At 49.9% G+C, this 57,671-nt stretch carries 53 protein-coding genes and 1 pseudogene (2 of these 54 cut by a window edge); 35 read left to right on the top strand and 19 right to left on the bottom strand.

The genetic code is table 11. The features are described from left to right. The 3 genes from ACFOUO_RS04040 to ACFOUO_RS04030 all read right to left on the bottom strand — a co-directional run. Window positions 1-376, bottom strand: partial view of a VanZ family protein gene (locus ACFOUO_RS04040; RefSeq protein WP_380702399.1) — the 5' portion only. It extends 332 nt beyond the left edge of the window; only the first 376 of its 708 coding nucleotides appear in the window; its start codon is at window positions 374-376; the stop codon falls past the left edge of the window. Window position 377: 1 nt separating this feature from the next. Beyond that, entirely contained in the window at window positions 378-704 is a 327-nt protein-coding gene (locus ACFOUO_RS04035; protein ID WP_380702397.1) for a PadR family transcriptional regulator, read from the bottom strand. Between the two features lie 66 nt (window positions 705-770). Continuing rightward, window positions 771-1,628: a metallophosphoesterase gene (locus ACFOUO_RS04030; RefSeq protein WP_380702395.1), complete on the bottom strand. Its 858-nt coding sequence runs from the start codon at window positions 1,626-1,628 to the stop codon at window positions 771-773. Between the two features lie 380 nt (window positions 1,629-2,008). Between ACFOUO_RS04030 and ACFOUO_RS04025 the strand changes: the two genes are divergently transcribed. Together ACFOUO_RS04025 and ACFOUO_RS04020 are read left to right on the top strand one after the other, a co-directional pair. After that, the gene (locus ACFOUO_RS04025) at window positions 2,009-2,485 is read left to right on the top strand and encodes a Rok-like winged helix domain-containing protein (protein ID WP_380702393.1); all 477 of its coding nucleotides are present in this window, start codon (window positions 2,009-2,011) and stop codon (window positions 2,483-2,485) included. A 211-nt stretch (window positions 2,486-2,696) separates the two neighbouring features. Beyond that, the gene (locus tag ACFOUO_RS04020) at window positions 2,697-4,148 is read left to right on the top strand and encodes a SulP family inorganic anion transporter (protein ID WP_380702391.1); all 1,452 of its coding nucleotides are present in this window, start codon (window positions 2,697-2,699) and stop codon (window positions 4,146-4,148) included. 51 nt (window positions 4,149-4,199) lie between these two features. Here the strand turns inward: ACFOUO_RS04020 and ACFOUO_RS04015 are convergent, their stop codons facing one another. Beyond that, the gene (locus ACFOUO_RS04015; RefSeq protein WP_380702389.1) at window positions 4,200-4,370 is read right to left on the bottom strand and encodes a hypothetical protein; all 171 of its coding nucleotides are present in this window, start codon (window positions 4,368-4,370) and stop codon (window positions 4,200-4,202) included. A 561-nt stretch (window positions 4,371-4,931) separates the two neighbouring features. On the opposite strand from ACFOUO_RS04015, the gene ACFOUO_RS04010 reads away from it, so the two are divergent. From ACFOUO_RS04010 to ACFOUO_RS03985, 6 genes are all read left to right on the top strand, one after another. Beyond that, window positions 4,932-5,525, top strand: a complete 594-nt coding sequence (locus ACFOUO_RS04010; protein ID WP_380702387.1) for a cysteine dioxygenase — start codon at window positions 4,932-4,934, stop codon at window positions 5,523-5,525. Then, window positions 5,522-6,715 (top strand): class I SAM-dependent methyltransferase, encoded by a 1,194-nt coding sequence (locus tag ACFOUO_RS04005; protein WP_380702385.1) that lies wholly within the window; start codon window positions 5,522-5,524, stop codon window positions 6,713-6,715. Before ACFOUO_RS04010 ends, ACFOUO_RS04005 begins: the two co-directional genes overlap by 4 nt. Before the next feature lie 14 nt (window positions 6,716-6,729). After that, window positions 6,730-7,656, top strand: a complete 927-nt coding sequence (locus ACFOUO_RS04000) for a DMT family transporter (protein WP_380702383.1) — start codon at window positions 6,730-6,732, stop codon at window positions 7,654-7,656. 295 nt (window positions 7,657-7,951) lie between these two features. Next, the gene (locus ACFOUO_RS03995) at window positions 7,952-8,398 is read left to right on the top strand and encodes a MarR family winged helix-turn-helix transcriptional regulator (protein WP_380702381.1); all 447 of its coding nucleotides are present in this window, start codon (window positions 7,952-7,954) and stop codon (window positions 8,396-8,398) included. 24 nt (window positions 8,399-8,422) lie between these two features. Then, on the top strand, window positions 8,423-8,965 hold the full coding sequence (locus ACFOUO_RS03990) for a DUF6022 family protein (protein ID WP_380702379.1): 543 nt from the start codon (window positions 8,423-8,425) through the stop codon (window positions 8,963-8,965). A 624-nt stretch (window positions 8,966-9,589) separates the two neighbouring features. Further along, the gene (locus tag ACFOUO_RS03985; protein ID WP_380702377.1) at window positions 9,590-10,390 is read left to right on the top strand and encodes a carbonic anhydrase; all 801 of its coding nucleotides are present in this window, start codon (window positions 9,590-9,592) and stop codon (window positions 10,388-10,390) included. Here the strand turns inward: ACFOUO_RS03985 and ACFOUO_RS03980 are convergent. Continuing rightward, window positions 10,354-10,506: pseudogene (locus tag ACFOUO_RS03980) on the bottom strand (GNAT family N-acetyltransferase); the annotation flags it as partial. The gene ACFOUO_RS03985 and the pseudogene ACFOUO_RS03980 overlap by 37 nt on opposite strands. A gap of 415 nt (window positions 10,507-10,921) precedes the next feature. Between ACFOUO_RS03980 and ppsA the strand changes: the two are divergent. From ppsA to ACFOUO_RS03965, 3 genes are all read left to right on the top strand, one after another. Next, entirely contained in the window at window positions 10,922-13,555 is a 2,634-nt protein-coding gene (ppsA, locus tag ACFOUO_RS03975) for a phosphoenolpyruvate synthase (protein ID WP_380702375.1), read from the top strand. A 741-nt stretch (window positions 13,556-14,296) separates the two neighbouring features. Next, a complete protein-coding gene (locus ACFOUO_RS03970; protein ID WP_380702373.1) occupies window positions 14,297-15,400 on the top strand; it encodes a YheC/YheD family endospore coat-associated protein in 1,104 nt (367 codons plus the stop codon). A gap of 17 nt (window positions 15,401-15,417) precedes the next feature. After that, entirely contained in the window at window positions 15,418-16,212 is a 795-nt protein-coding gene (locus ACFOUO_RS03965) for a HipA family kinase (RefSeq protein WP_380702371.1), read from the top strand. A gap of 41 nt (window positions 16,213-16,253) precedes the next feature. Here ACFOUO_RS03965 and ACFOUO_RS03960 read toward each other — a convergent pair whose 3' ends face one another. Then, window positions 16,254-16,880 (bottom strand): AbrB/MazE/SpoVT family DNA-binding domain-containing protein, encoded by a 627-nt coding sequence (locus tag ACFOUO_RS03960; RefSeq protein WP_380702369.1) that lies wholly within the window; start codon window positions 16,878-16,880, stop codon window positions 16,254-16,256. Between the two features lie 346 nt (window positions 16,881-17,226). On the opposite strand from ACFOUO_RS03960, the gene ACFOUO_RS03955 reads away from it, so the two are divergent. Then, a complete protein-coding gene (locus tag ACFOUO_RS03955; RefSeq protein ID WP_380702367.1) occupies window positions 17,227-17,502 on the top strand; it encodes a hypothetical protein in 276 nt (91 codons plus the stop codon). 348 nt (window positions 17,503-17,850) lie between these two features. Here ACFOUO_RS03955 and ACFOUO_RS03950 read toward each other — a convergent pair whose 3' ends face one another. From ACFOUO_RS03950 to ACFOUO_RS03940, 3 genes are all read right to left on the bottom strand, one after another. Continuing rightward, entirely contained in the window at window positions 17,851-18,009 is a 159-nt protein-coding gene (locus ACFOUO_RS03950) for a hypothetical protein (RefSeq protein WP_380702365.1), read from the bottom strand. A 167-nt stretch (window positions 18,010-18,176) separates the two neighbouring features. Then, on the bottom strand, window positions 18,177-19,397 hold the full coding sequence (locus ACFOUO_RS03945) for a multidrug effflux MFS transporter (RefSeq protein ID WP_380702363.1): 1,221 nt from the start codon (window positions 19,395-19,397) through the stop codon (window positions 18,177-18,179). A gap of 30 nt (window positions 19,398-19,427) precedes the next feature. Next, window positions 19,428-20,951 (bottom strand): FAD/NAD(P)-binding protein, encoded by a 1,524-nt coding sequence (locus ACFOUO_RS03940; RefSeq protein ID WP_380702361.1) that lies wholly within the window; start codon window positions 20,949-20,951, stop codon window positions 19,428-19,430. 418 nt (window positions 20,952-21,369) lie between these two features. Between ACFOUO_RS03940 and ACFOUO_RS03935 the strand changes: the two genes are divergently transcribed. From ACFOUO_RS03935 to ACFOUO_RS03895, 9 genes are all read left to right on the top strand, one after another. Next, complete coding sequence (locus tag ACFOUO_RS03935; RefSeq protein WP_380702359.1) at window positions 21,370-21,705, top strand: transposase; 336 nt, start codon at window positions 21,370-21,372, stop codon at window positions 21,703-21,705. Next, a complete protein-coding gene (locus ACFOUO_RS03930) occupies window positions 21,645-22,157 on the top strand; it encodes an IS5 family transposase (RefSeq protein ID WP_380702357.1) in 513 nt (170 codons plus the stop codon). Before ACFOUO_RS03935 ends, ACFOUO_RS03930 begins: the two co-directional genes overlap by 61 nt. A gap of 97 nt (window positions 22,158-22,254) precedes the next feature. Continuing rightward, the gene (locus tag ACFOUO_RS03925; RefSeq protein WP_380702355.1) at window positions 22,255-22,608 is read left to right on the top strand and encodes a hypothetical protein; all 354 of its coding nucleotides are present in this window, start codon (window positions 22,255-22,257) and stop codon (window positions 22,606-22,608) included. A 1,008-nt stretch (window positions 22,609-23,616) separates the two neighbouring features. Beyond that, the gene (locus ACFOUO_RS03920) at window positions 23,617-25,677 is read left to right on the top strand and encodes a thioredoxin domain-containing protein (protein ID WP_380702353.1); all 2,061 of its coding nucleotides are present in this window, start codon (window positions 23,617-23,619) and stop codon (window positions 25,675-25,677) included. A 369-nt stretch (window positions 25,678-26,046) separates the two neighbouring features. After that, window positions 26,047-26,421, top strand: a complete 375-nt coding sequence (locus ACFOUO_RS03915) for a hypothetical protein (protein WP_380702350.1) — start codon at window positions 26,047-26,049, stop codon at window positions 26,419-26,421. 143 nt (window positions 26,422-26,564) lie between these two features. Continuing rightward, window positions 26,565-28,073, top strand: a complete 1,509-nt coding sequence (locus ACFOUO_RS03910) for a carboxypeptidase M32 (RefSeq protein ID WP_380702348.1) — start codon at window positions 26,565-26,567, stop codon at window positions 28,071-28,073. A 122-nt stretch (window positions 28,074-28,195) separates the two neighbouring features. Beyond that, window positions 28,196-29,578: an alanine/glycine:cation symporter family protein gene (locus tag ACFOUO_RS03905; protein ID WP_380702346.1), complete on the top strand. Its 1,383-nt coding sequence runs from the start codon at window positions 28,196-28,198 to the stop codon at window positions 29,576-29,578. Between the two features lie 101 nt (window positions 29,579-29,679). After that, window positions 29,680-30,129: an SACOL1771 family peroxiredoxin gene (locus ACFOUO_RS03900; RefSeq protein WP_380702344.1), complete on the top strand. Its 450-nt coding sequence runs from the start codon at window positions 29,680-29,682 to the stop codon at window positions 30,127-30,129. A gap of 47 nt (window positions 30,130-30,176) precedes the next feature. Next, complete coding sequence (locus tag ACFOUO_RS03895) at window positions 30,177-30,377, top strand: hypothetical protein (protein ID WP_380702342.1); 201 nt, start codon at window positions 30,177-30,179, stop codon at window positions 30,375-30,377. Window positions 30,378-30,887: 510 nt separating this feature from the next. Here ACFOUO_RS03895 and ACFOUO_RS03890 read toward each other — a convergent pair. The 4 genes from ACFOUO_RS03890 to ACFOUO_RS03875 all read right to left on the bottom strand — a co-directional run bounded on the left by ACFOUO_RS03890 (window position 30,888) and on the right by ACFOUO_RS03875 (window position 34,849). Next, window positions 30,888-31,100: a YhzD family protein gene (locus ACFOUO_RS03890; RefSeq protein WP_380702340.1), complete on the bottom strand. Its 213-nt coding sequence runs from the start codon at window positions 31,098-31,100 to the stop codon at window positions 30,888-30,890. Window positions 31,101-31,165: 65 nt separating this feature from the next. After that, entirely contained in the window at window positions 31,166-32,266 is a 1,101-nt protein-coding gene (locus ACFOUO_RS03885) for an acyltransferase (protein WP_380702338.1), read from the bottom strand. A gap of 295 nt (window positions 32,267-32,561) precedes the next feature. Further along, on the bottom strand, window positions 32,562-33,779 hold the full coding sequence (locus ACFOUO_RS03880) for a cytochrome P450 family protein (RefSeq protein ID WP_380702336.1): 1,218 nt from the start codon (window positions 33,777-33,779) through the stop codon (window positions 32,562-32,564). A 167-nt stretch (window positions 33,780-33,946) separates the two neighbouring features. Continuing rightward, window positions 33,947-34,849, bottom strand: a complete 903-nt coding sequence (locus ACFOUO_RS03875) for a class I SAM-dependent methyltransferase (RefSeq protein ID WP_380702334.1) — start codon at window positions 34,847-34,849, stop codon at window positions 33,947-33,949. Between the two features lie 195 nt (window positions 34,850-35,044). Here ACFOUO_RS03875 and ACFOUO_RS03870 point away from each other — a divergent pair, with 195 nt between their 5' ends. The 4 genes from ACFOUO_RS03870 (at window position 35,045) to blaI (ending at window position 39,952) form a co-directional block, all read left to right on the top strand. Next, window positions 35,045-36,166 carry an NAD(P)H-dependent flavin oxidoreductase gene (locus ACFOUO_RS03870; RefSeq protein WP_380702332.1) on the top strand — a complete coding sequence of 374 codons (1,122 nt, stop codon included), beginning with the start codon at window positions 35,045-35,047 and terminating at the stop codon, window positions 36,164-36,166. A gap of 405 nt (window positions 36,167-36,571) precedes the next feature. After that, window positions 36,572-37,474, top strand: coding sequence for a class A beta-lactamase (bla, locus tag ACFOUO_RS03865; RefSeq protein ID WP_380702330.1), 903 nt, complete (start codon window positions 36,572-36,574; stop codon window positions 37,472-37,474). 245 nt (window positions 37,475-37,719) lie between these two features. Then, window positions 37,720-39,504, top strand: coding sequence for a BlaR1 family beta-lactam sensor/signal transducer (locus ACFOUO_RS03860; RefSeq protein WP_380702327.1), 1,785 nt, complete (start codon window positions 37,720-37,722; stop codon window positions 39,502-39,504). Between the two features lie 46 nt (window positions 39,505-39,550). Then, window positions 39,551-39,952, top strand: a complete 402-nt coding sequence (gene blaI, locus ACFOUO_RS03855; protein ID WP_380702324.1) for a penicillinase repressor BlaI — start codon at window positions 39,551-39,553, stop codon at window positions 39,950-39,952. Between the two features lie 260 nt (window positions 39,953-40,212). On the opposite strand, the gene ACFOUO_RS03850 is transcribed toward blaI, so the two are convergent. After that, window positions 40,213-41,238: a M15 family metallopeptidase gene (locus ACFOUO_RS03850; RefSeq protein WP_380702322.1), complete on the bottom strand. Its 1,026-nt coding sequence runs from the start codon at window positions 41,236-41,238 to the stop codon at window positions 40,213-40,215. A 293-nt stretch (window positions 41,239-41,531) separates the two neighbouring features. Then, window positions 41,532-42,053, bottom strand: a complete 522-nt coding sequence (locus ACFOUO_RS03845) for a DinB family protein (RefSeq protein ID WP_380702319.1) — start codon at window positions 42,051-42,053, stop codon at window positions 41,532-41,534. A 193-nt stretch (window positions 42,054-42,246) separates the two neighbouring features. Here ACFOUO_RS03845 and ACFOUO_RS03840 point away from each other — a divergent pair, with 193 nt between their 5' ends. The 5 genes from ACFOUO_RS03840 (at window position 42,247) to rbsB (ending at window position 47,674) form a co-directional block, all read left to right on the top strand. Beyond that, complete coding sequence (locus ACFOUO_RS03840) at window positions 42,247-43,248, top strand: LacI family DNA-binding transcriptional regulator (RefSeq protein WP_380702316.1); 1,002 nt, start codon at window positions 42,247-42,249, stop codon at window positions 43,246-43,248. Then, window positions 43,245-44,165, top strand: coding sequence for a ribokinase (gene rbsK, locus ACFOUO_RS03835; RefSeq protein ID WP_380702314.1), 921 nt, complete (start codon window positions 43,245-43,247; stop codon window positions 44,163-44,165). Before ACFOUO_RS03840 ends, rbsK begins: the two co-directional genes overlap by 4 nt. Before the next feature lie 134 nt (window positions 44,166-44,299). Further along, window positions 44,300-45,802 carry a sugar ABC transporter ATP-binding protein gene (locus ACFOUO_RS03830; protein ID WP_380703247.1) on the top strand — a complete coding sequence of 501 codons (1,503 nt, stop codon included), beginning with the start codon at window positions 44,300-44,302 and terminating at the stop codon, window positions 45,800-45,802. After that, window positions 45,777-46,727 (top strand): ABC transporter permease, encoded by a 951-nt coding sequence (locus ACFOUO_RS03825; protein ID WP_380702312.1) that lies wholly within the window; start codon window positions 45,777-45,779, stop codon window positions 46,725-46,727. The genes ACFOUO_RS03830 and ACFOUO_RS03825 overlap by 26 nt, the downstream gene beginning before the upstream one ends. A gap of 17 nt (window positions 46,728-46,744) precedes the next feature. Further along, on the top strand, window positions 46,745-47,674 hold the full coding sequence (gene rbsB, locus ACFOUO_RS03820) for a ribose ABC transporter substrate-binding protein RbsB (protein WP_380702310.1): 930 nt from the start codon (window positions 46,745-46,747) through the stop codon (window positions 47,672-47,674). A 147-nt stretch (window positions 47,675-47,821) separates the two neighbouring features. On the opposite strand, the gene ACFOUO_RS03815 is transcribed toward rbsB, so the two are convergent. Together ACFOUO_RS03815 and nhaC are read right to left on the bottom strand one after the other, a co-directional pair. After that, on the bottom strand, window positions 47,822-48,082 hold the full coding sequence (locus ACFOUO_RS03815; RefSeq protein WP_380702308.1) for a hypothetical protein: 261 nt from the start codon (window positions 48,080-48,082) through the stop codon (window positions 47,822-47,824). A 213-nt stretch (window positions 48,083-48,295) separates the two neighbouring features. Next, window positions 48,296-49,705 (bottom strand): Na+/H+ antiporter NhaC, encoded by a 1,410-nt coding sequence (gene nhaC, locus ACFOUO_RS03810; protein WP_380702306.1) that lies wholly within the window; start codon window positions 49,703-49,705, stop codon window positions 48,296-48,298. 255 nt (window positions 49,706-49,960) lie between these two features. Between nhaC and msrA the strand changes: the two genes are divergently transcribed. The 3 genes from msrA (at window position 49,961) to ACFOUO_RS03795 (ending at window position 53,614) form a co-directional block, all read left to right on the top strand. Next, window positions 49,961-50,431, top strand: a complete 471-nt coding sequence (msrA, locus tag ACFOUO_RS03805; protein ID WP_380702304.1) for a peptide-methionine (S)-S-oxide reductase MsrA — start codon at window positions 49,961-49,963, stop codon at window positions 50,429-50,431. Window positions 50,432-50,884: 453 nt separating this feature from the next. Next, window positions 50,885-51,835 carry a thioredoxin-disulfide reductase gene (trxB, locus tag ACFOUO_RS03800; RefSeq protein ID WP_380702302.1) on the top strand — a complete coding sequence of 317 codons (951 nt, stop codon included), beginning with the start codon at window positions 50,885-50,887 and terminating at the stop codon, window positions 51,833-51,835. A 138-nt stretch (window positions 51,836-51,973) separates the two neighbouring features. Next, window positions 51,974-53,614 (top strand): PucR family transcriptional regulator, encoded by a 1,641-nt coding sequence (locus tag ACFOUO_RS03795; RefSeq protein ID WP_380702300.1) that lies wholly within the window; start codon window positions 51,974-51,976, stop codon window positions 53,612-53,614. Window positions 53,615-53,645: 31 nt separating this feature from the next. Here the strand turns inward: ACFOUO_RS03795 and ald are convergent, their stop codons facing one another. Further along, window positions 53,646-54,767 carry an alanine dehydrogenase gene (gene ald, locus ACFOUO_RS03790; RefSeq protein WP_380702298.1) on the bottom strand — a complete coding sequence of 374 codons (1,122 nt, stop codon included), beginning with the start codon at window positions 54,765-54,767 and terminating at the stop codon, window positions 53,646-53,648. A gap of 157 nt (window positions 54,768-54,924) precedes the next feature. Beyond that, on the bottom strand, window positions 54,925-55,848 hold the full coding sequence (locus ACFOUO_RS03785) for a 1,4-dihydroxy-2-naphthoate polyprenyltransferase (protein ID WP_380702295.1): 924 nt from the start codon (window positions 55,846-55,848) through the stop codon (window positions 54,925-54,927). Window positions 55,849-56,132: 284 nt separating this feature from the next. Between ACFOUO_RS03785 and ACFOUO_RS03780 the strand changes: the two genes are divergently transcribed. Together ACFOUO_RS03780 and menD are read left to right on the top strand one after the other, a co-directional pair. Next, a complete protein-coding gene (locus tag ACFOUO_RS03780) occupies window positions 56,133-57,536 on the top strand; it encodes an isochorismate synthase (protein WP_380703245.1) in 1,404 nt (467 codons plus the stop codon). Further along, window positions 57,533-57,671 carry the beginning of a 2-succinyl-5-enolpyruvyl-6-hydroxy-3-cyclohexene-1-carboxylic-acid synthase gene (menD, locus tag ACFOUO_RS03775; RefSeq protein WP_380702293.1) on the top strand. 1,670 nt of this gene lie beyond the right edge of the window, so the window shows 139 of its 1,809 coding nt (coding positions 1-139); the start codon lies at window positions 57,533-57,535; its stop codon lies off the right edge, out of view. The genes ACFOUO_RS03780 and menD overlap by 4 nt, the downstream gene beginning before the upstream one ends.

Here is a 57,671-nt window from a genome sequence, read left to right as displayed (position 1 = left end):
TGTGGTAAACATAACTATACTCGGGAAATGCCGCTCTTCGGTGAATGATAAAGTCTCTACCAACGAAACGGTCAACATTGATAAACAGGATATAGACCATTGACACCATGTAGATAAAAAAACCGACCAGGGTCCATTTCTTGCGATAAGGGTCCAAAAGTGGCAGGGATCTTTTCAGTTCCTTGGCAATAGACTGCGAAGGTCCGAAGCTTTCCAACGCCATTTGTTCGGCTTTTTCTTCCTTATATCCCTGGTCGGTAAACTCGTCTTTCAGTGACTGCAGGTGATCCAACAACTCATCGTGGATATCCCGTTTTTCTTGTTTTGAGCAGGGTAAACCACGAACCACTTCATCTAAATAACCTTCCAAGCTCATCTTATTTCTCTCCTGTAATCACGGTTGAGACTAGGCGGTGCATGGCATGCCAACCTTCCACTTTATCCTCCAGCATGCGGAGGCCTTGTTTTGTAATACGGTAATATTTTCTCCTGCCTCCGCTTCCATTGCCGCCCCAATAGGATTCAATCGCTTTTTTGGACTCCAGCCTTTTTAACGCAGGGTATAGCGTCCCTTCTCCGATTTCATACACTTCGTTGCTTAATACTTTGATTTTTTTGGCCAGGGAATACCCATATTGGTCTTCCCTGGAGATGAGCGAAAGTAAAAGCAAGTCGATACTTCCTTTTAACAGTTCTTTATCCATCAGCCATCCATCCTCTTATAGAGATACGAGCGAGAGAACCTATCCACCAGTGGAGAGAGCTTCACCTTACGGGTTTAATGTAATCACAGTTAGTTCCGGTCTGCAATTGAATCGAACCGGCGCCCTTGTCATTCCGATTCCCCGTGTAGTGTACACCTGAAGGCGTCGATTTTGAACCGTATACAGCCCATCGGGATACTTACTGGAATGGGGTGGGGTATAAAGAGGCCCTACCCATGGAAGCTGGATTTGTCCTCCATGACTGTGACCGGACAACTGAAGGTCGATGGGATAACGACTATATTCGTCGGCAAAATCCGGTTCGTGGGCGAGAAGGATGGTACAACTCTCTTCAGGAATCCCTCGCAGTGCGCTTGTAATGTCAGGTTTTCCTACCCAAGGATCATCCACACCCGCTAAAAAGAGAACCTCTCCTTCTTTCCGTAAGGGAACGTGAGTGTTATGAAGGACTTGAAAATCAGCTGTTTTCAAGACCCGGTTAACGGCTTCACGGTTTCCCCAATTATCGTGGTTTCCCAACACGGCAATCTTTCCATAGGGTGCGTTCAGTTGGGAAAAATGCCGGGCCGTTTCCGATACATCGACGGTTTCACGATCAAAAAGATCCCCTGTAAAACAAATGACATCCGCATGAACGGTTTGGATTTGTTCAACCAAGGAGGAAAGATTCTCCAGGCCAAAATGATAGCCGAGGTGGATGTCGCTGAACTGACAAATGCGAAAACCCCGAAAGGCCTCCGGCAAACGAGGCAGGGAGATATCGATGTGTTTGGTTTGTATCCAATACGGCTCTACCTGATAAGCATAAACGGAGGGTAAACCAACCGATCCGATGAATCCCAAAACATATTGGAGGCTCTTTTTTAGGAATGTTCTCCGATTGATCAACGGTTTGCTGGTCACTAGGAATACTCCCTTATGATGGAATAATTGAATACATTATAACGGATTATACATAGTAACACAATGTATAATTGAAACAAAAATAATTTTCATTGCTTTCATGATCCCGTTCCTGTTACGGGGTCATAAAAAAGAGGGGTTTCCTATTCCATTTATTCCCTCCCTCTTTGTTTAGAAGGTTTATTGATTAGAGCTAGTGTATAGTGTAAGGTTGGTTTGAGACGTTGAAACGCTGTTTTTGCTTCTAAATGTAAAAATTTGAGTGTATAAAAATAGTGATAGGGTAGATATAATATGAATGAGGGTAAGAAAAAGGTGAAAGGAAACCTTGTCTAGCTTGTAAGACGAGGCTTATTCATAGGATGAAAAGGGGTATTAAGATGAACGATCAGTTAAATGAACAATTAATGGAAGAGATCCGTGCTTTGGTGCGGGAGGAGAACCAAAAGCTTCTGAGGGTATTACGTTCCGTCAGAGAAGAAAACACCCGGTTCATCTCCACGTTAAGCGGAGGGTTGGATCAAGCTTTGCGACATGTTACCCATGGTGTACCGGGTGAAGCTTTCCCCGAGGAGGAAGGTCTAGAAGAACCTGCTCCTGTGGAGTTGGTTAATACGAAAGGAATTCACAAAAAGACGATCCGGGCAGCAGAATTAACGGTGCAAATTCTTCGGGAACGAGGGACGATGCGTTTATCGGATATCGCCGAGGAAGTAGAAAGGCGAGGCGGTGACTTCGGCTCAAACTCCACTCTGACCATGAAAACGATCATGAAGATTGCTCCGGATATTCAAAAGGTAAAGCGTGGACGTTTTGCTTACAAACCGCACCTTGAAGAGGAATCCGAAGATCAGTAACGATTTAGATGCCGTACTCTTTGAAGAGTACGGCATTTTTTATTTTGGAAACAGGGTTCATCCTCCCTTTTATTTCCTTTGAAAATGAATTCCCTTACACGGATGAAAGGGCAATGCGAAGTAGTAGGGTTGTGATATAATTATACCTTATGTGATACGGGCTCAATCGTCGATGATCGACGATGAATCAGAAAAGAAAAGAGGAAATCGATTGAATCAACATTCTTTGCGAAACCAGTGGTTTACCCAACCGAGACAGGATATCCTGGCTGGCTTAACGGTTGCTTTGGCACTCATTCCGGAAGCCATCGCTTTTTCCATCATTGCTGGCGTCGATCCGATGGTCGGGCTCTATGCCTCCTTTTGCATCGCCGTGGTGATCGCCTTTATAGGTGGGCGCCCTGGAATGATATCCGCGGCGACCGGTGCGATGGCCTTGCTTATGGTTACCTTGGTCAAGGTGCATGGCCTTGAATATCTGCTGGCGGCTACCATTTTGACCGGGGTTTTGCAAATTTTGATGGGCTTACTCCGGCTGGATCGGTTTATGAGCTTTATTCCCCATTCGGTGGTATTGGGCTTTGTCAATGCATTAGCTATCTTAATCTTCATGGCCCAGCTCCCTCATTTTGCTGGAGAGTCTTGGCTGATGTACGGGGTGGTAGGCGGGACGCTCGCCATCATTTACCTTTTTCCTCGTTTAACGCGGGCTTTTCCGTCTGCGTTGGCCGCCATCGTCGTCATGACTACGGTTTCCATGGCTATGGGCTTAGATTTGAAGACGGTGGGGGATATGGGTGAAATTACGCGTTCGCTTCCGGCCTTTCATCTTCCGCAACTGCCCCTTACCTGGGAAACCTTGACCATTATCTTCCCGTACTCTCTCGCCTTAGCGATAGTTGGTATTCTGGAATCATTAATGACTGCCACCATCGTAGACGATATGACAGAAACCACGAGCGATAAAAATCGAGAGATGAAAGGACAGGGAATCGCAAACATTGTGGCGGGTATGTTTGGCGGCATGGCCGGGTGCGCGATGATCGGCCAATCGGTAATCAATGTCAAGTCTGGTGGCCGGACGCGCCTGTCTACGTTGGTGTCCGGTGTGGCGCTCCTTTTCTTGATTCTCGTCCTTGGAGACGTCGTCAAGCAAATCCCGATGGCTGCCCTCGTGGGGGTGATGATCATGGTTTCTATCGGTACGTTTGACTGGCAATCCTTGCGGGAACTACACCGTATTCCCCGGGGTGATGCCTTGATCATGGTGTTGACGGTAGGGATTGTCGTGGTGACCCACAATTTGGCTCAAGGGGTGTTGGCCGGTGTGGTTGCCGCTGCTCTCCGCTATGGGTGGAAAACCGCCCGAATCCGAGTCACTCGGGAAGACGAAGAGGGAGTGACCCGGTATCGGATTAATGGGCCTCTGTTCTTTGGTTCCACGACTCATTTCAGCGAGGCATTCCAACCCTGGAAGGATGCGGAGTTCGTTCACATCGATATGAGCGGTTCCCACATTTGGGATCAGTCTGGTTTGGAAGCTGTTTCCCGCCTGTTGGAGAAGTATCATTCGGCAGAAAAGCAGGTTATGATTTTAGGGTTGAACGAGGAAAGCACCCAACTGTGTAAACGTAATGGGTTACCGCTACCTGTCAAACAATAAAAACACCCATAACAAAGGCGATGCCTCCCAGGCATCGCCTTTTTATAGTATTTAGATAAATGGGGCTACCCAGCTGCGAAACCGATGGACACTGCGGAGGATGAAGTTCTGGGGCGAGCTGTAGCTTGGAGATTGAAGGGCCTGGTTCCGATCCTTTCGGTTTACCCGTTCCTGTTGTGTCCAGAGTTCCAACGCACGTCGACGGTATTGGCTGTCCAACATAGGGGTCCCCCCTCCGTTTTGAAAGCGCTTACTACCATCTATAGTTTATACCAATCAAAACGGGTTGTAAAACGTTCACTGAAGAAATGACCACGGATCAAGAAAGGGGATGATGGACGAGGGTGATGACTAGGGTTCGTCTCAGTTTGGAACAATTGTCCATAAGCCGAGTGACACTCAAATGAATACAGCGAACCGATTTATTCGGCGCCTGACCTCGCTGAGGGGAACCAAGGTGGATCATTAGAAAGAGGCCGTTCCCACGAGGGAGAAAACGAGGGTATCGCTCCTTCGCTATGACTCGATCCTTTTATCGGTAAGGCCAATCACTTTCCACCTAAAAGAAAGGGTACTAAAATGACACGAACCACCCAGAAATCTGGGTGGTTTTTTCATATAAAAAACCCTAGAAATATAGTAGATTTATATGGAATAAGGTGATGAATGGCAGAAGAGCGCTTGAATTGGCCAAGTCACATGGCATATATTTTTGCCAGCGAAAGAAAAAGATTGCATTTTACCGTATAATTGCTATAGTCGAAATTGAGGAGAAAAAGAAGGGTGAATCGAAAGGGGTTGGGATATTTGGATTTTGCATCCAGGGTTGAGCAGTGTTTTACCTCTTTGGTCAATCCCACGTCCCGGGACTTGAAACAGGCATTGGATCAATTGAGAGTGGAGGAGCAAGACCTCATTCCTTTTTTGGAGGATCCCGGACTACGCCCTTATGGTAGAAAAGTGTTGTTTCAATCTCCGCATGTAGAGGTTCTGGTGATGAACTGGGCGCAACATTTCAAGTGCGCACCCCACGATCATGGAGGCTCCTTCGGTTGGGTGCATGTTGTCAAGGGAGAATCCACCCATACAACCTATGCGATGAAAAAGGAGCTACCGGTACCGAAACGTACCGACTTGGAAATGGAGGGTGCTAGTTTTTTTGCCCCGCGGAAAATGGTGCACGATATGGAAAACCGAAGTGAGCGGAGAATGGTTACACTCCATGTCTACGCACCACCGATCAGCGGAATGAAAGTTTACGATCTGGAGCGCTGTGCAGCTTGTGTAGTCAGTGAGGACTGTGGAGCATGGTGGCCTGAAGAACAGCGTCAACAATTGAGAGAGATCAAACTGAAACAGAAGGAGCCGGCACAATGAGCTTTCAACATCTGATAGACCTGTTAAAAAATGAACAAGTTATCCATCGACAAATCGAGGAATTTGTTTCAAATACGCCTTTCTATTTGAGTGAAATTCCAGATAAACCGGAAGCCAAGCAACCATCCCATGTTTTGTTGGAACAATCGGATCGAAAATGCGGGGTTCGGATTGCTCCCCTTGAGAAAATGGCGATTCCGAAGGAATATTCCCGTACGAAAAAAATGATCTGCATCTTGCAAAATAAAATTCAGTATGAAGAATTTTCTTTGAATCAAGGAGTTCTCACCTCCATCAACAAGGAACTGGTCGGTACCGGCGAGACATTGATGATTTCCCCTGGAAAAATCCATCGGTTTTTTTCAGCGGAGGAGGAAAAACCGGCGATCCTCGTGGAAATCTTGTTATCGAAAGAGCACGATTTTTCAGAGGCCGAGTACTCTGAATACCCCATTTCCGATTCGGATGCTACCCTAGCTGATTACTATTACGGGTACGATGAAAGATATCGAAAAGTCTATGAGGAAGGAGGGACTTTCTGGGAGACCGAGGAGCCCAACCCCCCGGTGGTCTGGTTTGAAAAACAGTACGGTCTTAAAGGGAAAAAAGTGCTCGATCTGGGTTGTGGGGAAGGAAGGGACAGTATTTTTCTCGCCAAGCGGGGTGTGGAGGTAACGGGAGTTGATGTATCTCGAGCCGCTCTGGATAAGGCAAGGGAGCGATCCCGTACAGAAGGGGTGTCTTGCAATTTTATTGAAAGGGATGTACTCTACCTTCGAAATATATCCGCCAACGATTATGACTTTGCCCTTAACATGGGTTGCTTACACATGATCACAGATCCTAAACATCGACGGAAACACTTGAGCAGGGTTCACGAAATCCTAAAACCGGGCGGATATTTTTTGCTGGCCCATTGCCGGGAAAAGTGGTTGAAGGGCTTTTTCTCCGTGCCGGATTATGAGAAGGTGGGGCCGGTGGTTCCTGGGAGGGTGATCGATCGGAAAATCCGAACCGAAGACGGGACCAAGATGATCCCTCTAGAGCTCCTCCCCTATAAAGAATCATCTGCCGATGAATTGACGAAAGAGTTGGAGGGCGTCGGCTTTTCGGTGGTGGAAGTGTTTAATGAAAACACCTTTGCCTTCGGAAATACCAATGTACTCGTCGCTCGGAAACCCGCTGAATAACAGGAGGGAGCTCTTTGAAGTTTAAAATGTTGTTTGTGCTTTTGTGCCTGGTTTGGGGCTCCACATGGCTGGCGATCAAAATTGGGGTGGACCAGGCCCCGCCTCTTTGGTCGGCTGGAACCCGGTTTTTTTTGGCGGGCATTCTTCTCTTGGCCTGGTATCGGTGGAAGCAGGGGTCATTTCAGTTGGAAAGAAAAGTGTTATGGAATGTGTTTGTATTGGGGCTGTTTGTCATCGCCGTCACCTTTGGTTTGATTTATTGGGGTGAACAATGGGTTTCCTCCGGGCTGACGGCGGTATTGGTGCAGGGGTTGATCCCGATCTTTATGGTTCTTTTTAGCTGGTTGTACCGGCAGGATGTTCTCAGCCTCCCGAGGGTGTTGGGCATTGTATTGGGGTTGTTGGGAATATGTATGATCTTCATGCCCCAAATTAAGTCCCCCGATAGCAATATGGCGATTGTGGGGATGGTTTCGATCATATTGGGAACCCTGGCTTATTGCTGGGGCTCAGTACTTAGCAAAAACACCCTGAGCAAATATTCCGCGATCTTGATATCCGGCCTGGAAAATCTGATGGGCGGTCTTCTCTTGATGGCCGTGTCGCCATTTCTGGAATGGGAAAGGGTCGTCTCGCTGGAATATCTGAATCAAGCCTTTCTGATCAGCTGGGTGTATCTGGTGTTCATTGGGTCGATTGTAGGATTTACGGTATTCACCTACCTATTGAAGGAATGGGGGGCGGTGAGAGTCTCGCTGTACTCCTTCTTTACTCCGATGGTGGCTATCCTCCTGGGAACGCTGATTTATCATGAAGAGATCACCCCGCTCCAGTATGCAGGATCTGCGATGATCCTTCTCGGTGTATGGATGAGCAACCGTTTTACCTCCGTCAAAGGGCGCACGAAAAAGGTGGAACTGCAGGGTGAGAATGTTCAGTAAAAACCATAGCTTGCGACCTCTGGAAGCAGGACATGAAAATAGCGAGAGCGTTTTTCGGAGTTGGTTCGTTCGATTCTTAACAAGAAGCCGGAGAGAGCGGGCGTCGAATGTGCCATTGCCCAACAATTGCTCCATGAAGTAGGTAACTTGAAGTAAACCCCCGTTTCCCAACCGCGTTGGAAACGGGGGTTTGTAGCTTTTTGATCACCGGCTGTTTTCTTGTATGGCTCAGTGTCTATTCGTGGATTTCTGTCCAGTTTGACAAGGGGCTGTCATAATGACAAAATGTTGTCATATGGATAAGCGAACAAAACATGGAGATGCCTTCACTGAGCTGGTCCTTGCAGTTTTTCACCTTAATGGCCTTTTACTGGAGGCAGGAGACCAGATTACTCAGCCTGTTGGGTTAAGTAGTGCACGATGGCAGGTATTGGGAGTAGCGGAACATGGAGCGATTCCGGTCGCTCATGTTGCTCGTGTGATGGGTCTGTCCCGTCAAAGCGTACAACAAACGGCGGATGGTTTGGAAAGGGATGGTTTCATAGAGTATCACGCGAATCCCCATCACCGCCGCGCTAAGTTGATGGTGTTAACTAACAAGGGGCGAGAAGCTCTTGCTTACGTAAAGCAGCGGCAGGCGGATTGGGCAAATCGGATTGGAAGGAGGCATACCTTGGAAGACTTACGGGATGCCGTCGCGATGCTACGTGAGATAAGTGAAAGTCTCGAACAAGATGAATGACCTTTATTCGAAAGGGGATCAGCTATGAAACAGGTGAAGCCGTTAAAGGAGCTTCTTCAGGAAGGCAAAAAGGGTCGTATTGATGCAATTGCACAGTACATCGAAAGTCATATCGCTGAAAACTGGAAAACCCTGCTCCAAAACAAGCGGGATCAATTGTTGGAAGCATACAATAAGGCAGGTGATAGGGCATACGGAACCTATTTGAACCTGTTGTTTTTGCCTGTTCATCAGCAGCTTAAAGAGGCCGGTTTGCACCCTGAGCCGAGATTTCCAGGAGATTTCGACATTTCGCGTGAGTGGGGAAACCAGGAACAAACCGATCAGCAACGTTGGATGTGGAGCGCCGTTTATGCCTCGGATGGAGAGGCTTTAGGTACCATTGTCACCATCGTGTTTCATGACCACACCCAGTTTCGCGTTCCTCGTCAGCCTCAAATCATTGCCTTACGTGAAACGGGCAAAAAGGATGTTGTAGCGGCGCTCTCTCTTCGTTCCGTTGACTTTAAGCAAGCGTGCGAATTTACGGTTGAATACGAAGAATACCTACGAAACCAAAGCACATAAAAAACGAGTAGATTGACAAAGCGAGATCAGGGCAGCCAAAAGAAGAGCAAGGTGGCTGCTAAGTGGTGGCGGCCACTCCTACGGCGTTCCACCGCACGGGTCCAACTACTCACCGATAGCACTCCTAGGGCCCTTGCCTTGAGCTAATGGCTACTGTACGTCACTTGAGGTGTATTCAAACTTGGCCATTACCGATGCTCAGGATGAACATGGCATCTCTGATTTTCCTGTATCCACACGAAAATGACTTGAGAACTCTCTTTAATCAGCCGTGCCCGTTGGGCATCAAACATTGTTCCGACTTCTCTACACAAGCTGAAGCTAAGAAGTATTTATTCCCGGGTGATCCCCGTAGTACAGCTGTCACCATTGGAGACCTCTTTTGGTCTCCTTTTTCGTGAACAAAGTATAGGGTAACACAATTGATCATATTCCCCGAAAAGGGGACATTTCACACGAAAAACAACCTTTTTACCTCCCCTTTATTCCCTATAATAGATAATAGCTTCAGTAATTTGCGTTTGATCTGACTCCTAATCCCAACAGCCGCTATAGGTAATATAAGGGCTAAGCCATCCAATCAGGATAAATATATTTTCTATTGATTACATGGAGGTGTTACACGTGCTGAAGAAAAAAGCCTTTGCTATAGTGTTGACGAGTTTAAGCCTATCGCTAGCCGCGTGTTCCGCACATGCAACCCAAGAGGCCGCTCCTTCAAAGAAGGATAAGCCTGAAGTCAAGAAAGAAAAAACCCACTGGTCTTATAATGGTTCTGAAAAATGGGGAGATTTAGATCCTTCCTATGCTGCTTGTGCAAATGGTAAAGAACAATCGCCTATCGATATCGAAGCCTCTCAAGTTAAAACCAATCAGGATGCAAACGATATTAAATTTAACTACAAAAAAACTTCCTTTTCCGTAAGTAATAATGGGCATACCATCTTGGATTATCCGGCTTCCAACGATGATATCATAATGGCTGGAAAGAAATATAAGTTGGTACAATTTCATTTTCATACACCGAGTGAGCATCAGTTTAACGGCAAAAACTTCGATATGGAACTCCATTTGGTACACCAAGATGCCAAGGGGCATACCATCGTCTTAGGAATCATGATCAAGGAAGGACAAGAAAACCAAGCCTTAGATGACATCTGGGCACAACTCCCGAAAGAAAAAACAAAAGAGGCCGTAAAAATTGATAAACCTGTCGATCTGATGAGCTTACTGCCTAAAGATAAAAAATCATTCCGTTATAATGGTTCATTAACTACTCCTCCATGTACTGAAAAAGTAAAGTGGGTTGTTTTTAAACAGCCGATCGAAATGTCCAAGACGCAAATCAGAGTGTTCCGTAATATATTCCCTGATAACCATCGTCCAGTTCAAGCCGTTAATAAGCGTGAAATTATAGAAAAGTAAGGTCTTCGGTGATCGGGATGGATACCGACAAAGTGAATGTAAGCTTCCCCCTTGCGTCCGGGAGAAACGAAGCTGACCAAAAACGCGATTAGTTCTCCATCATTTTCAACGACGAAGCCCGTATCACGGAAATAGTCGACCTTCCTACCAGTCGTTGATTACACGAATTACTTCGCGATTATTCGAGAATCGAAGAAGACGTATCTGCATGAGAGTAAACCCTTTTCCGCTATCATACCGGAGGTAGTAGGAGATGATCAGGCGTAAGGGATTGAAACCTGGGAAGGCAGCAGAGGGAGTAGCTTCATAAAGCGAAGAAAGGTACGACAGAAAAAAGCAGGGAAAATCACCCCTGCTTTTTTATTTTTTGGACTATAAACCCACCTTGTCCTGCGAATAACCTATATACAGGTTACAAATATTGGGGAAGGGAGTGTGCAATGAAACTCCTACTGATCAACACAAACGGTTTTTAAATATGATTTGATACGGGATCCAAGGATAGAGTGGATGAGAAAGGGGGAGAGCCATATGAGTTCCTATGTACTCGAATTTCAGGAAATCGATCCCACCAAGCGCTTGCTCGTCGGGGGCAAAGGATTTCACCTAGGGGAGTTGTCCCGAGTAGAAGGGGTCCGGGTGCCAGAGGGATTTTGTGTTACGACCGAAGCTTATAAAAAGGTGACCGAGGATCGTGATGAGATTTCCGGCTGGCTGGATCAGCTGGCTGAATTGAAAGTGCAAGACAAAGAAGAAATAGGGGTCATCAGCGAGAAGATCCGCCGTTCCATTGAAGCGGTGGAGATTCCCCGGGAGGTCGAGGAAGACGTCAATGACGCACTTTTCCGACTGGGGAAGGAATATGCCTATGCGATCCGTTCCAGCGCCACGGCGGAAGATCTCCCCCAGGCTTCTTTTGCCGGACAGCAGGATACGTATTTAAACATTACCGGAAAGGAAGCGGTCCTCCAGCACGTTAAGAAGTGTTGGGCCTCCCTCTTTACCGAGCGGGCGGTGATTTACCGCATCCAAAATGGATTTGATCACCGGAGGGTCTATCTGTCGGTTATCGTCCAGCGGATGGTTTTTCCACAAGCTTCTGGTATTTTATTCACAGCCGACCCGATTTCCTCCAACCGCAAGATATCCTCCATTGATGCCAGCTTTGGGCTGGGGGAAGCCCTTGTTTCCGGGCTGGTGTCTGCGGACAACTACAAGGTGCGGGATGGTGAGATCATCGGGAAGACGGTCTCCACCAAGAAAACGGCTGTTGTTCCTCTGCAAGAAGGCGGGACGGAGAAGCGGGAAATCGAGCCCGACCGGCAGAATCGGCAGACGTTGACGGAAGAGCGGATTGTGGAACTGGAACGGATCGGACGGAGGATTGAAGCTTCCTTTGGAAGCCCGCAAGACGTTGAATGGTCGTTTGTGGATGATACCGTTTATATCCTGCAAAGCCGTCCCATCACCACCTTGTATCCGATTCCGGAGAAGAGCTATGGGGGAAATCGTGTCTACATGTCCTTTGGGCATCAGCAGATGATGACGGATGTAATCCGACCCTTGGGCGTTTCCTTTCTCCGGCTGATATCGGAGGAGTTCCCCATGCATCAAGCGGGGGGGAGGTTGTTCCTCGATATCAGCCACGATCTGGCATCTCCCATCGGCCGGAAGCTAGCCCTAACGATGATGGGTAAAAGCGACCCCCTGATGACGGACGCACTTCGGAAATTGATTCAACGCAAGGATTTTATCCGATCCTTGCCCCGGGGAAAAAGAGCCATGTCGATAAACCGTAAGGGAATGTCCCCAGGGGCGATGCTTTTCCATGCTCTAAAGCTCTACCGTGAGAACGACCCCGCGATGATCGAAGAGGTTATTTCCCAGAACGACGTATCTTATGAAGAGTTGCGAAATCAGATCCAAAAGGTATCCGGAGATGATTTGTTCGATCTGATCGTCGCGGATCAGGAAAAGTTTATGGAGCGCGTCTACGATCCGCGGGGCATGGGAGCGATCGGGGTCGGAATGTATGCGGCCAACTGGATCAACCGCAAGATGGAAAAATGGCTGGGGGGAAAAAACGCAGCGGATATCCTTTCCCAATCGGTGCCGAATAACGTGACCTCAGAGATGGGGCTCGCCTTGCTGGATGTGGCGGATGCGGTGCGTCCCTATCCAGAGGTGCAGGCTTATCTGGAAAATGAGGCCAAAGATGCGACCTTTTTCGGGGATCTGGCTCAGCTGAAAGGAGGCGAAGTAGTCGGCAAAGCCTTCAACGATTACCTTGAAAAATACGGCATGCGCTGCCCCGGGGAGATCGACATCACCAAGACCCGCTGGAGCGAACAGCCGACCGCTCTCATCCCTATGGTCTTGAGCCACCTGCAAAACTTCGAACCGGGGGCCGCCCACACCAAGTTTGAAGAGGGAAAGCGGGCAGCCGAGCAGAAAGAACTGGAGTTGTTGAATCGCTTGGAGCAATTGCCGGGAGGGACTCGAAAAGCCAAAAAGACACAACGAATGATCCGTCGTCTGCGTCATTTTATCGGTTACCGGGAATACCCCAAATATGCTTGGATCCGGCGCTACTTCCTCTATAAACAGGCGTTGATGAAAGAAGCCGCCAAACTCGCGCAACAGGGAGCGATACGGGAGAAGGAGGATATCTACTACCTTTCCTTTGAGGAACTGAGGGAGGCCGTTCGCACCCAACGGCTGGACCACAGTGTTATCGCCGACCGAAAAGAAGCGTACGCGGCCTATGAAAAGTTGACGCCGCCGAGGCTGATCACCTCCGAAGGAGAGCTCTTGTTTGGCAAATACAGGCGTAAGCATCTCCCCCCAGGAGCCTTACCGGGTAATCCCGTTTCATCCGGGGTAATTGAAGGCCGTGCTCGCATCCTTCTGAAGATGGGGGAGGCCGACCTCGAAGAAGGGGACATCCTCGTCACCAACTCGACGGACCCCAGCTGGACGCCACTCTTTGTCTCCATCAAAGGCCTGGTGACAGAAGTGGGAGGACTGATGACCCATGGTTCGGTAATCGCACGGGAATACGGTCTACCGGCTGTCGTTGGCGTCGAAAATGCCACCACCTTGATTAAGGATGGCCAGCGGATCCGTATCAACGGAATGGAGGGGTATATTGAAATCCTAGAATAGAGTTCCAACAATTCGGGATAAAAGGTCCTTAACAATGGTGACCGTCATGGGGATAAGGGACGGTTTGAGTGGGGAGCAGTTATCAGTTTGGCGGTTATGACTTTTGGGCATAAGGCAAAGCGGTCTGGCGATCTGTCGGACTGCTTTTTGTTGTGCAAAGGGGGAGAAAGAGTTGAATCGAGATGGGGAAGCGATGAACCTTCACACAGGAAGGATGAGACCAATCCTGGCCCATCCGCTATCTATATATCAGCCTGCCGGCTTACGACTTGATACACCCGTTTCGGGCCTCTTCTACTATTATCGTGGCTCGCTCGGCCACGCTCTGTACGTACCTACCCGTAGTTCGCAGGACCGAACCGCGCTACTGTACGGTTTTTTTATTTAAAGACCATTTCGATTTTAATGGTATCCCTGTCTTTGAAATACTCGATTTGGTCCACATATCGTTTGGTGTAATTTGTTTAATGCATATCCATCTGCCGTATCCCGGCATTGCGTGGGTTGGTAAATAAGTTTTGAGTGAATGCAGTCTCTCCCGAGAAATTTAACATTTTTTTGGGGTAGGTTAATTAAAAACAGAATTAGAGACCACTTTCTTTGTGTCGATTAGCGGTGAAAAGTATATTATATAAAAAATGAAATCGTATAGGAGTACAAAAAATGGCCCCCAGCGTAGGTTAAGGAATGTTTTTTGCCGCAACGTCCATGCCATCTGAATTTTTGTACATATGTTGTAGTATGAGCCAAGCAAGAGGGGGGTTTTTTTTGCGCAATCAACCTAAGATCGGAATTTTATTGGAAACACCTTTACTACAAAATATCATCAGGGGAGTACCAACTTATGAGAAAGTACGTATTTATTATGAATATGGCATGAATAACGGTGTATTACCCATTCTTTTTGATTTTAAAGGGTTGTATTTAAAGAATAGACAGGTAAGAGGTTTCGTTTGGAAGCCGTCCGTACAACGCTATGTACCAACTGTTTGCTCCCTTCCCTACGTCGTACACAATCGGGTTCTGACCCGTTCCCCAAAACTAAAAGCTCTTTCCCGTCTGTTGGGCAGACGATTGTTTAATCCAGAGATTAACCGAAACAAATGGAGGATTCATCTTTTACTGAACAGAAACCCTCGTCTTCAATCTCATCTCCCGGTGACTCTAAAACTCTGTGCTGTGCAAGGCCTTAAACTGCTTGAGAATTATCCCGTCGTTTTCATTAAACCGGCGATCGGATCACTCGGGAAGGGGATTTCCCACATCCAATCAACCGGGAATAATCATTATCTATTCCGACCCTATAAAGGGAGAACACGTTTGCTTTCCAAGGTTCAACTGAAGCAGGCACTGGCGAAACAACGCTTAATCAACCATCAATTTCTAATTCAACAAGGGATCTCATTAGCGAAATACCATGGATCTTCTTTTGACTTACGGGTATCCGTTCAAAAAGGGAGAAAAGGCGAGTGGCAAATCAGTGGTGAAACGGCCAAGGTGGCACAGCGAAAGACAAAACTGACGAATCTCTCGCAAAACGGGAAGGCCGTTCCGGCACCCACCGTTTTGCAGCACGCTTTTCCGAATCAAAACCCTCAGATCATCCTTGGAAAGGTCAGGCGATTGGCTTTAGATATATGCCGAACTTTGGAAAAGGCGTATCCGGCTTTTGCTGATGCGGGTCTGGACATAGGGGTCGATCAACAGGGCCATCCCTGGTTGATCGAAGTAAATTTTCGAGATTTGCGATACTCTTTTCAAACAGCTGGGGAAATGAAAATGTTTAAAAACACTTACTATAATCCCATGCGTTACGCAAAATATCTGTTGTTCCAGAGTCGATGAGAAGGTGATTTGAAACGATGGGAAATATGATAATCCGACCGGTCAGGTACATCCAGAGAATGCTAAGAGGGAGTTCCCGACCCCAGCTGATCCTCATGAGTGATGGCTTCAAGTATGCGGTCAAATTTAAAAATAATTCCATACAGGGAACCAGATCGCTTGTCAACGAGTACGTTGCAGGGAGATTGGCCCGAATGCTGCACCTTCCTGTGCCCCAATTTCAAATTGTATATATCCCACAAACGTTTATCCGGGCGAACTTATCCCCATACAAATTTGCACCCGGCCATCAATTCGCAAGCAGATTTATAGACAATTGTGTACGGGAACATGCTAAACGCTGCCTCCCGAACAGACGGTGCATCATCAACGGTAGACAATTAGCTGGAATTATTGTGTTTGATCAATGGGTCAGTAACATCGACCGGAAGGTAAGGAATATTCTTTTAAAGAAGACTTCCCGTCAGGGACGCTATCAAATCTATATGATTGATCATGGTCACAGTTTTTCGCGAAACGATGTTCGACCTAATTGTAAATGGACGCCACATACATTGAGTTGCCTGCCTCAGAAACTCAAATGGAATGATTTTTATCAGTGGTGTATGAACGAGCTTCACAGTCCAAACGAGCTGTTACGGTTCGTAAAAATGATTGAGCAATTGCCGGATCAGAAAATATATAAAGTGATCTTATCCATTCCAAAAGATTGGCATGTATCACAGGCGGAAAAAGAGTCATTGTACGCTTACCTCAAAAGGGCAAAAAGACAGCTTAGGAATCTGATTATACAATATATAAAAAATAGGTAATAAAAGGGTTTAAAACGGCACGGAACCCAAAAATTATTCTCCTATGGAGAAAAATAGAGACCAAGCTTTCCTTGATTAGCGCAATTGCTTCTTTGCCAAAAGTAGAGCTTCTCGACCCTCAAAATTAGAGCAATGCCGGTTCGCTCCTGAATCCGTTCTCTCAAAAATCCCCACGCGAAAAGGGCGACTAACAGCGGAGCGGTACACACCGTGAGCAACGTAGCTGGTGATACCATCGTACGGTCAACGGCAGTGAAGTACCCTACTTGATACCCCGCTACAGCTAGACTGAACAACAGGATATTCACCCGATTTCTTCCGCTGAGTCGATCTATCTTTCGCTTTCGTGACTCCCATCCCCAGGCGGAGATCAAGATGTTAGTATCGATGAACACCCGAAAGTTATTTCCGGCCGGGCTCATTCCATATCTCCTTTCGCACCTGTTCAGGCCCTGAAGCAAATCTTCCTCTGTGATCCCCTTTTCCTGTGCTTCCTTGCTGATTGCATCGGTCAGTTTTTGAAACGCAATCAGGCTCGCTTTCGTGATAACGACCTTTCCGTTTTCCTGTACAAACGCGACCCGGTCGCCTTCCTTCAGATCCAGCAGTTGACGAATGCTCTTGGGAACGGTCACTTGACCTTTGGAACTGATGCGGGACACTTCCATGATGCTCACCTATTTACATTCTTTACAGGAATTCCAAGGGAGATATCCATTGCAGAATGCCTTAGCGTAGGGAGGTAATGATTAAGTGTTTTTGTTGTGCTTTTTGTTACAAGGTAGAGCACTTCACTCATAATGAAGGGATCAGGAGTTCGAGCCACTCCATCAGCACCAGCAACCAGCCCATATAGTTGGGGTGGTTTTTTGTATGCTGGAAAAACATAACCAAGAGAATCGAAAGAGATTTTCAAAATTTATGCGTAATTCCGAATACATATGGTAAAATAGACCATGGTAGTAGCCAAGGGCGGGCGGCCACGCTGACCCTCTACAGAGAGGGGGTGAGGCCATGGAGCTTCTTAGCCTGATCGCCAAGGTGGCTGGTGTTGTTGTCCAAGCATTAGCCGTCTACGTTGCGTATCGGGCGCTAAATAAAGAAGTAACCCGTCCCTGGGCAAAGGAACGCGGGTTACTTCTCGTGAACCGTGGCCGCCTGCTTGCGGCAGCTACCCGGCGGTGGGGGGTGCAACCCTGCCGCCGTTATTATTTCTATCCAAAGGATACCAACGGGATCAGTTGGAAGAACAGGTGCAGGAGTTACAAACGGAGCTTGAACGGAAAGTAAGCAGGATTGAATACTTGACCCAGATGGTGGAGGAAAACCGTCGAGGGAAATCGGAGTGGGAGACTTGGGCGCGGGGGTTAGTGAAGCATCTTCAGAAACAACAAGGAGGATTTTTATCCAAGGTGACACCGGCTCAATCCTTAGAAGATTATATACAACATCAGAGGATACCGGAAAAATTGGAATTTACCTAAACGAATCAACTTTAGGTCTGCGTTTCATAGACTGGGAGTAGGGCCGCTTGGGGTTTGACTTGATTGTAAGGTGCAGAGCCTCACAATGATTGGGGGTTAACAAAAAAAAGCGGCGGTTTGGTGACCGTCGCTTTTTCCCTGGATATGAATCCGATTATCTGCTCTGAATGGTGACAATATCGATGGGACCGTGGTCATCGCAATGATCTTCGTGGAGATGATGGAGTCGGCCATTTACCAGATAATCGTAATGGTCTTCATGGGGGACAAGTTCGTGGCCGCAGTCTTTGTTGTGGTTACAACTGCATGCCACGGGATGGCATCCTTCAGGGTTCAAATCGGATACTTCGATTAGGCACTCGTCACAGGAAGGGACTCTCGATCGGTTATTCCAGAAGATTCCCCAGTGTCCTCAGCCAGTGTCGAAAAGAAAAAGGTCACGAAACCAGGGGGAGGAGGTGTGAATCGTTTCGCCTCATCTCATACCACTTTTTGCGTGGACGTTTGATCTTCTTGGTAAAGGCTCCTATTCTCTTTCCAACCCAGCCAGTAAAAACTCAGAAGCAGTGCCAAACAAAACAAATGGATCGTCAACACCATGGGAAGAGCGGAATCGGTGTGGAACAGACCGATAATCACCCCGCATACCGCTCCCGAAATCATTTGCAAAAAGAAAAACAATCCCGATGCCGTTCCCGCGATGGCATCGAAAGGTTTCAACACGGCGGCGTGACAGGCGGGAAAGATACCACCGATCCCGATCATCATCACCGACATGGGAAGAACGATTCCCAACAGCGAATGGGGTTGAAACCAGATCCAAACCAACATGCCGGCGGAAGCCGCAAATGCCAGCAGGCTTTCCACCAAAATAATCCGATTTAACTCAAAAGCCTTGGATAGACGCCGGGTCAGAGCGGTACCGACCATATAACCCGCCACAACCACGGCATACGCTACTCCATACCAGATGGGGGAAGCTCCCATCACTCCCTGCAGTACGAAGGACGAAGAAGTGATGAACGTGAAATAGGCACACCATGTCAAACTGATGGTTAAACTGAAAAGGAGAAAATACTTGTTGGTCATCAGATGCTTGTAATTCCGGAAGATGACGCCCGCCTTCGCCGCCTGCTCATTCCGGGAGGGAGCCGTTTCTTTGACACCGAACCAAACAGCCCCCAACAGAAATGTACCCGCCCCCGCCAAGGCCGCGAAGGAAAGCTGCCAGCCGTACCAGGTTTCCAGGTATCCGCCAATCATGGGTGTGATCGCAGGGGTGACAGCAATGGCCATGGAAAGATACGTAAGCACCTTGACCTGGTCTTGTGCATCAAAGGTATCTCTCGTCATCACCCGGGACAGCGTGGTGCCGCAACAGCCGCCTAAGGCCTGGAAAAACCGCGATCCAATGAGAAACCATACATGAGGGGCGAAGAGGCAGGCAAGGGAGGCGATCACAAACACTGCCAATCCAATCACGGCCACCGGCTTTCTTCCAAACCGATCCGCCAATATTCCGGAGATTAACGCGGAGACGGCATAACCGGCCATAAACACGCTCATGGTTAGCTGCATTTCCATTTCGGTGGCGCGAAACCCGACCATCATATGGGGAAGGGAAGGAACATAGAGACCGATGGAAGCTTGAGGCAAGCAGACCATCAAGATCAAAATCATAGTGAGAAATTTTCGGTTCATGGTATTCCACCGCCCATTCTGAAGGCCTGGTTAACAAACACCCTGTTCCACCATCACCTTGTCCTCGATCATGTGGGATAGATCCCTCGCCAATTTCCGTGACCGCTTGGCGATCATTTCCAGGGAACCCGTATAATAATAGGTTCCGCAGGTGATTTGACCCAACGCTCGAAAATGCAAATCGGCATATCCGTCTCGGCTGATAACTGCACCCGTATTGAAATTGGTTTGAATGCCTCCAAAGGGATCTTTCACTGCAAACCCCTTTGCCAACAGGGTTTGAACCAACCGGGAAGCTTGTTTTTCCACAATGTACTGTGCAGGTCCCGTAGCATTGATGATCCAATCGGACGTGATCGGCAGGGTGGATTTCTCCGACAAGGATACTTGAAAACTCCCTTCCCAGTACCGGATGCTTTTCAAGCCCTTGTGCACAATCAATTGGCCGGACCGGAGCATCTCATAGATGCGTTCAGCATTCACAATCGGCATCGGATTCCGAATGGTCATAAAATAGCGGTGAAACCGTTCCATAAACATTCGTTTGTCATAGGCGTTTAAATGGTGCCACATCTCTTCAATGATGTCGTTGGTGGCGGTAAGAATTGACTGCCAGGGTACACGAGTATCGGACTGAGACAATTCTTGCCTCAGTCTTTCCATTGCCGTAGAGCCGTTGGTTTTTTGAGAAAGCAGCATTTCCCGCGATCCCTCCAACGAATTAAACTCCTGCTTCAGTAAACGGAGAAGTTCTTTCAATAAGACATGTCCCTTCTTCTCGACCAGCTGGTACACGACCTCCCGTTTTAAAAATCGAAGCTGATGGGGCTGCGCATGCTTAATGCGCACCGACGGAAGCAGCCCCTGCCGGGAAAACATCCGGATCCTCCCTTGATGCTTTCGTTCTTGGAGTGCGAGGGCGGTATCCACGGCAGTCAAGCTGGAACCAATCATTCCGATTTCTTCGTCAGGACGGATGGATTCCAATGTCTCATGCAGTGGATAAGGTTGATGGTTGTAACGGGGCGTTCCCTTTAATTGGTAGGGGTCGCGGCTGGGGTTGTGGCCCGTGCACAGCACCACAAAATCAAACAGCGAAGACTCTCCGGATTGCGTAATCAACTCGATCTTTCGGTTTATTTTGTTTACGTCGACGATCTCGTTGTATTCGATTTTGGCTTGAAGAGGTTCTCGGTTTGCCAATTGCATCGTTTGGTGAAAAACTTCCTGAAGGTATTGTCCAAAAACAGAGCGGGGAAGGAACTCTTCCCCTTTCCCGTGGGTGCGGGAAAGAATGTGATCCTGATACCACGACCAAAAATGAGAAGGGTTCTCCACGATGGCCGACATCGATTGGGAACTGCGGTTCAACCGCAGAATGGGGTAGTCTTTTTGATAAGCCAAACCCGGCCCCACTTGCTTCTCTTTTTCAAATATGGTCACTTCAACCCTGATGGGGGATCGCATTTGCAAGAGATACTTCACCAGATAATGAAAATAACAAACACAGGCGGCTCCTCCTCCGACAATGGCCATTTTCACTCCCTGATCCATCGGTGGGTCCTCCTTTTTACAAAAGGTTGGTGGAACGGAGTTAAAATCAAGAAACGACCCTTCCTAAACTAACCATATCCTACAGCAAATGTTTCGCTTTGAAAAACCTCCGTATACACTGCTAAATGCAAATTAGGCGCTTATACATCGTCCTAGCTCATTTATTCTTGGTTTTACATCAATCTTTCTCTGGGGAAAAAAAGTTTCTATAAGGAAACAAAATGGAGCGCATATCTCCGATCCGCACGTGAGCGGGTGATAACCGTTTACAACATGGAAGACAACGATTACGGAAGATAAGGATTGCATTGTTATAACAAATTTAATATACTTTTTATTATCATAATTATAGAGTGATAAGAAAATAATAAATAGAAAGGGGTTGTTGATAGATGGATTTTGTAACCAGGGTTGAACGATGTTTTGCCGGAATGAACACGAACAGTGGGACCGGATCAAACTGCTGTTGCCGCCTCGTAAGCAAGGTCGGGGACGACCACGGGCAGATGACCGGAAAACCCCTCAATGGGATCTTATACGTGCTAAAAACGGGTGGTACGTGGTCCGATATGCCTTCCCATTACGTTCCCCCGTTACCTGTTGGCGTCGCTTAAACCAGTGGTCGGAAAATGGAACCTGGGAGCAGATTTGGCAAGCGATCCTGCAACAAATGGATGAACAACAGAAGCTGGATTGGACCCAAGCCTTTTTGGACGGAAGCTTTGTATCTGCGAAAAAAGGGGAGAGAAAATAGGAAAAACCAAGGCGGGCAAGGGATCCAAGGTGATGCTGGTATCGGATGGAAATGGCTTGCTGATCGGCATCCATGTCACCAGCGCAAAACCCCATGAAATCACTCTGGCAAGGAAAACGCTCGAAGCGATCCGCGTTCCGCAAAAGCGAGGCCGCCCCCGTAATCGTCCGCAGGAGTTGGCGGCAGACAAAGCCTATGATAGCAAGAGCTTCCGCCAGTATTTACGGAAGCGGGGAATCAAGCCAACCATCCCCCGAATAAAGAGCCAAAAGCCCAAACGAGGCCGACCCATCCAAGTGGGATCGGCTTATCGAGAGCGCTGGAAAATCGAGCGCTGTTTCGCATGGATGGATAACTGCCGTCGTTTGGTCGTTCGTTATGACTTGTATGTCCATATGTACAAGGCTTTCTGCTTTATGGCACTCATCCTTTGGTCGGTAACCAAATTTTGAAATAGATTCTAGACATCATCTTCAGGTCCAAAACAAATATCAAGAAGCGGATGTATGGGTGCAAACTCCTTGGGTGAATTGGCCCGGGAATATTTCAGTGATTGTGACAAATCCCAATGATCAAGACATTATCAGTAAAACAGTCACCCACAACGAGCACATTTATTTCCACTCCGGAATTACCGGTTGGTATGACATCCGGTATGTCCAAAACAATGAAGAAAAGCGGGATTGTTGGATCGCGTTGCGAGACGATGCAGTCAGTTACTCTTCTGTACAAAGTGGCGATACAATCTATGTCATCAACAAGGAAGGGCAGAAGGTAAGAACCCAAGTTGTGAAAAACGGAGGAATCTTCATTCTCCCCTCACAAGAACACCGAGAAAACAAAAGTTCTACCAAACCAGAGAGTCTAACAATTGCCGATCTGGCTCAACAAGTATATGATTAAGGGCTTAAAACCGAAGTGCGTGACCTCAAAGACTATACCATTGGGGACAACATATTTCGGATTTAGAAAGAATGATCAGGAAATTGTCAAATGGCCCTTCGCAGGGGATTTAACGGACCAATATCATGTAGGATCTAAGATGCGTCTGAACTTTAAAGTGGTTTCGGCGTATGGACATTTGAAATGTTGAACTACTTTAAGTAAGGTTTGGACAATAACGGAACTCCACCCGGTATGGTAAAATAGACCATGGTAGTAGCCAAGGGCGGGCGGCCACACTGACCCTCACGAGAGAGGGGGTGAGGCCATGGAGCTTCTTAGCCTGATCGCCAAGGTGGCTGGTGTTGTAGTCCAAGCATTAGCCGTCTACGTTGCGTATCGGGCGCTAAAAAAGAAGTAACCCGTCCCTAGGCAAAGGATTGCGGGTTACTTCTCGCGCTTTCCGTGGCCGCCTGCTTGCGGCAGCTACCCGGCGGTAGGGGGTGCAACCCTGCCGCCGTTACTATTTCTATCCAAAGGATACCATGGCTATGCTTGTTTCGTCCAGTCAAAAGGGTTAACACAATTGACAGAATGGACAAAGTGGACGTTTTTTGAACGTAACCCACCCTTAAATTATCATTAAGACATAAAAGTCATCCGAGGAGCTAACTCGGGTGACTTTTTTTGTTGTGACTGGCCCACCAAGTTTTGGGGGCTTTTTTTTATGGATTACGATCACCAAATCATGGGGGTGGGGTTCCATGTTTTTTAACCAACCAACCGTTCAGTTTAAGGTTGGTAAAATTGAATAGAAAAACGGGAAGCGATATATTTACGGCGAGGATTCAGGATACAAGGTGATTTCCGTCACAAACAAACCGTCTCAAGAAGTAATCCAAAGTGCTTCAGATTTCCTCTATGCAAAAGCCAGCAAATGAGTCATGAAAGGGAAGGTGAGGGAGCGTGGTTTTTGGGTAGACTATACTATGATACGATGAACCAACAACCCATCCAGGGGGTGGTCCGATGAATGAACCGAATCGACTGATTCAAGAAAAATCGCCGTATTTGCTCCAACATGCCTACAATCCGGTGGATTGGCATCCTTGGGGGGATGCGGCGTTTGAGAAAGCAAGAAAAGAAGACAAGCCTATCTTTCTGTCGATCGGGTATTCGACCTGCCATTGGTGCCATGTGATGGAACGGGAATCTTTTGAAGAGGAAGAAGTGGCCTATTTGCTGAATGAATGGTATGTCCCCGTGAAGGTGGATCGGGAAGAGCGGCCGGATGTGGATAATCTGTACATGACCGTTTGCCAAGCTCTCACCGGGCATGGAGGATGGCCATTGACTGTCATCCTGACACCGGAGAAGAAGCCTTTTTTTGCCGGGACGTATTTCCCCAAGACGGCCCGTTACGGGCAGCCCGGTCTGATGGACGTGTTACAACGGGTGGGCCAGGTGTGGAAAGACGAGCGGGAGAAAGCAATGGATGTCGGAGAGAGGATTACCCAGGCGATCCAGACGGAGCTGAAAACGACAGAGAGTGGAGTGTTGTCGGAGGAGATGCTGAAGGAAGCGTACAATCAGTTCGCTTCATCCTTCGATGAACAATGGGGCGGATTCGGACCCGAGCCCAAGTTTCCCCGTCCTCATGACTTGTTGTTCTTGCTTCGATATTGGAAGCAGAACAAGGAAGAGAAGGCGCTGGAGATGGTGGAAGGAACGCTGGAGGCCATGCGGAGGGGCGGAATTTACGATCATGTAGGATTTGGTTTTGCCCGTTACTCCGTGGACAAAGAGTGGCTGGTTCCCCATTTTGAGAAGATGCTTTATGATAACGCCCTCCTCGCTTACGCATACCTAGAGGCGTTCCAAGTGACGAGAAAGGAAACTTACGCTCAGACGGTGCGGGAGATTTTTACCTACGTGCTTCGGGATATGACCGACGCGGAAGGCGGTTTCTACTCCGCCGAGGATGCTGATTCCGAAGGAGTGGAGGGAAAGTTTTACGTATGGACGCCTGCTGAGGTGACGGAGATTCTGGGGGAGCAGGAAGGTACCCTTTTCTGTTCGTGTTTCGACATTACCGCAGATGGAAACTTTGAGGGGCACAGTATTCCCAACCTTATCGGGCGGGACCTCCCAGCGGTTGCCGAGGAGCACGGTCTGAATGAAGAAGAGTTAGCTCGACGCTTGGAGGCGGCCCGAAAGAAGCTCTTTGAAGCCCGGGAGCAACGGATTCATCCCCATAAGGACGACAAGGTGTTGACCTCATGGAATGGGCTCATGATCGCTGCCTTGGCTAAGGGAGCCCGGGTGCTCGGTGAGGAGCGTTATGCAGAAGCGGCTGGGAAAGCGGCCATCTTCATCCGAAAGCGACTTACCCGGGAGGACGGTCGGCTTCTCGCCCGTTGGCGGGATGGGGAAGCGGCGATCCCCGCCTATGTCGACGATTATGCCAATCTCGCCTGGGGGCTGATCGAGCTCTACGAGGCGACTTTCGAGCCGGACCACCTTAAGGAAGCGTTGAAGTTGTCCGAAGCGATGTTGGATCTTTTCGGTGATGAAAAAGAAGGAGGATTCTTCTTTTACGGAAAAGATGGAGAAGAACTTCTCACTCGGACGAAGGAAACCTATGACGGAGCCACGCCTTCGGGAAACAGCGTCGCCGCCCTCAATCTAATCCGCCTCGCCCGGTTTACTGGTGACCCAGAATGGGAGAGCCGGGCAGAGACGCAACTGAAGGCCTTTGCTGGTTCGGTGAAAAAAGCTCCCATCGCCTATTCTTTCTACCTGACGGCCCTACAGTTCGCTCTCGGTGACCCGATGGAGATCGTCATCTCCGGGCACAATGAGGATGAAATCACCCAGGAGATGATCCGTCTCGTTCAGAAGGCCTTCCTTCCGGGTTCCGTCCTCCTTTACCGCCCTGAGGGGAAAGCTGAGGAGATCACTCACCTCGTCCCCTATACGGCTGAACAACATACCGTCGACAGGAAGCCCGCCGCCTACATTTGTCGCAATTTTGCCTGCGAACGCCCGGTGACCCTGTTGACGGAGTTGGAGACGAAGATTTCGGAGTAACCCATTGACAAAGAGACGGCCCCTATCCACATGGGGCCGTCTCTTTGTGTATCCAGCATCGGCAACATCGGACCATTTTTTCTTGATATAATCGGGATAAGTAAAAAGTGAAAGGATTTCGCCTATGGCTAATTCGAGATTTCGACTGGATGATGGATTGGATATTCTTTCAAGAACGCCGAAGGTTTTACGTTTGATGTTAGAAGGGTTACCGAATGAATGGATTCACACTAATGAAGGAAAAAATACTTGGTCACCTTTTGATGTACTAGGGCATTTGATCCATGGGGATGAAAAGGTTTGGATGAATCGAATTCATAGGAAGAGAACATTTCTGCTCCGAAAACTGGGAAAATTTGATAAAGGCAGGTGACTCCGTTGATTGATGTCTGCCGGTTAATTCTTGGGCTGATTTTTTTGTTAGCGGGAATAAACGGGTTCGTTGTCTTCTTCGGTTACCCTCCTCTGTTACCTACCAGTCCGGAAGCGATGGAATTTTTCCGGTTCAAATATCTCCTGTTTACAGAAAAGGCTTTGGAGGTGATATGCGGATTTCTGTTGGTCGTTAATCGCTATACAACCTTAGCCATTACGATGTTGGCTCCTGTCGTTTTTAATATTCTATTGTTCCATCTCTTCGTCGACCTCTCCATGCTTCCTATGGCTCTATTGGTTACCATGCTTGAAGGGTACCTCCTGTGGAAGGACAGGAAAAGTTTTTACCCGTTGTTGGAAGATAAATAGAAGTGTCTAACAAAAACACGTGGTTTCCTTAAGGTAATAAGGCGTAGAAAAGGTTTCTGTTGCCCACCTCGGTATACGGGCGGTACACTGGAATAGGTTACATATTTTTCATTTATCCATAACCATCCATGGGAGGGCGACCGATGAAAGAGAAGTTGGAGGAGCTGAAACGCCATCTGGCGGAAGTGTACGATCTGGAGAACGTGACTTCGCTTCTGTACTGGGACCAATCCACGTACATGCCCAAAGGCGGGGCTGCTGCCCGGGGGCGGCAGCTGGGGACGATGGAAAAACTGGTCCATGAGAAGATGACTGACCTGCAAATCGGACGGTTGCTGGAGGAATTGACCCCCTATGGGGAGAGTCTGGAATACGATTCGGACGAAGCGGCTCTGATACGGGTAACCCGGCGAAAGTACGAAAGGGCGGCCAAAGTTCCGGCAGCCTTCATGGCGGAGATGTCTAACCACTTCGCAGATACTTACCAGGTATGGACGGAAGCGCGACCAGCGGACAACTTTGCCAAAGTGGAGCCTTTCCTGGAGAAAACTTTGGATTACAGCCGCCGATTGGCGGAATATTTTCCTTATAACCATATCGCTGATCCCTTAATCGGTTATTCCGATGAGGGTATGACTGTCTCCACCCTACGTCCCCTTTTCCAAGATTTGCGGGAACAACTGGTTCCGCTGGTGAAGGCGGTAACGGACCGGGCCGACGTAGAGAATACCTGTCTCAGGCAGACATTTCCGGAGAAGGAACAATGGCAATTCGGGATGGATGTTATCCGGCAGTTGGGTTACGATTTCGACCGGGGTCGCCAGGACAAAACCCATCATCCTTTTATGACGAAGTTCTCCCTTGGGGATGTGCGAATTACTACTCGGGTGAAGGAAAACCAACTGGAGGAAGCACTTTTATCCACCATCCACGAGGCAGGTCATGCGATGTACGAACAGGGCATCCAGATGGAACTGGAGGGGACGCCTCTAGCCAGTGGAACTTCCTCTGGGGTTCATGAAAGCCAATCCCGCTTATGGGAAAACATCGTCGGCCGAAGCCGTGGGTTTTGGGAACATTTTTATCCGAAATTGCAGGAGGTGTTCCCAGAGCAGCTCGGAGCTGTCTCTCTGGATGCTTTCCATCGAGCGGTGAACAAGGTGGAGCCCTCCCTGATCCGTACCGATGCCGACGAATTGACTTACAACCTTCATGTGATGATCCGATTTGATCTGGAGTTGGCTCTGCTTGAAGGAAAGATGGCAGTGAAGGATCTGCCTGAAGCTTGGCGGGAGAGGTACAAGGCTGACCTGGGAGTGTTTGATCCCGGAGATAAAAACGGGGTTCTGCAGGATGTCCACTGGTTTGCAGGTACCATCGGCGGATCCTTCCAGGGATATACCCTGGGGAACATCCTGAGCGCCCAATTTTATGATGCGGCCCTTAGGGCTCATCCAGAGATCCCAGACCAGATCCGTAAGGGGGAGTTTTCCACGCTGCATGGGTGGCTGAAAGAAAACCTTTATCGGCACGGTTCGAAGTATACAGCTATGGAAATCACTAAACGGGCGACGGGGTCGCCCCTGACCATCCAGCCCTACATCGCCTATTTGAAAAACAAATTCGGGGAACTTTGCGGATTAAATGGTTAATTACTTATTCCGGTCGAAGCAGGTACTTCGACCGTTTTTTGTTTCTGAAGAGACTTGTGATAAGGTATAAACATGCAACGAATTACTATAATTTACGGAAAAATGAAAAAAGGAGAGGTTGGATGAACGTTACCGGCTGGGTTGGAGTGATATCGGATTGGTTGTGGGGTCCTCCCTTGATGGCCCTGCTATTGGGTGGGGGACTCTTTCTTTCCCTTCGGATTGGTTTTTTCCAGATCCGTTTTTTCGGTCACGTGCTGCAACAGACCGTCGGGCGATTGTTCAAACGGACGGGCCATTTCGAGGGGACGCTGACCCCCTTTCAGGCCTTTTCTGCGGCGCTAGGCGGAACGGCGGGCGCCACCAATATCATCGGGGTATCGGTTGCCATCGGACTCGGCGGCCCCGGAGCCTTGTTTTGGATGTGGGTGACGGCTGTCGTTGGAATGGCCAGCAAATTTGCGGAAGTTCTCCTGGGGAGTAAGTACCGGGAGAAAAATGAAGAAGGAGAATGGGTCGGCGGTCCGATGTATTACATCCAAAAGGGGCTCGGTTGGCGATGGTTGGCGGTATTTTTTGCTTTCGGGCTGATGGTAGAGGTAATCCCGAGCTCTATGGTTCAGTCCAATTCCATCTCGAAAACAGCAGAGAGTGCCTTTGGCCTGCCCCTTTGGGTGACCGGCATTATCATTACAGGGTTGACGGGGATCGTTGTTTACGGTGGTGTCAAACGTTTGGGCAAGGTGTCAGAAAAAGTGGTTCCCTTCATGGTGTTGGTCTATCTGGCAGTGGCGATCGGCGTCGTATTGGTCCATGCCGGGCAGATTCCGGAAGCATTCCGCCTTATCTTCCAGCACGCGTTCACCCCGATTTCTGCCGTTGGTGGGTTTGCGGGGGCAGGTGTGGCGGAAGCTCTTCGCTGGGGGATCGCTCGAGGTGCTTATTCCAATGAAGCCGGGATGGGGACTGGGGCCATCGCCCAGGCGCCAGCCCAGACGGATCACCCCGCCCGCCAGGGATTGTGGGGGATTTTCGGGGTGGCGATGGATACGTTGGTGATCTGTACCGCTACAGGTCTCGCTGTTCTTACATCTGGGGAATGGCTCAAAACTGACAATCCGGCGACTGCTGTACCTGCTGCTTTCGGGCAGATCCTTGGCGGTACCACAGCCGGTGGCGTATTTGTTTCCTTTTTCTTGCTTCTGTTTGTGCTGACTACGGTTGGGGTGCTCATTTATTACGGGGAGAAACAGGCGGAATATCTCTTCGGCCTCCGCTTTTCCAAAGTGATGCGGCTGGTTTATGTTCTTTCCATGTTTATCGGTGCGATTGGGGGATTGAAGTTTATCTGGCAGTTCCTTGATATCCTGCTCGCCATGATTGTCATCCCCAACATGATCGCTCTGTTGGCGATGAGTAAGGAAGTTCGGGAGGAGACGAAGGATTACATCGAGAGGATCTACCGGAAAGAGAAGATGAATCGAAAACAAAAAAAATCTGCCTGACTCTCTGGAAGGAAATTCTTCTTTTACGGTGAATGAGGGTAGGGGGTATCTTCAAAAAAGGTTATTTCCCGGGGAAGAAAATCGTGAAAGGAGGGAAAGTGATGGCCAGGCATGAATTCCGCCTCACGGCAGACTGGAACGGAGGACGGAATGGAGAAGGTACGATCACGGCAGGGAACCTACAGACAAAGATATCCATCCCGTCGGAGATGAAAGGGCCGGGGATCGGAACCAACCCTGACGAGATGTTGATCGGGGCTGCGGCTACTTGTTACCTGATTACCCTAGCGGCCATGCTGGAGAGAAAAAGCATCCCAGTGGTCTCTCTAACCCTGGAGACCGTCGGTGTAGTCAGTGTGAATAAAAACGGCCTCCAATTTGAAAGCGTCACTCATTATCCTCATGTCGTGCTGGGAGCCGAAGCGACAGCGAAGCACAGGAAGGATGCGGAATCTTTCACCGAAGCTGCGGAAAAAAGCTGCATGATCTCCAACGCTCTGCGCGGCAATGTGGATCTGTCCGTCCAAGCGACGGTGAATAGGGAAAGTTGAGGGCTCATGGAAAAAAACGATTGGACTAGTGAGAGGAGGAAATCAAGATGGATGGAACCATTGGAATTATTGTTTTTATCCTGATGATCGTGGTTGTAGGGATCGTATGGCCGTCCAAACCCAAAGGAACACGAAGTCGTGGAAGAGGAAGAGATTCCTCAGGAGCCTTCTGGTATGCGGGTGACAGTGGGAGTGATAGCGGCGGAGGAGACTGTGGGGGAGGAGATAGCGGCGGTGGTGGATGTTGAGGAGGAGGCTCCCCCTTCTATGAAAGATAATCATCCTTTCAAGAGGTCAGCTATATGAGGAGATCCTTTTACAGTAAGTTGCCGTTTGAAAGCCCACGGTTTCAATCGAAAGACGGCGTTGATCGGAACCCCCTTCGGGGATGGAAATATCAACCAATTCCTAATATAATCGAACATATGAGCGGTGCTCATCCCACTGGTAGTGGGTTGTTCCTTGAAAACGTTATGGTATGGGGTTCCAGCGGCGAACGAATCTCTCCCGCTGGGTAAAACCATAAGAGTGAGCGATCAGGAACTAGAACGCTGGTAACAGGCGTTCCGCCCATGTGGGTACACTCTAACTGCATGGGATGGGCTGATGAGACAGCCCTGAACTTGGGAGTTGTCCGAAACAGAAATGGACTGAGGGCGCTAACTACCCAAGAATCCCATGGCTTCAGCCGTGTGGAGTCTCAAGAGAGACACCATTTATAAACGCAACCCGCCGGTTCTTCCGACGGGTTTTTGTGTTTACGCGCCGGTTTTGGCGGCTTTCTTTGCTTTGTGGCTTTGGAATTCGACCAGGCGGCCGGAGGAATGGAAAATGCGGAAAGGGTAGGCTTGATACTCCTTTTCTTCTAGGACGTCGAGGCCCTTCTTTTTCGCTTCCGCATCCGTGACGGCTTCGATGGGTTCGTCGTACAGCTTGCTCCCTGTCTGGTCAAAGACGGTCATATGGTACATACGGTTTCCCCCTCTAGGATGGTTCTTCTTCCATTATACCGAGATTGGTAGGAAGGGGGCACCCTCTATTTGAAAACGGTTACCGAGGCAGAATCGGGGATACGGGTGTGTGGAGTGTGGGAGCTCCTAGGGTCCTTGGGGACGGTGAGCAGATACTGAGAGAAAGGGAGTGTCTGGATGGCTTTCACCAGAAGGATGGAACCTACTAAGATCAACACATACACGGCTCCGAATAGGTTAGGATGCCACCAGGGAGCGGGCAGGACTTCCCCGGCAAGAAAGAGAACCAGGGGGTGGATCAGGTAAATACCGAACCCTCGAGAACCGATTTCCATCACAGATCGCACAATCCAGCCAGACTCTTTTATCAGGGAGAAAAGAGCGAAGACGGCCAGGCTTAGCAGGGGGATGTTTACCAGATTGGACAGGCGCTTGGAGGTGTAAATACCGAAGTGCTGGTATTCCAGCATAGCTCCGAGGATCAGCAAAAGACCAATAACGAGGTAAGACCAAGCATAGGCTCGCAGGTGATGGGAAAGGCGCTCCCAGTGAAAAGCGATAAATCCGCCAAAAATGAAATAAAAGATCCAGGAGGGAAGAATAGCTTTTTCAAGCAGGACGGCCTGGGCTAGCCCGTCTAGGTGATCAGCCCGAAGGAGCAATAAAACGGTGTTGACAATTAGGGCTCCTCCAAGGGCGACCCACCAGCGGAGAGAAGTGGTAAGCCATCGCTGAAGAAGGGGAAAAACGGCGTAGAACTGAATGACGAGCGACATGAAATAGAGATGGTAGAAAGATTGCCCGAGGCCGAACAGTTTGACGATCTGGGAGAAGGAGAGTTGGAGGGAACTGGGGTGGATCCACTGGGACAAGGCAAAATAGAAGAGGCCCCACACCATAAAGGGAGATACAATCTTTACTAGCTTGGAGCGGGTGAAACGGGAAAGGAAAAAGGGCTTTTGAAAATAGGGATAAAAAAGAAGGAAGCCGCTTAGAACCGCGAAGGCAGGGGTGCCGAACCGGCCGATCTGATTGAGAAAAATGATGGCCTCATCCCACACTTGTCCGTTCTTGTAATAATAGGTAGCACTGACATGAACAATTAACACTCCCAAGCAGGCCAACCCTCTGAGAAAGTTAATTTCGGGTAGAAAGGTCCGTGCCATCGGAATCCCCTTTCTGAATAGGTTCAATGAGAGCAAAGTCATTTGATCTCGATCCGAACGACGCGACCACGTAGGCCCTGTCATTAAAAAAGGGGCTCATTTCCCGAGCGTACGGAAAATGAGCCGGAATGCTGGATACGGTAAAGGGGGTTACCGCTTGTTCTAATGTAGCGTTTCAGTGCTAATGGGGAGTTAAAACCGTGTTAAAGTTTTGTTGAGTGGATCGGTCGTCCCGTAAGAAAAAGAAGAAAAAAGACCGTCGGAATGGAAACCAACGATCTTTTTTCGATGGGGATCAAAGACGGACGGGAAGCTCAGTCAGGCCTCGCATGAGAAAATCCTGCCGCCAGGGGAGGGATTCACCTTTGAAATCTAGCGCCAAATTAGGAAAGCGGTCAAGGAGTGTAGGAATGGCGATCTTTCCTTCCATGCGAGCCAGCGGAGCACCAAGGCAGTAGTGAATTCCCAACCCAAAGGCCAGGTGTCGATTGGGTTGCCGGGTGATATCGAAACGATCCGGCTGGGGAAATTGGTTTCCGTCCCGGTTGGCGGAACCCAAGGCTACAATTACTAAGCCGCCTTTGGGTATGGTCTGTCCGAAAAAGGATACCTCTTCCGCCGCCCAGCGATTGGTGGCCATCTCCACCGGGCTGGTATAGCGAAGGATCTCTTCCAACGCCGACCCGATCCGTTCAGGGCTCTCACGGAGAAGCGCCAATTGATTCGGGGTTTGCAATAGGGTTAGAATTCCGTTTCCAATCAGGTTGACCGTCGTTTCGTGGCCCGCCACGATGAGCAGGAAAACCATGGAGTACAACTCTCTGGAGGTGAGCTTGTTTCCTTCTTCTTCGACATGAACCAATCCGCTGATGAGGTCATCGGCAGGGTGGGAACGTCGCTTCTCGAACAAGTCACCCAGATATTCCTGAAACTCCACCATTGTGGGCTGGATCTCTTCCCACTTTTCCGGTCGGTTGGTGGCAGCTAGCAAGGTGGTGGACCAGTTGCGGAATCGTTGCCGGTCTTCGGTGGGGATGCCCAGCATTTCACTGATAACCAGAATCGGTAAAGGAAAGGCATAAGCGTCGATCAGTTCAGCCCGTCCGTTAGGAGAAGAAGCCAGCTTGTCCAACAGGTCGTTAGCGATTTCGCGGATGCGCCCTTCCATTTCCTCGATCATCCGGGGAGTGAAGGCCTTATGGACGAGGTTGCGCAGCCGGGTGTGGTCCGGGGGATCGGAAGCCAGCATGTGCTCGGAAAACAAATCTGTTTCATCCAGCCAAAAGTCTTCCACTTCGGGGAGGGTACGAGGATCTTTGATAAAACGAGAGTCTTTGAGAGCGGCCAGAGCCGCATCATAGCGGGTGACCAACCAGGCGGGAATGTCGGCGGACAACTGGACGGGATGAACTGCTCCTTGTTGTCGCAGATCTCGATAGAGAGAGAAAGCTTGCTCTTTGAAATGGGGAGAGAAGAAATCCAGCACCAGGCCCGTCTGTTCGTCGGTGTTCATAGACAGGTCTCCTTTCCTGGGGGAAATGGTTTGAATCTAAGGGTCTTCAGGAAAAGGATACCACGCCCTTTTATGAAAACCCTTTCAAGGAATCAGGGCATTTTCATAAAAAAAGATGAAAACCGAGAGAGACAGGCACGTGGCGCAAATCCATGGCCATTGTATAGTTACTCGACTACTGCCCGCGCAAAGCGCACATGCTTACTCGCACAATAACCATCTGTCCGACTCTGAAAATAGCGCTCTTGTATATCGGATGGGCTGACGTCCTCATGAAGGCGGAGTCCTAAACTTTCCAGTTCAAAAGCCAGCGTTGACGGGTCAAAGGTCGTTTGAAGCGGCTCGCCGATCTTCCGTAAAGCCTCCTGCCTCTCTTTCAAAGGGGAAGCCGTTACTTCCGGTACAAAGTAATCGAAAATAACTGTACTGCTGACAGGGGCCACTTTGGTAATGGAACGAAGCGTTGCGAAAACTTCACTTCGGGTTAAGTACATGGTGACACCGAGCCAGCTAAAAAAACTTTTTATCTGCCTGTCATACGAAGTTCCCTGAAGGGCATCAGCCAAGCTCTCCTTTGTGAAGTCCACAGGTACAAAGTAAAGATTTGATGGGGTTTCCCATGCTAATTCAGCCAGTCGCTCCCGTTTGAAAGCTTGTGTCGCCGGGTGGTCCACTTCAAATACCTGAATCTGACTGAGGAGATCCGGGCGGCGAAAAGCAAAGGTATCCATCCCGGCCCCGAGTATCACATACTGCTCTACCCCTTGTTTTACAGCCTGTTCCAGGGTGTCTTCCGTGTATCTGGAACGGCTGAGGACATGAGGTAATCCCATGGCTTGCAGTAAATGTGGCAAGGCGTTTGTCGTCTGGTCGGAGGATGCCGCGTTCCTTTCAGAATCATTCATTAGGAGAGCGTGAGAAAATCCTTGTTCAATAAGGGCGCGCCTTTCCTCTGGAATCAAACGTTCGGCTAGAAAATCATCAAAAATTTTTGGCGCATCATTCGTGGCATGGTAGGCACGTAAGTAGGCGGTCATAATAGCTGTAAGGCTGACTTGGTTTTCTTTCATTTGTATATCCTCCTTTTAAGCTTTGCTCCTCAATGGAGAGAAAGCATAAAAGAAGTATACCGAATCCGCCTTTAATTTCAATTTTAAAATCTAATTATAACATAAAAATATATTTTTGTCAAGATATTTTATTCCTCGGTAGGAGGTGCTAGAGTCCTATAGATAGAAATGATCTATTTGATAGGGGGAGTTCACATGGTTTGGAAGCAGACGAAATTAACGGACCGGTTAGCGATCGCTTATCCGATCATTCAAGCCGGGATGGCGGGCGGCGTCACAAGTCCCGAGCTAGTGGCTGCTGTTTCAGATGCGGGTGGTTTGGGAACACTGGGTGCCGGTTATCTGTCTCCGGATGCGATCCGCCAAGGGATTCAAGCGATTCGAAAACGAACAGACCAGCCATTCGCAGTAAACCTGATGGTTCCCCAGCCCTACAAGGAAGAATCCTCTGTAGAACAACAGATGAAGCAGCATTTGAGGAAGTTTGAAGCATTCGTGGAAGCTCCAACGGAGAAGGAGACAAGTGGACTTTCTCTTTCCTTTGAGGAGCAAATCCATGTGATCTTGGAGGAGAAAGTTCCCGTTTTTAGTTTTACGTTTGGGCTTCTTGACCCATCCCTGATCCAACAACTCCATGCCAATCAGACGATCGTGATCGGCACGGCCACCATGGTAAAAGAAGCGATTGAACTGGAGGAAAGCGGCGTTGATGCCGTGGTCGCCCAAGGGAGTGAAGCGGGTGGCCATTGGGGAACCTTTCACACTTCTTCGGAGTTTCCGTATATCGGAACGATGGCCCTCGTTCTCCAAGTGGTGGATCATGTGAGTATTCCGGTGATTGCCTCCGGCGGAATCATGGACGGAAGAGGTATTCTAGCAAGCCTCTCCCTGGGAGCCGATGGTGTTCAAATGGGCTCTGCATTTTTGACGACGTTGGAAAGCAGTGCCCATGAGGAACACAAACGGGTATTAATGGATAGCAACGATGAAAGCACGGTGATCACCACCGCTCTTTCCGGTAGACCCGCCCGTGGGATTAAAAACGCCTTTATCCGAGAAATGGAACATTACCCTGCTTCCATCCCCCCCTATCCCGTGCAGAATGCGTTAACGAAACCTATGCGAAAGTATGCTGCTAGACAAGGGAACCGAGAGCACATGTCCTTGTGGGGCGGCCAAGCTGCCTCTCTTGGCCGTTTAGAATCCGCTAAGGAGTTAATGAACCGCGTCACTGTCCTGAAACCGCCGTGTCCCTTACATCTGGGATTGCGGCGATTTTTTGGTAAGCCCCGAACAAGGTCGAGGAGATTAAGCTGATCATCGAGTGGTCACTGAGAGAAGAGCAGCCGATCGTAATTACATATGCCAGCCCGAGGAAGTACATCGGTTATGTGGTGAGGGTCCCCGCAGTCCTTTCGGGTGAAGGTAAGGCGTTGCTTTACTCACGTTACTCCAGTGAAACTGCCATCCAGCAGTTGTTTGGGGAAATGGATTGTTTCATCCTTGGAGGTTGACACCTATTGATTACATATGTAGTATTGTACTACATATGTAATCTGATTCAAAGAAGGGGGGAGAATCCAGTATCTCGGGGGCATAATGAAGTTCAAAAAAGTCGCCTAGGAAATTCTAATGAGATCGATTTTCAAAAGCGTGATACTTTTTTGGTCGTTAAATTTTGTTAGCGTTAAATATATTTTTTTGAAAAGAGGTTATATTGTAATGAGATCATGGGTTGCATTAAAAAAAATCACCCCTGTACTACTTCTCTCATGTGTAGCGCTGGTAGGTTGTTCAGAGGATAACGTCCGTTCTGCTCAACCCAAACCACAAAATCAAGAAACAGCAATTACAGAGGATTTTGCTAAACTTGAGGATAAATATGATGCTAGGCTTGGCGTCTTTGCACTGGACACTGGCACAAATCAAACAGTCACTCATCGATCAGATGAACGTTTTGCATATGTATCTACACATAAAGCTTTAACTGTAGGAGCACTTTTACAACAAAAGTCAATGGCAGACCTTGACCAAAGGATCACCTATACACGTGATGATCTTGTGAATTATAATCCAATCACAGAGAAGCATGTTGATAAAGGAATGACACTTAAAGAACTTTGTGATGCTTCTATTCGATACAGTGACAATACCGCGCAGAATCTCATACTTAAACAACTGGGTGGGCCTAGTGAACTTGAAAAATCTCTCAGGAAAATTGGTGATGCTGTTACCAATCCGGAGCGATTTGAACCGGAGTTAAACGAGGTTAAACCAGGAGAAACTCATGATACCAGCACACCGAGAGCGCTTGCTACCAGCCTCAAGGCTTTCACAATCGGAGACGCACTCTCAACGGAAAAACGTGAGTTATTAACAGATTGGATGAAGAGAAATACCACTGGAGATACATTAATTCGTGCGGGAGTACCGAAGGATTGGGAAGTTGCAGATAAAAGTGGAGCAGGATCATATGGAACGCGAAATGACATTGCTATCATTTGGCCACCGAAAGGAGATCCTATTGTTCTTGCAATACTTTCTAAACGGGATAAGCAGAATGCCGAATATAACGATAAGCTTATCGCGCAGGCTACCAAGGTCGCACTCGATGCCCTGAAGTAAACTATAAATTATCAACCAAGCAATCGATTCTCGCTGTTCCATTGTTTCCAGAAAGATGGGCTTTCAATATCCTGTACTCCGTGGGATACTGATAATAGGCGCATGTATGTTCCGCCAAGTAATAAGCCTCAGATTAAGAGGCTTATTACTAAATTAAAAAGAATTTCAATAAGCTGTTTAATCTAGTGTGGGGTGGTATCAAGTAATATCAGTTAGTGTTAGATTTTAAAGAAAAGGGTTGAGTGATGGAGACGAACGGAATTTCAACACAAATTTTTATAGGGTTTTCGGTATCTTCTTTAACCATTGCCGTAATTATGCTGATGAAAAAAGTGTTCCAAAAGCAACTATCGGCGAAATGGCAATATAATCTATGGTTTTTATTGTTAATTGCACTAACACTCCCTTTTATATCGAACCACTTATTTAATTTTGGAAATAATATGACATTTTTTGAAGAAAATCATAGAAATAGTATAGGGGCACCTACTAACGCTGCTGGAGATCATTTGATACAGAACGTTAATTGGTTGCAGGACTTTACGTTATCTGTAAATCGTTCCACTCCGGATTTCCTGAATATCGTTATAGCTGGTATATGGATGGCAGGAGTGTTAGTTTTTTCTGTTCTGACAATACAAGCTTGGTTAAAGATAAAGGACATTAAAAGCAATACATTTGAGGTGAAAAATAAAGAGATTCTACTTTTGTTTGAACAGTGCAAGCAGAATTTAAAAATATCGAGGAATATTAACGTAGGGGAATCGCCACTTGTCAAATCTGCAATGACATTTGGACTTTTTAAGACCTATGTTGTGCTTCCGATTCACTTTGAAGAATCGCTGTCTATGAAGGATATCAAATACATTTTTTTACACGAACTTAATCACTATAAATATAAAGATATTTTGACGAATTATCTGATCGTCGTTTATCAAATTTTATACTGGTTCAATCCGCTTGTTTGGGTTGCTTTCAGGGAGATGAGATTAGATCGAGAAATAGCCTGTGATGTTGCTGTTTTAAATTCATTGGATGAGCATTGTTATAGCGAATATGGAAATACGATTATTAATGTTGTGGACAGGGTATCACAGCCTAGGGATTTCGTTTTTGCAAATCAGCTGAACAGTTCCAAGAAGCAAATAAAAAAACGTATTGAAAAGATTGTATCCTTTACAACTGAATCAAAGCTGCTGAAGCTCAAGAGTATCGCTATTTTTATGCTAGTGGGAGGATTTGTTGCAAGTCAGATTCCATTCATTTCTATGATAGCTGAGGATAATACTCGTTACGATTTTAAAAGTGAGCAGGCTGTTTATGAGGATTTGAGCCAATATTTTGCTGGTTTTGACGGAAGTTTTGTATTATATGATATGCAAGCTGATCAATATCGTATCTATAATGAAGATAAAAGCACACTGAGAGTTTCCCCGGATTCAACTTACAAGATTTTCATCGCATTGTTTGCATTGGAGTCAAATGTCATAACGAGTGAAAATTCGACCATGAAATGGAATGAAATACAGTATCCTTATGATGCTTGGAATATGGATCAGAATTTATTTACAGCGATGAAAAATTCAGTAAACTGGTATTTTGAGGATTTGGATAAAAGAATCCAACGGGATGATATGCAAGCCTTTCTGAAACAAATCGGCTACGGTAATACCGATCTTTCCGGCGGAATAGGACAATATTGGTTAGAATCCTCATTAAAGATATCACCAGTAGAGCAGGTGCAATTACTCAAAGCTTTTTATACAAACCAATTTGGATTTAAGGAGAAGAATATCCAGACCGTCAAAGATACGATCAGATTAGAAGAAAAATCTGGTGTGCAGCTTTCTGGGAAAACAGGTACAGGGGCTGTAAATAACAAAAATATTAACGGTTGGTTCATTGGGTATGTAGAGACCAAGGAGAACACTTATTTCTTTGCAACAAATATACAAAATGAAGACAACACCAACGGAAGTATGGCAGCAGAAATAACATTATCTATTTTGAGGAATAAAGGCATATATTGAGTATTTGCTGAAAAAAATATTGTACATCCAAAGAAGGAGGACAAAAGTGTCTAAAAAATTACCAGGTATCTCGGAAGCGGAATGGGAAGTCATGAACGTACTTTGGGAAAAGGCACCACAAACGGCCAATGAAGTCATCCACTCCTTGCAGGAGCGTACGGATTGGAAGCCTAAAACAGTACGCACTCTTTTGGATCGTCTAGTCCAAAAAAAAGTGGTCGGTGTAAACCAAAATCAAAAGGTCTATACTTTTTTTCCGCTGTACTCGCAGGAAGAATGTCAGCGCGCCGAGGCACAGTCTTTTCTTAAGCGAATTTATGGTGGCACGCTGAAATCGATGTTGGTTCAGTTTATCCAAGAGGATTCCTTGACTGAAGAGGATATCAAGGAACTGCGGTCCATATTAAATGAGAAGCCAAGCCGTAAAACTTATGAGGGTAATGAGTAAATAGAAAAGAAGGCGATGAAGCTGCTCATCAACATGATTAGCATCGTTGTAAGAACGATTCGAAGGTAAAGGGGCTTCACGATGTATGGGGACATCATCGGCAACGAGCACATGAAGCATCATGCAGCATCTCTCCTGTATGAATTGGGAAAGGAGAAGTAAAAAGCCGAATTTCCGTGCGTAGAAACGGAATTCGGCTTTTCTTGGACCGATTTTATGGACAGCCTTTTTCGGTGATTTCGGAAGAGGCTAGGAATTGCTCATTTTGGCTCCCCGCTGACCGGGATACTTCCGTCAAAATATTCCTCTAAAACGATCCCCCGGCGGGTGACTTCCCTGGCGATAGTTTTTCCGACATAGCGAAGGTGCCAGGGCTCGTAGGCATAGCCTGTCACAGCCTCTTTTCCTTTGGGGTAGCGGACGATGAAGCCGAACCGGGGTGCGTTTTTTGCGAGCCATTTGGCTTCCTCGGTATCGGCCAACCGGTGATTCAGCTCGTTTCCGACTTTGGGGGAAGAGAGGTCGATTGCCAATCCGGTTTGGTGTTCGCTGGTACCGGGGAGGGCGCTGAATCGTCTTGCGGTTGCCTCTCCTCGGGTTTTTACATATTTTTGAAACAGTTCTTGCTGGCGCTTGTAGGAACGGTAGCCGGATACAGCTCGAAGATCCATGTCGTCTTTGTTTGCGGCTGCAAATAGGCGTTCCAGACCGTGAGCAGCCGCTTTGCGAAGATGCTTTTTTTCGTGTGTTCCCTCAAAGGAAAAGGGGACGTTAGGGACGACTAGATCTTTCGGGGTGTAGCCTTCTGGAAGACGGCGTTGTTTGTTTACGACTACGGCGGTGCTTTGGGCATTGGTTACGACGGGGAGAGGCTCGCCTGTCTTTTTCTCCACGGTATGCTCCAGGGTGAAGGGGATAAGGAGTTCGCATTGGGCTTGGGAGTGGCCTGCTTTGGCAGTGATGGTCTCTTTGGAGCCGTGGGCGGCATGGTTATTCACATGGACCGAGCCGTCGGCAAGGACCGTAGCGAGAGAGGGGTCACTCACCTTGAATGAAAGATGGGAGAAATCGACCGGTTTTTTAGCACCGTCTTTTCCGACGGAAAAAACGGTCAGCTGATGGGTCGAACCGGGAGCGGCCGTGATTTGATCGGTTTCAAACTGAATTTTCGCAAAGGAATTTAAGGTCGGGTCACTGGAAGAAGGTAGTTGGTGGCTACTTCCGCCGACGAACAGAAAAGCGCTCCAGAGTAGAGTTGCCTTGGTGAGGAATCGAAAGGGATTCATTCGCGCCTCCGTTTTAGATAGACCGCCGATAACCGGCTTTTCGATAGATGATCTGGCGATTGTGCAGGATCGATTCTATCGTATCAAATCCTGATCGGAGGAACCATCCGAAACCTAATGAAAAGCCCCCGACAGCCTTTTAGCAGCGGGGTTTACGATCGGCTTGTTGGGTAGCCAGCGAATTTGGTGTGGAGCTCCGTTTTTTTTATGGGGAAGGAGGATTCAGGGGGTTCGCTGAGGAAGCGGAATGTTAAGAATAGCTTGTTATGATGGAGGTCAGAGCGGTTGCTTGTCTATTGGAGAACCCATTGATCCAACCGTTCTTTTTGGCGTAGATGGTGGCGGAAGTGCATGGGAATGAGCTGGAACCACTCCGTGGCGTTCAGCCAACCGAGAGCGGGGTGGTGGGCTTTTTGGTTGGTTGAGATGGAGGCAATCTTCGGCTCCAATTCTCGTATTTTTTCTATGGTTTCTAGCAGCTGCTCTTTCACTTCTTTCTTGTCCGTGGGGTTTTCAGGTATCAATTCGGGCCGGTCGGGAAGCTTGATTTTCATGTCTGGGAATTCTCCCACGTGGAAAATATGCTTTCCGGCCCCTGTCTTTTCCCTGCCTGGTTCCCCTGTTCCTTCCGCACATTTTTCGATCATCCCTAACTGAAAGCGAAGGGACATGAGCAGGTGATGGTACATTTGGCCCAACGACCACTCCTCCGGCGCCGGTTTTTGCCTAAACTGTTCTAGGGAATACCGGTCCAATTCGGTAACATAGTGTCCGGCGATTTCTTCGAATTGGTGCAAGGCAGCTTTGCTTTCCATTTTTCCCACTCCTCTTTAGTTTGCTCGCTTTTAGGACCTTAACCTTCAATGTTTAAAAGGATTTTAAGAATCTTCTACATTGATTTTGTTATTTCCTACTTGACACACGGAAGAAGGAAGGATAGCCTGATATGTGTTTGTAATCGGTTTCATTATTCTGAAAAGGTGCGTGGAGATCGGAAGGGGGTGCTGTATGGCGACAATCCGAGATGTGGCGAAGCAGGCCAGGGTATCGGTGGCGACGGTGTCTCGTGTTTTAAACGGGAATGGATATGTCAATTTAGCAACGGAAGCCAAGGTGAGGATGGCGATGGAGGAATTGAATTACGAGCCCAATACGGTTGCCCGGGGTCTGGCTGGAAAGAGGACGATGATGATCGCAATGATCCTTCCGGACATTGTTAATCCCTTCTTTTCCGAGCTGGCCCGGGCGGTGGAAGATACAGCCCGAGCCCACCAGTTCACCGTGATTATCTGTAACTCCGATGATCGGGGGGCTAAGGAAAAGACCTATATCGATGTGCTGCGGAAGCGATACGTGGATGGAATCATCTTTGCTTCCAATACTTTGGGAGATGAAGAGATCCTTACCATGGAGGAACAGGAGATCCCCTTCGTCCTGTTGGACCGGACTCCGGGTATGGGGCGTTGCAGTGTCGTCCGTTCCCGGAACGTAGATGGAGCGCGGATGGCAGTCAATCATCTTCTCCAGTCCGGCTGTCGTCGGGTGGCTCACATCGCCGGTTCGGGGGATTTGCTCACAGGCCGAGAAAGACGGAGGGGCTATCTGGATGTCGTCGGGGAAAAAGGCTGGTTCGATCCCGGGTTGATTGTCCCCGGCCATTTCAGTGTGGAAGGAGGCAAGGGGGCGGCCATGGCGTTGATGGATCACTTCCCCGATGTGGATGGTATTTTTGCTGGAAACGATCTGATGGCGGTCGGCGCTCTCAAAGTTCTCCACGCGATGGGGGTGAAAGTCCCGGATGAGGTTTCCCTGTGTGGTTTCGACGGCATCGCGCTTACTGAAGTGACGGTTCCGGAGTTGACGACCGTGGCCCAGCCCATCTACGAAATGGGGGCGACGGCAGCCATGGAATTGATTCGCCTCATCGAGGGTGAACCGGGTGGGCCTCGGGAGTATGAACTGGATGTCTTGCTCCTGAAGCGGGAATCGACAAGGAGGAGGAAACGATGAACAGGACGGGGGCGACGGTTGCAGTCGTGGGCAGCCTCAATATGGATATCGTGGTCCAGGCAGGGCGGGCCCCCCGGTTGGGAGAGACGATTCTCGGGGAAGCGGTTCATTTCATTCCCGGAGGAAAAGGGGCGAACCAAGCGGTGGCTGCAACCCGTCTGGGGGCTCGCTCTGCGATGGTGGGCGCGGTAGGGAGGGACTCCTTCGGCCAAATGCTTCGAAAATCCCTCATCGATCAAGGAGTCGATGACTCAGGTGTCCGAACCTCGGAATCGGAGACGACAGGAGTGGCCTCCATCCTGCTCGCAGAAGGGGACAACTCGATTATTGTGGTTCCCGGCGCAAACGGAGGCCTGACACCGGCTGATGTCGAGGGGAACCGGGGCCTAATCGAGGAAGCGGATGTATTGCTCTTGCAATTGGAGATTCCCATGGAGGCGGTGGAGGCGGCGGCCTGCCTCGGTCGGCAGGCAGGCAAAAAGGTGATCCTCAACCCCGCCCCGGCCAGGGAACTGCCCGCAGGCCTCCTGTCTGATATCGACGTAATCACTCCCAATCAATCCGAACTGGAGCTCTTGACCGGGATCTCCCTGGATGGAGAGGGACTGAAAGCGGCGATGGAACGCCTACTGGAACGGGGCGCGGGTCGGGTGGTTACTACCCTGGGGGAAGACGGAACAGCCATCCTGGAGCCTGGTGCGGATTGGATCCGTCTCTCCGGGCACCGGGTGAAAGCGGTAGATACCACGGGGGCAGGGGATGCCTTTAACGCTGGGCTAGCCTGCGCCTTGGCGGAAGGGAGAACCCTCCCCGAGGCGGCAGCCTTTGCAAACAAGGCGGCTGCCCTGGCCGTCACGCGATTGGGTGCTCAGGCGGGAATGCCCACCCGGGAAGAGGTGGAGGGATTCCAGCAATAAAGGGAGCGGTACGCGTGTGGTACGCCGCATCGGTCAGTGTACCCCGAAAGCCAACGGGATTTTGCTCTTGCGCCTTTTTTTAGAAGGAAATTCTATAGATGGGGTGAAAAGGTATACTTGGTCCGGTTTTGAAAATGGAAGGGATCGAAAAGAGGTTTCCCGGCGTCCGAGTGTTGAAAGGCGTTGACTTCGATGTTCGCGCTGGTGAGGTGCATGCCCTCATGGGTGAAAACGGAGCGGGAAAATCCACCCTGATAAAAGTACTGGGGGGCATCTTTCCCCGGGATGCGGGAAAGATCTTCATCGGAGGCGAGGAGCGGTCGATGTGTTCGCCGAGGGAGGCAGTGGCTTTAGGGGTGGGCATCATCCATCAGGAACTTAACCTGGTGCCTCAGCTTTCCGTCATGGAAAACCTGTTTCTCGGTAGGGAGCACACCTTCAGCCGTGGGTTTCGTGTTGGATGGCGACGGATGCGGGAGGAGGCCCTCCGGTGGATGGAGAAGCTGGGCGTCACCCTTGATCCTGCCTGTAAAGTGGGAGATCTCTCCGTCGGCCAGCGGCAGATGGTGGAGATCGCCAAGGCCCTCTCCCTGAAGGCCCGTATTCTCGTGATGGACGAGCCCACCGCAGCACTCGCCCAACGGGAGATCGAATCCCTCTTTCGGGTAATCGCTTCCTTGAAAGAACAGGGAGTGGGGATGGTCTACATCTCTCACCGGATGGAGGAGATCTTTCAGATGTGTGACCGCATCACGGTCTTGCGGGACGGTGAGAACGTCGGTACACGAGATACGGGAAAGACGGACATGGAGGAACTGGTCCGGATGATGGTGGGTCGTGAAATCCGGGAACGTTTTCCCAGAGAGTCGGTTCCGCCCGGAGAAGAGCGGCTCCGTGTGAAAGGGCTTACTCGCCGTGGCAAGGTGAAAGGAGTCTCCTTCGCCATTCGGGCGGGCGAGATTTTGGGTATGGCGGGGCTGATGGGAGCGGGCCGCACAGAGACGGCGAACCTCCTGTTTGGGGTAGAGAAACCGGATGGGGGAAGCGTGCTTGTGGACGGGGAACCGATCCGCATCCGTCGTCCTGAGGACGCGATCCGGGCCGGATTTGCCTATGTGACCGAAGACCGCAAGGGAGAGGGACTGGTTCTCTCCCGTTCCGTGAAGGAGAACCTGATGTTGCCCCATCTACCTGCTCTCTCCCTTGGAGGAGTCATTCGGCGGCGCCAGGAACAGAAAGCATCGCGGGAACTCATTAAAAGCCTTTCCATCCACACTGTCGGGGTGGAACAGAAAGCCGGTTTTTTATCCGGGGGCAACCAGCAGAAAGTGGCCATCGGCAAATGGTTGACGGGCCGTCCTAAAGTGTTCATTTTGGACGAGCCTACCCGGGGTATCGATATCGGGGCCAGGGCGGAGATCTATCGGCTGATGAACCGGCTCACTCAGGAGGGGATCGCCATCCTGCTCATCTCCTCGGACCTCCCCGAGGTACTGGGAATGAGTGACCGGTTGCTCGTCATGCATGAAGGGCGAATCGTTGCGGAGTATCAGCGGGGCGAAGCGGATCAGGAAGCGGTGGTACAGGCTGCATCGGGAGGAGGGAAGCAGCGTGCAAATAGAAATCAAACCCCGTGATATCCGGATCGGTTGGTTGCAAAAAATCGGCCCTTTACTGGGATTGGGAGGAATCATCCTGGTCCTGACGGTGATCAGCCGGGAGTTCCTGAGTATTTCCAACCTATTTAACGTTCTGCGCCAAATTTCGATTAACGCTCTCCTCGGTTTTGGGATGACTTTTGTCATCCTGACGGGAGGTATCGATCTATCCGTCGGCTCCATCCTTGCCCTATCAGGGGCATTGACGGCGGGGATGCTGGCAGGGGGGACCGATCCTTTGCTGGCCGCATTCGCCGGATTGACCGCCGGTGCTTTGATGGGGGCTGCCAATGGGGTGTTGGTAACCAAAGGGAAAGTGGCCCCGTTCATTGCCACCCTGGCTACGATGACGGTGTTTCGAGGGCTTACTCTCGTCTATACCGAGGGACGCCCCATCTCTTACGACAATGAGTTGTTTTCCATGGTTGGCAAGGGGTATTTTTTGGAAATTCCCATCCCAGTCATCTGGATGCTAGTCTCTTTCGGCATTCTCTGGTTCGTTTTGCGGCACACTCCTTTTGGCCGCCGTGTCTATGCGATTGGAGGGAATGAGGAGGCAGCGGTATTATCCGGAGTTCGGACCGAGTGGGTGAAAACGGGAGTTTACACGATCAGTGGTCTATTTGCGGCGTTGGCAGGTATCATCCTGACTTCCCGGCTTAACTCCGCCCAGCCGACCGCCGGGGCCAGCTATGAATTGGATGCCATCGCTGCCGTCGTACTAGGGGGAACGAGCCTGACGGGGGGGAAAGGTTGGATCGCTGGGACCCTGATCGGTGCCATGATTATCGGAGTATTGGATAACGGGCTCAACCTGTTGAATGTATCTTCTTTCTACCAACAGGTGGTCAAGGGGGGAGTCATTCTTCTGGCTGTCCTGCTAGACCATTCACAAAAATCCTAGATCGGAGGCGTTGATTCATGAGAAAAATAGGATCCTGGGTGATGGTGGGGTTGCTTGTCCTCGGGTTGCTGGCGGGTTGTTCATCGAAATCCGCCCTGGAACCGTCTGATAAAGAGCAGGGAAAGGATCAATCGATGACAATCGGGCTTTCCATTTCCACCTTGAATAATCCCTTCTTCGTCACCTTGCGTGAAGGGGCGGAAAAAGCGGCGAAAGAGGCCGGGGCAAAGCTCATTGTGACTGACGCTCAAAACGATACGGCCCAACAAGCCAATGATGTGGAAGACCTAATTCAGAAAAAGGTGGATATCCTGCTAATCAACCCGACGGATAGCAAAGCCGTTGCTGCGGCCATCGAGTCAGCGAACCAAGCAGATATCCCTGTCATTACTGTCGACCGGGAAGCAGAAAAAGGCAAAGTTCGCTCCCATATCGCCTCGGACAATGTAGAAGGGGGCAAGATGGCCGGAGACTTGATCTTGAACAAAATCGACGGCAAAGGGAAGATCGTTGAGTTGGAGGGTATACCCGGAACTTCCGCTGCCCGGGATCGGGGGAAAGGGTTCCATAAAGCGGTGGATAACAAAGGCGGGGTAGAAGTGGTTGCTTCCCAACCGGCCAACTTCGACCGGGCCAAAGGGCTTAGCGTCATGGAAAACATTCTGCAGAGCAAGAAAGATATCCAGGCTGTCTTTGCCCACAACGACGAAATGGCCTTGGGTGCCTTGCAGGCGATCCAGTCTGCCAAAAAAGACATCCTGGTTGTCGGTTTCGACGCCACCGACGATGCGGTGAAAGCTGTCGAAAAGGGCAACCTAGCCGCTACTATCGCTCAGAGGCCGGTGGAGATCGGCCAGAAGGCGGTTCAGATCGCCGTCAAAGTCGGCAAGGGGGAGTCCGTGAAAAAATTTTATCCCGTGAAACTGGAGATGGTGACAAAGGATTGAGTCTCCACACGGCTGATGATTTGCAAACCGAGAAAACCGGTCCGCATCGGGGGACCGGTTTTCTTGTTACGGCTTTCTCGTTTATGACAAGAGCGGTCATGGATTGGGAAGAGAGCTCCCGACCCATGGGAAAGGAAGAATAAAGGATTACTTAGGCACGGCTTTAATATGGCCGTCTGAATCGATTGAGCGGTGGATGCGTTCTTTCAAGGACCGGGTTTCGTGGAGGGTATGCCATTCGTTAAACATGGAACGGAGCATTTTTTCCACCCGGGTGGCGTGTTTTTCATTGACGATCTGGTTGAGGCGTTGTTCCATCGAATCCAGGATTTTTGATTCCCGAGCGTTCAGACTCATCACTAACATCTCTCGTTCGTTCTGGGAAAAATCAATCGGTTTGGACCCCAACGTCGTCGACCTCCTAAGAAAAGAGTAGGCATCGTAGTCAGTGTACACGAAATAGGCTGTCGAATAAACAAACAATCTTTTTGGATATGACAGGGATTCAAGTCCTAGGTTGTATTTTCATTTTATATCTTTGCGAGCGGGATCGACTCCTCAAGGAAATGAATATCCAAGCCTAACGAAAAAACGGCTTCCGTGATAGGAAACCGTTTGGTTTTAGCGTTGTGGGGCAGGGGAGGAATGGGCCCTGGCCCGAATATATCCTAAAATCAGGGTCATGACCAAGGAAAGGATAGGGAAGAACGCGTAAGGTAAGTATTCTAAGACAGGAACCCCGAGTGTGGAGGCGAAAAAGGCCCCGCTCACGCCCCAGGGGACGAGGGCATTGACCAGTGTGCCCGCGTCTTCCAGCGTCCGGGAAAGGAATCGGGCTGGGATGCCTCTTTCTGAAAAAGCCGATTGAAAGGCTTGTCCCGGGAGGAGAATCGACAGATACATTTCACCGGCCAGAAGGTTGACACCCACGGCGGAGGCAGCAGTGGCAGCAATCAGGGAACCGGCTTTTGTCAACGTCCGTTTCACCTTGGAGAGGAAGAGCTCAAACAAGCCGAGGGCCTGGATCAGTCCGCCGAGGGAAAGGGCGATCAGGATCAGTGAAACGGTCCACATCATCGATTGCAGTCCGCCTTTATTGACGATTTGGTCGACCGTAGGGTTTCCGGTTTTCATCTGAAGCCCGTTCTGTAATACATCGATGAGGCGGGCAGGGGAGAAGTCCGGTACGGTCCACCATGCTAGGAGCCAAGAAACAAGGCACCCGATCAAGAGGACAGGCAGAGCGGGAAGCCTCCGCCAAGCCAGCCCGAGAACCGCTAAGGGTGGTAACAGGGCGGCGGGGTGGATCAGGAAGGAATGCTCCAATGAGTGGGTGATTGCCTTCAGCTTTGTGGGCTCCACCCCTTCGCCCTGGTGGCCGAGCACGAAAAACAGGAGAACGGTAATCAGGATAGCGGGCACCGTCGTCCCCATCATATGCCGGATATGGGTGAAGAGAGGCACTCCAGTCACCCCGGAGGCTAGATTGGTGGAATCGGAGAGAGGAGACATTTTATCCCCAAAGCAGGCACCGCAAACGACCGCACCGGCAGCTAATGCCGGGGAAATGCCCATCGCCTGGGCCATGCCCATCAGGGCGACGCCGACGGTTCCAACCGTGGTAAAGGAGCTTCCGCAGAAGGTAGAGACCAGGATCGTGAGAAAAAGAGCACTAAGGCCAAACCATTCCGGTTGAATCCAGTACAGACCGTAAACCAGCATAGTGGGTACGGTGCCGCTGTACATCCAGCTGGCGATCACCAGACCGACCATCATCAGGATCAGGATAGGAGCCAGACCTTTTACTATCCCGCTTGTCATCCCTTTCTCCAGCGTGCGCCAGTCGGCACCTGTCAACAATCCGTAAAGGCAGACCAGAATGACGGCTCCCAAGAGTGGAAGGTGGGGCTCTACCTTCAAGTGAATTAGCGTGACGAACAATAAAGCAAATAAGGTCAGAAACAAGAATATGACAGAGCGTGTTGTACGGGCTAAAGACATCAGATTTCGTTCCTTTCTGAAGCGGTTCATGACAATAAAAAAGCTCTCTTTCCCATAGGGACGAAAGCTGGTTTCGCAATCCATCAGAGAGATATGGATTCGAAAATGCTTTACCACTTAAAAGCAAATCAGCGCTAAAGCTTATCTTACGGATCGGCTTACACTCTGTCAACCCAGGGCTTAAGGGGAAAATTGCCATTGTATTTGTTGCCAGGTTGGGGGATGCTTCGGTATCATGGAAACGAAGACCGGTAAGCACCGGTCAGAAAGGAGTGAATCGCGCTTATGGCACGAGCTACCTTTGGAGCCGGTTGTTTTTGGGGGGTGGAGGAACTCTTCCGTCGTGTAGAGGGAGTTACTTCTACCGCTGTCGGATATATGGGGGGCGAAAAAGAAAACCCTACTTATGAAGAGGTTTGTACCGACCGAACGGGTCATGCCGAGGTGGTAGACGTGGAATTTGACCCGGCGGTGGTTTCCTATAATCGCTTGCTGGAACTATTTTTCGAAAACCATAATCCCACTACTTTGAACCGACAGGGACCGGACATCGGAAGCCAATATCGCTCCGTGATCTTTTATCATAATGAACAACAAAAAGAAGCGGCGGAGGAAGCCAAGCGGGAGCTGAACAACTCGGGAAAATGGCAAGATCCAATCGTTACGGAAATTGAACCGGCACACACCTTTTATCGAGCGGAGGAATACCACCAGCGTTTTCTGCAAAAACGAGGGCAATCCTCCTGCCATATCTAACTGGATACGGCAAACCCCGCTCCGTCGAAAATGGAGCGGGGTTTGCTATATCTTTGGCTCAGAGGGGAAAGATCGTCAGCAGGGAGAGGGCGGTGAAGAAGGCGATAAAGAGAGCGGAAATGATGGGGAACAAAAAAACAGGGGTGAAAGGGTTGATCGACATGGGGTGCCACCTCCTCAGCTTTCCGTGTATGAATGCTTCTTCCCACATTATGAGGAGGCGGGGGGCCAGGTTCCGACAAGTTATCGACCCGAATAAAACGGGTATAGGATCGAGCGGGCTCAGCTGTCATCTACCGGATGGTGAGTCGACTTGTTGTGGTAAGATAAAGGCGTAACTTCTGCCGAGTGACGGTAGAAAATGCCCTTAAACATCCACCCGTCTGTATTCCTTCATCGATACGAGGGTCTGTCGGGCAGGGAGAGATTGAATCAGGAGGTTGAATGTACCCTATGTACAAAGTAATCATTCTCGGAACGGGGCCTGCTGGTCTGACGGCGGCGATCTATCTTGCTCGGGCCAATATGAAACCGGTTGTGATTGAAGGGCCGGAGCCCGGCGGACAGTTGACCACCACCACGGATGTGGAGAATTTCCCGGGGTTCCCGGACGGTATCCTGGGCCCGGAATTGATGGATAACATGCGGAAACAAGCAGAGCGATTCGGTGCCGAATTTAAAAGGGGTTGGGTGACGGATGTCGATCTGTCCAAGCGCCCCTTTACCCTTTCCGTGGATTCTCTGGGAGAGGTAAAAGCGGAAGCCTTGGTCATCTCCACTGGTGCATCGGCAAAACTGCTCGGTATTCCCGGTGAGAAGGAGAACATGGGGCAGGGAGTTTCCACCTGTGCCACCTGTGACGGTTTCTTCTACCGCGGGAAGAAAATTGTCGTCGTCGGTGGTGGCGACTCCGCCATGGAAGAGGCCAACTTCCTTACCAAATTTGCTTCTGAAGTGACCGTCGTCCACCGGCGGGATCAGTTACGCGCTTCCAAAATCATGCAAGACCGGGCTAAGGAAAATCCGAAAATCAGCTGGGCCATGAACCGTATTCCTGTCGAAGTGGTCAAAAAGGCAGAAGGCGGGGTCCGGGGGTTGAAAGTGGAGAACAAGGAGACCGGAAAAGAGGAGGTGATCGAGGCAGACGGCATTTTCGTCGCCATCGGTCACCGGCCCAATACCGGTTTCCTAAAGGGACAATTGAAGACCGATGAAACGGGATACATTCAAGTGATACCCGGCACAACGAAAACCAATGTAGAGGGCGTCTTCGCCTGCGGCGATGTCCAGGATCATGTTTACCGTCAGGCGGTCACTGCCGCCGGAACCGGCTGCATGGCCGCCATGGATGCTGAGAAATTCCTGGAAGGCTCTGCAGCCATCGACTGGAGCCAAAGCTTGTAAAAACAGAAATCCTTTTATAGGGAAGGGACCTCCTGAAGCGGATGACACACGATCGGTGTGTTTTGCCAAGGGGGTCCCTTTTGTGGGGAAACTTGTTACAATAGGCTACGAAGGGTGCCGGACAGGAGGGAAGCCACCATGCAGGAGCCGATGACAGTCACGGAAGTATTGAAACGTCCCCACTTTCAACACGCTAAAGTGGTCGCCGGAGCTGAAGGGCTAGAGCGCCCGGTTCGCTGGGTCCATGTACTGGAGATCATGGACGGGTCTTCTTATGTCCACGGCCATGAGTTGATTCTGATGACAGGCGTGGGCCTGGGGGAGGAAAAAGAACTGCACCTGCAGTTTGTTCGAGAATTGGTGGCCAGTGATGTCTCCGCTCTCTGTATTGAATTGGTTCACCAATATGTGCGGCTTCCCGAATCGATCAAACAATTTGCTGATCAACACCGGTTTCCCATCATTGTTTTTGAAAAAGCGGTTTCCTTTATCGGGATCACACAGGATATTCATGCGTTCCTGATCAATCGGCACCACCATCAGCTCCTCTCTTTGGAGCGGATTTCCAATCAGTTTTTGCAGTTGACTCTCCGCCCGCGGGGAGCGGCTCAAATCTTGAAACTGCTCCATGAGGAAACGGGCTGTCGGGTGTGGCTGAAAGACCACCTCGGAGAAAACCTCGTTTACCCGGAGGATCAGCCTCTGTCAGAAGGGGCTTCTCTAATCCGACAACCGATTGTTGCCTTGGGCGTGGAGGTCGGCGACCTCCTGATCGAATATTCCGGTGAGCCGCCAGAAATCCTGCGGCTGGTACTGGATCGCGCCGCAACAGCGATCGCTCAGGAACTTTTGCGCCGGATTTCATTGGAAGAAAGACAGCTGCGGGATGGGCGGCAATGGATGGATGATCTTCTCAGTCGGGGGGTTGCTGAAGTCCCTTCTGTGGTCACTGCTGGGGTTCATGCCGGGTGTCGGATGGTGATCGGGGCAGTGAAATGTATCGCTCGGGAAGGAACTACGACGGATACCGGTCACATACTGGAGGAGGAAGCGAACATGGCGATCTTGCAATGGGCCCGTTCGGTTCCCCAGGTATTCGAGCCGCTGGGCATTCGTTCTTGGACCGTCACGCTGGGTAAAAACCAGGTGGTGATGATGATGGGCAGGCACCCTTCCTCTGCCGCTGCCTTGATGAAACGGATTCGACAAGGATTGTCTCGGTTGTTTCAGCGGTTAGGCGAGTCACCGCCTGCCTCTCGTTTTGAGTGGAGAGCTGGAATCAGCCATGCCTTTTCCGCGCTGGATCAGGCTCCTCAGGCCTGGCAACAGGCATCACTCGCCCTTTCCATCCCGCAGGGTTCGGAAAAACAGAAACCTGGGACTCCGAAAGGCGAGGCCTCAGAAGTAATCTGCTATGATGACCTTCAGTCCTGGCAGCTTTTTTTGCAAGTTTCTCCTGTGGTGTTAACCGAATACGTCGAATCCCAGCTAGGTACATTATTGGCCCATGATCGGAAAAACGGTACAGACCTTGTCAACACCCTGGATGCCTTTTTAGATGCTCGTCAATCCAAGCAGCAAGCGGCGAAAGATCTATTTATCCACCGTCAAACCCTGTATTATCGCCTGGAACAAATCACTTCTCTCCTCGGGGAAGGTTGGGAGTCCTCACCCAGGCGGTTTGCGCTAGATATGGCACTGGCTGCCCGCCGGTTCTTGGAAAGCCGGAATGCTTCCTTTTCCTTGCAGGCACAAAGAAACCCGACACCAGAGAGTTAATCCGTGTCGGGTTTATCGTTTTTTCATCGATTTATCGCGTCACACCTTCAAATAAGGCTTCCCGAACGGGAACATACGCCATTTCGAAGGCGTCAGCAACACCTTGACAAGTGAGGGTCCCATGGGCCGTATTGACTCCCCGGAGGAGGGCAGGGTCCGTCTTCGGGGTCAATCCGCTGGCGGCCAGCTTCAGCACATAAGGCAATGTAGCATTGGTGAGGGCCAGCGTGGAGGTGCGTGGGACGGCTCCCGGCATGTTCGCCACGGAGTAGTGTACCACTCCGTCCACGGTGTAGGTAGGTTCTTCATGGGTGGTCGCCTTATCAGCGGTTTCCACGCATCCTCCCTGGTCTACAGCCACATCCACGATGACGGATCCGGGTCTCATCTTGGCCACCATCTCCCGTGTAACCAGCTTGGGCGCCCGAGTCCCCGGAATAAGCACCGCTCCAACCACGAGGTCGGCTCCACCGACGGCCTGCTCAATATTAAAACGGTTCGACATCAGTGTGCGGACACGACCGCCAAAGAGGTCATCCAGCTGACGCAACCGTTGGCTGTTCACATCAATCATCGTTACATCGGCGCCGAGACCCACGGCCATTTTAGCTGCTTGCGTCCCGACCATGCCTCCGCCGACGATCACGACACTGGCGGGGGGAACCCCGGGTACACCGCCAAGGAGGGTGCCGCTACCGCCTTGGGGCTTTTCAAGGCAGTGAACCCCCACTTGGACAGACATCCGACCTGCCACTTCACTCATCGGGGCAAGAAGGGGCAAGGCGCCGTTTTCCCATTGAACCGTTTCATAGGCGACAGCCGTTGTTTTGGATTGGATGAGGGCCTCTGTCAGCGGGCGGTCTGCGGCCAGATGCAGATACGTAAACAGGAGCATGTCTTCCCGGAAATAGCGGGTTTCCTCCGGCACGGGCTCTTTCACTTTCAAGACCAGTTCAGCTCCCCAGGCATCTTCCGCGGATCCTGTTCGTGCGCCTGCTGCAATATACTCCTCGTCGGTAAAACCACTTCCCTCGCCGGCTCCTTCCTGGATGGTCACTTCGTGTCCTGCATCCACGAGCGCCTGAACCCCCGCCGGGGTGATCGCCACTCGGAACTCCCAGTTTTTAACCTCTTTTGGTACACCGATTCTCAAGATGCATCCCCCTTCATAGGACCGTTGATGTGTCCAATGTATCAGGTATACCAGGTTTTTGCGTCGGACAAAGTGTATGAGGTTTGCCGCGGCTTTTGGACATTCCTGTTATTCGCCAAAAAAATGGCCGCCGGAACGAATCCGGGCGGCCCATGGTTTAATTGAGGTAATCCAGAAGTAGTCCAACGGCCAGCAGAAAGCCGAACAAGGTGTTTAACTGGGCGGTAGCGCCCATGGCAGGCATCATTTCCACATTGGTTTTGTGCCCGTGAAAACCGCGGATGGCCTGAACGGCCTTGGGCAGGCTGAAATAGACGAGCAACAGCCAGGGAGCGAAATCATCCGTCAGGATTAACGTGGTCACCCACAGGTAAGCAACGGCAAACATCCCAGCGAGGAAACGGACGGCTCCCTCGTGACCGAGCAGGATCGCCAGCGTTTGGCGACCATTCTTTTCATCCCCTTCTCTGTCTCGGATATTGTTGGCCATCAGAATGGCACCAACCAGGATGGAGGTAGGGATGGAGACGAGGATACCGGAGACGGTCACGGTTCCTGTTTGGATGAAGAAGGAAATCTGGATGATGACCAAACCCATGAAAAAACCGGCGGTCAGTTCCCCGAAAGGGGTATAGGCAATCGGCCAGGGTCCGCCGGTATAAAAATAACCGGCAGCGATACAGACGATTCCGACGGCGGCCAGCCACCAACTGGAAGCTAAACAGATATAGACACCCAGCAGGACGGCTAAGGTACAAAAGGCGATAGCGATGGTCATCACTGTGCGGGGGGAAATGCCGTATCGGACAATGGTGCCTCCGATGCCGACAGATTCTGCCGTATCCAGTCCCCGCTTGTAGTCATAATACTCATTGAACATATTGGTTGCCGATTGAATCAAAATGGACGCGACCAGCATCGCCAGGAAGAGAGGAATGTGGATATCCGTCAGGGGCAAGGCAAGGGCAGTCCCAATCAGTACCGGAACAAAGGATGCTGTCAGGGTGTGGGGGCGGAGGAGCTGCCACCATACCTTCCAATGGGCGGTCTGAACGTGTTTCCCTTGGTCGTTTGGGTTCAACAGTGTTCGCTCCTTTGCTGAGGAAAAGCTTCGTTGACCATTATAACCCGTTGGATGCTGGGGGGAAACTCCGGTCTCAGTTCGGCTTCAGCGAAGCAACAATGGCCCTGGAACCTTGTAGAAAAGAAAGGGGGTTTCCTGTATACTGAACTTGGCACAAAACTGTACAAATAACCGAAAAAACCCCCTTTTGGAAAGGGTTTTTCAAGAGATTTCCAGATCGGCTGGGCCGAAGTAGATTCGGCCTGCTTGGCATGGATGAAAGCGGGGGAGCCGTTGTGTCGATGGTAAAACAACTAGACGATCGGGTGCGGCTGGCCGAAGGGGTCGCCCAGGCGGAAAGGTGCGGTCGGAACGTATTGGTCAGCCGGACCATATCGATCCCACAGATCGACCCCTTTGCTCTGTTTACCAAGGTCGCCGACCGATATAAAGGCAAGCGGAGCTTTTGGGCGGATCCTAGTAGGGAGTTGGTCTTGCTCGGGTTGGGGCATGCAGCCTCTCTAAAGGGGGAGGCGCTTTCCGGTGAAGGCCGTTTTGCTGCGGTAGAAAGGGAATGGGAAAAACTCTTGGCTGACGCCCTCATCGACGGGTCGGGGAAGGTAGGAACGGGTCCGTTGTTGATGGGGGGCTTTTCCTTCGATCCGTTGAAGTCACCGACGGATTTGTGGGAGGGATTCCCAGAGGCTTCTCTCGTTCTGCCTCGCCTGATGATCTCCGTGGTTGAAGGGGAAAGCTGGATGACGGCCAATGTCCTGGTCGGCCCGGAGGAGAAGCCCGATATTCTTTCGAATTCCCTTACCGAAGAGGAACAAGCGATTTGGGCTGCTGTCCATGCAAGCCCAACTACGGAAGAGCCGTCATTCGAAACCGAGGAGATCTTCCCGAGCTCCTGGAAGCACTCCGTCGCGGATGCAGCCCGGGAGATCCGGCAGGGAGAGATGGAGAAGGTGGTGTTGGCCAGAGAACTGCGCCTGACTGCTGATCGCCCCTTTTCTCCGGAAGCGGTGTTGACGAACCTCTCTCGCCAGCAACCAGACAGCTATCTCTTTGTCATGGAACGCGGTGGTGCCAGCTTCTTGGGTGCATCCCCTGAACGGTTGGTCAAACGGGAGGGGAACCAGCTACTCTCCACTTGTCTGGCTGGTACCATCGCTCGGGGAGGGACACCAGAAAAGGATGCCCATCTCGGGCAAGAGCTCCTGGCGGACGGGAAAAACCGGGAGGAGCATGCGGTCGTCGTTCACATGATTCGGGAGGCTTTCCGCCAGGAGTGCGAGGAGGTCCGGGTTCCAGAGGAACCTGTTCTCTACAAAGTGCGGGATGTTCAGCATTTGTACACCCCGGTGACGGGTCGAGCGCGGCAGGGGACAAGCCTGCTGGCGATGGTAAAGCGTCTCCACCCCACCCCTGCCCTGGGGGGATTCCCTCAGGAAGCAGCCGTGGTGAAGATCCGGGAGGCGGAAGCGATGGATCGGGGATGGTATGCTGGACCAGTGGGCTGGCTGGACGCCCATGGGAACGGCGAGTTCAGCGTTGCTATCCGCTCCGGCCTCCTGCGCGGGAAGAGGGGCTCCCTTTTCGCTGGATGCGGGATTGTCGGGGAATCGAACCCTGAAAAAGAATATGAAGAGACAAGAATGAAGTTTCGTCCGATGTTGTCGGCATTGGGGGGTGAGTCTAGTTGAGCACCCACCGGGAAGAGTTGACGGCCTATACGGGAGCATTTGTCGACGAACTGGTAAAGGGTGGACTCACCCAGGCGGTCATCAGCCCTGGCTCTCGCTCAACACCGCTGGCGATGGTGATGGTGGCTCACCCGG

Origin of the sequence: Salinithrix halophila, assembly GCF_042650125.1 — a bacterium.
Taxonomy (GTDB): domain Bacteria; phylum Bacillota; class Bacilli; order Thermoactinomycetales; family DSM-45169; genus Salinithrix; species Salinithrix halophila.
The sequence above is the reverse complement of the archived record's forward strand: the minus strand, read 5'-3'. Positions and strand labels throughout refer to the sequence as shown.

Coding starts and splice junctions, on each gene's coding strand:
- ACFOUO_RS03830 (WP_380703247.1), top strand. CDS start 44,300: ATGGAAGGGATCGAAAAGAGGTTTCCCGGCGTCCGAGTGTTGAAAGGC.
- ACFOUO_RS03780 (WP_380703245.1), top strand. CDS start 56,133: ATGGTAAAACAACTAGACGATCGGGTGCGGCTGGCCGAAGGGGTCGCC.
- ACFOUO_RS03905 (WP_380702346.1), top strand. CDS start 28,196: ATGAACGTTACCGGCTGGGTTGGAGTGATATCGGATTGGTTGTGGGGT.
- ACFOUO_RS03850 (WP_380702322.1), bottom strand. CDS start 41,238: ATGAATCCCTTTCGATTCCTCACCAAGGCAACTCTACTCTGGAGCGCT.
- ACFOUO_RS03845 (WP_380702319.1), bottom strand. CDS start 42,053: ATGGAAAGCAAAGCTGCCTTGCACCAATTCGAAGAAATCGCCGGACAC.
- ACFOUO_RS03875 (WP_380702334.1), bottom strand. CDS start 34,849: ATGAAAGAAAACCAAGTCAGCCTTACAGCTATTATGACCGCCTACTTA.
- bla (WP_380702330.1), top strand. CDS start 36,572: ATGAGATCATGGGTTGCATTAAAAAAAATCACCCCTGTACTACTTCTC.
- ACFOUO_RS03995 (WP_380702381.1), top strand. CDS start 7,952: ATGGATAAGCGAACAAAACATGGAGATGCCTTCACTGAGCTGGTCCTT.
- ACFOUO_RS03910 (WP_380702348.1), top strand. CDS start 26,565: ATGAAAGAGAAGTTGGAGGAGCTGAAACGCCATCTGGCGGAAGTGTAC.
- ppsA (WP_380702375.1), top strand. CDS start 10,922: ATGAGTTCCTATGTACTCGAATTTCAGGAAATCGATCCCACCAAGCGC.
- ACFOUO_RS03990 (WP_380702379.1), top strand. CDS start 8,423: ATGAAACAGGTGAAGCCGTTAAAGGAGCTTCTTCAGGAAGGCAAAAAG.
- ACFOUO_RS03920 (WP_380702353.1), top strand. CDS start 23,617: ATGAATGAACCGAATCGACTGATTCAAGAAAAATCGCCGTATTTGCTC.
- trxB (WP_380702302.1), top strand. CDS start 50,885: ATGTACAAAGTAATCATTCTCGGAACGGGGCCTGCTGGTCTGACGGCG.
- ACFOUO_RS04005 (WP_380702385.1), top strand. CDS start 5,522: ATGAGCTTTCAACATCTGATAGACCTGTTAAAAAATGAACAAGTTATC.
- ACFOUO_RS03885 (WP_380702338.1), bottom strand. CDS start 32,266: ATGGCACGGACCTTTCTACCCGAAATTAACTTTCTCAGAGGGTTGGCC.
- ACFOUO_RS04025 (WP_380702393.1), top strand. CDS start 2,009: ATGAACGATCAGTTAAATGAACAATTAATGGAAGAGATCCGTGCTTTG.
- ACFOUO_RS03795 (WP_380702300.1), top strand. CDS start 51,974: ATGCAGGAGCCGATGACAGTCACGGAAGTATTGAAACGTCCCCACTTT.
- rbsB (WP_380702310.1), top strand. CDS start 46,745: ATGAGAAAAATAGGATCCTGGGTGATGGTGGGGTTGCTTGTCCTCGGG.
- ACFOUO_RS03970 (WP_380702373.1), top strand. CDS start 14,297: ATGAGCCAAGCAAGAGGGGGGTTTTTTTTGCGCAATCAACCTAAGATC.
- nhaC (WP_380702306.1), bottom strand. CDS start 49,705: ATGAACCGCTTCAGAAAGGAACGAAATCTGATGTCTTTAGCCCGTACA.
- ACFOUO_RS03895 (WP_380702342.1), top strand. CDS start 30,177: ATGGATGGAACCATTGGAATTATTGTTTTTATCCTGATGATCGTGGTT.
- ACFOUO_RS04035 (WP_380702397.1), bottom strand. CDS start 704: ATGGATAAAGAACTGTTAAAAGGAAGTATCGACTTGCTTTTACTTTCG.
- ACFOUO_RS03900 (WP_380702344.1), top strand. CDS start 29,680: ATGGCCAGGCATGAATTCCGCCTCACGGCAGACTGGAACGGAGGACGG.
- ACFOUO_RS03860 (WP_380702327.1), top strand. CDS start 37,720: ATGGAGACGAACGGAATTTCAACACAAATTTTTATAGGGTTTTCGGTA.
- ACFOUO_RS03940 (WP_380702361.1), bottom strand. CDS start 20,951: ATGGATCAGGGAGTGAAAATGGCCATTGTCGGAGGAGGAGCCGCCTGT.
- msrA (WP_380702304.1), top strand. CDS start 49,961: ATGGCACGAGCTACCTTTGGAGCCGGTTGTTTTTGGGGGGTGGAGGAA.
- ACFOUO_RS03870 (WP_380702332.1), top strand. CDS start 35,045: ATGGTTTGGAAGCAGACGAAATTAACGGACCGGTTAGCGATCGCTTAT.
- ACFOUO_RS03960 (WP_380702369.1), bottom strand. CDS start 16,880: ATGGAAGTGTCCCGCATCAGTTCCAAAGGTCAAGTGACCGTTCCCAAG.
- ACFOUO_RS03935 (WP_380702359.1), top strand. CDS start 21,370: ATGTTTTGCCGGAATGAACACGAACAGTGGGACCGGATCAAACTGCTG.
- ACFOUO_RS03880 (WP_380702336.1), bottom strand. CDS start 33,779: ATGAACACCGACGAACAGACGGGCCTGGTGCTGGATTTCTTCTCTCCC.
- ACFOUO_RS03890 (WP_380702340.1), bottom strand. CDS start 31,100: ATGTACCATATGACCGTCTTTGACCAGACAGGGAGCAAGCTGTACGAC.
- ACFOUO_RS03840 (WP_380702316.1), top strand. CDS start 42,247: ATGGCGACAATCCGAGATGTGGCGAAGCAGGCCAGGGTATCGGTGGCG.
- rbsK (WP_380702314.1), top strand. CDS start 43,245: ATGAACAGGACGGGGGCGACGGTTGCAGTCGTGGGCAGCCTCAATATG.
- ACFOUO_RS03955 (WP_380702367.1), top strand. CDS start 17,227: ATGGAGCTTCTTAGCCTGATCGCCAAGGTGGCTGGTGTTGTTGTCCAA.
- ACFOUO_RS03965 (WP_380702371.1), top strand. CDS start 15,418: ATGGGAAATATGATAATCCGACCGGTCAGGTACATCCAGAGAATGCTA.
- ACFOUO_RS03945 (WP_380702363.1), bottom strand. CDS start 19,397: ATGAACCGAAAATTTCTCACTATGATTTTGATCTTGATGGTCTGCTTG.
- ACFOUO_RS04015 (WP_380702389.1), bottom strand. CDS start 4,370: ATGTTGGACAGCCAATACCGTCGACGTGCGTTGGAACTCTGGACACAA.